Source organism: Adlercreutzia sp. ZJ304, assembly GCF_011039075.1.
GTDB lineage: Bacteria > Actinomycetota > Coriobacteriia > Coriobacteriales > Eggerthellaceae > Adlercreutzia_A.
In genome coordinates, this window is record NZ_JAAKEG010000007.1 from 1 (window position 1) to 57,671 (window position 57,671).

Sequence of the window (57,671 nt, forward strand, 5' to 3'; positions counted from 1 at the left end):
TTCAGCTGTGCCCAAAGATATACACAAGACAGTATTAGATATATACCCAATACTATGATGTCCCACATTAGCGGACTTGCAAGATTTGAGTATGCAAATAGCTCCCAAAGGCGCGCAGGTTGTCCCAAATCTACTACTACAAATCCAATAGCAGCTATGGTACATGCAATAGAAGAAAATACTGCGATTTTGCTAATTGCTCCAAAACCTTGTATTCCAAATGCCTTAGGTACAGAAGATATGATTAGACCTCCTGCACTAAGACCTACAAAAAACATGAACATAGTAATGTATAAGCCCCAGCTATCAAGGTTTCTCATGGATGTTTGCACCATGCCACCTGTAAGCTGTATACCCCACAGCACAATTCCTGCTACAGCAAGTATTGCACACACCAAAATTCCTATATTTACACCCTTGTTGTTAAACAATGCACCCTTAGGCTTTGCTTGTTTTTGTTCGCCTGATGTGGGCGATTTGACATTGGCGGCAGTAGCCGCAGAAGTTGTCTCAGTCATAATTTATCCCCTTACCTGCAGTTATTCGAGATAGTAGGTGGAAGGTTTTGTACCACGATCAGGTAACAGTTGTTTATATGCACGCGTAGATATTAATTTTGATACTTCCGAATTGGGATCGTCTAAATCACCATAAAAGCGCGCATTGCCCGGGCAGAGAACCATACAAGCAGGTTTTTCTCCCCTAGCAAGTCTCTGGTAGCAGAATGTGCATTTCTCAACTACGTGCTTTTGGTGTTTAGGTATATCAATATCACCCGTTGCAAAATCCAACGCATATTTTGGTTCTTCCCAATTGAAGCTACGCACACCTGTGTATGGGCAAGCGCTTATACACATACGACACCCGATGCACTTGTCGTAATCTTGTCGCACAACACCAGTTTCTTCGTCTCTGTAAGTTGCTCCTACTGGGCACACCTTAACGCAAGCTGGGTTCTCGCAATGCTGACAAGTAATGGTTATGGGTTGAATATAGTTATTGGGATAAGTTCCCCCCGGCGAATCAAGCACTTCAGAACCCTGCGTTAGTGTACGATTCCACCACACACCTTGCGGAACGTTATTAGCAGCTTTACATGCAACCTCACATGTATGACAGCCTATACATCTTTTTAAGTCTATGACCATTCCGTATTTCATATCTCTCAAGCCCCCTCATATTTCTCTACTTCGCATAAAGCATCGAAGTAATAATTGTTATAGAACGCCGGGTGAACATGATTTGATGTAAGGTCTGAACTGCATCCTTTTACATGTTCGAAAGCTTGAAATCCTTTTGGATATACAACCATTCCTGCTCTTATACCGTTATTGATTTCAGCACGAGCTACCATTTCGCCTCGGTCGTTATACGCGCGAACCATGTCGCCAGTTTTTATGTCACGCGCCGCAGCATCTTGAGGACTTAATCTTATAGTGGCTTCTGGTCTAAGTTCACGCATCCAATCGCAACTATAGAATTGCGTATGAGTGCGGAATCTGTTTCGTATAGACGTAAATATAAGAGGATATTTCGCAAACAGAGGATTTTCTTCCCAAGCTTCCATAGGAGGCTCAAAATGAGGCAGATGCTCTAGACTTTCATCAAACACATCGCCATCGTCTGCACCTTCCCACGCAATAGATCTACTAACATCTTCAAGATAGAATTCAAACTTACCAGTAGGAGTCGTGTATTTACCGCCTGCACCTTGTATCTCTAAACCACCCTCTGCTGTAACAAATACTTTTTCTTTACGCAGACGATCCATTGTGAACCCATACATCTGAGCTAATTTGTTATCAAAATGGTCATCAAGGAATTCTGCAGCAGTCCACGGCATATCAAAGCCCATGCCTTTTGCTAAAAGCTGCGCAATTTCGTAGTCGGGCTTACTCTCGTACAGCGGCTCAATTGCTTTCTCTTGTATGTTTATGAATGGAGTCTGGTTGCCCATTACGATATCTTCATATTCAAACCATCCGGCAGTTGGAAGAACATAGTCAGCATGCCGCGCAGTATCTGTCATTTCATGATCGGCAACTACAACCAAATCCATACCGTTATACATACGCAACGTGTCTAAACGATTTGTTATATTCGCCAATGCATTACTTTTAGCCAGCAAGAAGCTGTGCATATCAACCGGAACGTCTCCAAGTTTCTTTGTATCAAATACTTTAGTTAACTTAACGTTTGGAATAGAAGGACCGGGCGTTACACCTTTGACTGTTGCAATTTTAGGATTATTTACCGCGTAAGACAATTGGCACGGTATAGTGCCGCTCATGCCGGCACCTTTTTTGCCATAATTGCCCGTAATGGCAAACAGTGCGAGTGCGGCATGATAACCCTTATGTCCGCCTGCATAGTGGTCAACGCCGAAACCACACCATAGTGTAGTTGGACCCATGTTAGCAACACGATCGGCTATTTCCACTATAGTATCAGCCGGAATGTCGCAAACTGTTTCCGCCTTTTCTGGCGTCCATTCCTGCACTGTATCAACGAGAAGTTGATATGCTGGAGACACTTTAAACCCATTTATGTCATATGTGCCTTCAATAGCAGGATTTACTGATTGACCCGCAACAGATTGCGTCTGAGAATCGGCATCCCATACAACAATTGGATCTATCATTGTGGGCTTGCCTGTAGTGGTGCTTATAGGGCCCTCTGTGGGCGCTACACCCAAATCGCTCATGCGCAAGTACTTACCATTTTCTTTCACAAGGTATGGTGCCACGGTATTTTTAATTAAGAAATCTCTGTCTATCCAATCATTATCAGCGCATACTTTTATTAAAGATAAGAAAAACGCAGTATCGGTACCGGGCTTAATAGGAACAAATTGATCGCATTTAGAAGAAGTGATGCTGTAAACAGGATCAACATGAATGAGTTTTGCTCCTCTGTCGTGCGCCTCCATAACGAATTTAAAATCTACAACATTTGCCTCAGCTGGATTACATCCCCAAAGCAACACGGTTTTTGCATCCATATCATTTATATGAGTGTTACCTGCTAGATATGGGGTCATGCCGACCACTTTAACCGACATGCCCAGTCCGGCTCCGTCAAAATTTCCATTAGTTGTTGACGCACCCGTTAATCTTGCAAGGTAGTTATAGCCGCCATAGCCTATTTTTCCTTGGCTGCCCGTACCCTGAGAGATTACTATACAGTTTTTCCCATATTTTTCTTGCAGTTCTTTCCATTTGGAAGTTATATCATCTATGGCTTCCTCCCAGCTGATACGCTCCCAAACCCCTTCGCCACGCGCCGTACCCGCCACACGTCGCATAGGATATTTCACGCGCTCAGAGTTATAAACACGCTGCGGGTGACTTATTCCTTTCGAGCATATCCTGTTGTATTCAGGAATAGGGAATTCAGCCATATCGACGTTTGCAATATTACCATCACGCTTTCTTATTTTAAGTCTGCATCCGCCCATACAATTACCGCGACATTGACCGAAGTAAATTTCTTCATCAACTGCAGCATTGTTTTGCTTAGTTTCCGCGAAAGCCTGTAGCGTGTTTGTAGCTGACGCACCCACAACTGCCGCCATGCCGGCTGTTACCGCTGTGGTTTTTAGAAAGCTACGTCGAGTTAGACCTGTCTTGCCTTGAATCGTGTCCGACATGTTTTCTCCTCTCATTCTTACTTATAAGAATGCTCTAGGAAATCTTGCAGGCACCCGCACAACAATTCCCTATATGTTTGTCTACAGGGTATCTGCGGGATTTCCTTAAAATGAGAATCGGCCGATTATTTGATTGTCATATTATCACAATGTATTGCGACAATCAATCGTTATTTGATGACAAATTGATATTTTTATTGCTGAATTGCCATAAAGGTCGTTCGCAAACTTCTTGGTACGAAAAACTACGCTGAATTCCTATGGTCCATACGGCTGCGCACCATAGATAAAATAGCATCATCACTCATACCGGCATTCGAGCCGGCACGAATCATCTCATCTACCAGCGAGGTTAGCGAATCATCTATCGCAACTATTTCTTTACCCTCTATTTCGGCTACAAAAGTGCCGCGACCTTTCCGTGTAGATATATAGCCCTCGCGCTCTAAGTCCATATAAGCCCGATTCACAGTGTTGTAGCTTATATCCAGATTAACTGCCAACGCGCGCACCGTGGGCAATCTGTCTCCCGCTTTGTATTCCCCCGAAGCAATAAGATACGCTAGGCGATTTCTAACCTGCATCCAAACTGGTAGTCCGCTTTCGTAGTTTATCTCTAGCGTTTCAATTCCACCCATTGAAGTTTTTTCCAAAAGAGCATCCCAGTTGTTGTCAATTTTTGCCTTTTTCAAACCCATTCCCCTATGCCTAAATTAATCGTTCTAACTATTTAAGCCCTGTATTAATTGATCCATAGCAGATTCAGCTGTTTCACTTGTCCCAGACAACGAGCTAGGCAGCGTAACTACAGCGCTGTTAGACCCCTTTACAGTATCGTATTGCAGCAGTAACGTGCGCAGACGCAAAGCGGCATCCGGATCATTATAGACCGATGCTGCATCTTTAAGAATTTCAGCTATGTCAACTTCTGCACCCACCACAGCCATACGCGCGCTTTTCATACGATCAGCCTGCGCCTCAAGTGACATAACTTCCTGAAGTTCATCTGGCAAAACTATATCGCGCACCCTAACCGATATAATATCTACGCCCCAATTAGACACCTCTTTTTCTATTGCTTCTTTTATCTCTATGTCTAGCTGGTCGCGCCGCAGCGCCACTTCCGCCACACCCGAGCGCCCAATAGCCTCGCGCATCGCCGTTTGCGCCAGAAAAACTACAGCACTGTAGTAATCTTCTACCTCGATACAAGCCTTTTCAGCATCCCAGACAACCCAATAAAGCACCGCATCTATGTTTATAGGAACAAGATCGGCTGTAAGCGTTTTCTCAGCTGAAAATGGTGTTGCCACTATTCTGTGATCTATACGAATTGTGCCGTGCTCTATAACCGGAATGGTGAAATAAAGCCCGGGTCCGGCTATTCTGTTAAATTCCCCAAACCGCAAAACTACAACCTTTTCCCACTGAAGTGCAATATGAAAAGACGAAACCATAAATAGACCGGCAATCAACATGCATATTATGGTGCCAACCCCCACATAGCCTAAGCCAAACCAAGATATCGCCCATACCAAAACACACGCAACAACAAATAAAGTAATGCTGAAAATTATTGCGCCATTTCGCGATGAACGCTTGGGTAAATACCCCGGTGTTTTACGGAACGCCCGAGTATCTGCATCGGCTCGATCGGCTTTATCGCTTTTCCGAAAGATGCTCATACAAGCTCCCTTCCTGAAAGTTGTACGTTATACGTAAATGACAGAACTGCTAAATCCGGTTCAGCCGCATCAGATTTGACCGGAAGATTGAAAGCTTTGGATATATTCTGAGTAATGTCGTACATGCCAGCCTGCACAAAACACACACGCAACGCTAAAGCGCCAGTAAGCGCAAAAAGCACCACCCATAACACAAGCGCACTAGATAAACTTTTAACAATAATAATTTCCATAACAACAGGACCCACTAACCCGCATAAAAATACTCCTGCCCAAAAAATCCACGCTAAATCGCCAATCAACAAGGCATCGGTAGAGGTAACAGATGCAGACATGCTTTTCGCTATAAACAGATACGCAATAATGGACACAGTCTCTAGCATCACAACTATCATATCGGTTCTGCAAAGCCACACTACTACCCGATATTTTCGAGCGCTATCTCTGGTATTCACAAAAACACTACCTAAAAGCACCAATGCAACACCGCTAGAAATAGAAGACAGCAAAAACACAACGGGCAATAGCGGATTCATCCAGAATACAATTGAGGGCATATTTTGAAGCAGCATTCCGGTATACACAGCTGCCACAATACCGGATACGCAGCCAACGATAGACAGCACCAAAGTACCCGCGCCGGCAATGTTCTCCCAGCCCAAAAGCCGCCATGCGCTGTTGATTGCAGCACAAACAAGCGCAATGGCAATAGCATAAGCGCCAACGCTCATAATAGATGGTGCAGGGGTAATGAATATATTAATGATGCGATCTAGTCTTCCCAAGTCGAACACTAAACAAAGAACGGCAAACACTATGGTAATAAAGCATATCGGCCACGCTAACTTCAGAATACCTTCGAGGCAATTTTCATCTGTAAAACTGTCGGGAGAAAATGAACTTTGGTTTTGTGCGTGTGCCACATGTCGCAAATTAACAATCTCTAAAATGCAGAGAACTACAAGAGAACCGGCTCCGGCTCCTCCAAGAAAAAGATAAAGTATGGTCAGTTCGTTTAGCACTGCACAACTTCCTTTTGCAGCGTGCAATATTACTATACGCATCTACTTGCAATTCTATCACCTATGACGCAATAAAATGCGACATTAAGTTTTCTCAACACCCTATTTCAAACGCAGAGCCTTAGAGGAGGTAGTGCGGAGTGAAGGCTGGCAGCTTCTGAACGCAGCATCACCTCATCTAAGGCGCACAATTCACACAAAAGGCGCTCCCGAAGGAGCGCCGAAACGAGGACTTTCCTTTGCTGAGCAAAGATTAGCTTATAGCTGGTCCGGGTATAATCATCATAGCTACCGTAAGTATAACTAGACAGACCACACCAAGTATCAAGAACAGCTTCCAGCCAAACTTCAACCATGTGGTGTACTCAATCTTAGCCAATGCTAAGCCGCCCATAATAGCGCCCGATGTAGGTGTGAACAGGTTCACAAGACCATTGCCGGCACTGAAGATCATCGTCATAACATCTGGCGAGAATCCAAGCCCATTCGCCAAACCGCCCATAATGGGGATAGACACAGTTGCCATGCCGGAAGAAGACGGAATCAGGAACGACAAAACCACATAGAGCAAGAACGATAGCGGTGCGAAAATCAGCGCCGATAGTCCCGCCAAAGCTGCTGCCGCATTGGTAAGAATCCACATATCCAGACCAGTCTCGCCCATAAGCACCGTGATAGAACGAGCCAAAGCGATGATAAGAACAACACTCATCATGTCGGCAGCACCACTGATAAACGTCTTAACGAAACGGCTTTCAGATACGCCACCTATAACACCAATGATAAGAGCCATGATTAGGAACCATGTTGAAGCTTCATCAAAGTACCACTGTCCCAGCGGAAGACCAGTTAGGAACGAAGACCAAGCAGGTGTAACTTCTTCTTCAGATGTAGCTGTAGCCTCTACATCGCCCTCAAGTGTCAGTGCAGTACCTGTGGCTTCATCATACACACTAGTTATTTCTTCAGCATCTACAGGCGCTACAACTTCTTCATAAGTTGCGCCCTCAACAAACGCATTTACGCCCAAGTCTTCCCAAGGAATGAAGCTAACTATCATAACTACAAACGTCAAAGCAAATACGATAAGCGACCATTTCTGGCGACCAGTCATCTTAGGAGCAGGCTTCTCATCGTCAGAAGCAGCCTCAACCTCAGATTCGACCATGCCCCATTCGTTCATCATATCTTCCTGCTCTTGCAGAGAAAGAATAGTAGAACCCTTATCAGCCTTTACTTTTTTAGCGTAACGCATAACAAATACAATGGAGATAGCAAGTGTAGACAACCAAAGCACAACACCTAGCCCCATTACTACTACCTGATCGGGCACTATGCCCATGCTGTTTAGCGCATCGTTGGCAACACCTACTGCAAACGGATTAACCGTAGAACCCAAAACACCACAACCAGCACCTAGGAGAACAACTGCCGCACCAGTAATGCTGTCGAATCCAGCAGCAACCATCGTGGCTGCTAGCAGTAGATAAAATGGCACTGTTTCTTCGCACATGCCATATGTAGTGCCACCAACAGAGAAGATAAACATCAGGATAGGAATAAGAATAAGTTCGTTGCCCTTAAGCTTATGCACAAGTGCTGCGATGCCCGCATCCAATGCGCCTGTCTCGGTAATTATTCCGAGGAAGCCGCCCAGGATGAGGACGAACAGACAAACACCAATTGCATCTTGGAAGCCAAGTACGGGAGCAGTAACTATATTAGCAAGAGTTGCGCCTTCCACACCTTCTACCCCGAGTGCGCCCATAATCATGGTTATGACCGCAAGAACAACGAGGATAATTAGCAAAATTGTAAAAGCGGAAATAGCTGCACGCTTCTTCTTTTGCTTCGTGCCAGTATTCTCAGCTGACATGATCTTACCTTTCTACTAGACTCGGATATATCCGAGTCGCAGGGTATACACCCTACCCCACCGTTATGGTGGTGCCCGTCTCGCCGCGTAAGCCCTCGGCTGCTTTTTCAAGAGACGTAATCAGTGCAGTACCCTTTGGATGTTCAGTTAGATACTCTATACATGCCTGCACCTTTGGAAGCATCGAACCTGGAGCAAATTGTCCTTCCTCGATATAAGAGCGCGCTTCCGAAACGCTCATGTGGTCAATATCTTGTTGATTTGGCTTGCCAAAATTAATGGCAACCTTTTCAACTGCCGTCAGAATAACGAGCATGTCTGCGTTAAAACCAGCTGCCAGCTTCGCACTGGTGCGGTCTTTGTCTATAACAGCAGGAACGCCGTGATATGAATCGTCATATTCGAACACGGGAACGCCACCGCCACCCGCTGCTATAACCACATATCCGTCATCCATTAGGTCTTTGATAGCGTCTATCTCTACAATGCGTTGCGGCTTTGGACTCGCAACCATCATTCTCCAACCACGACCCGCATCTTCGGCATATGTAGCGCCCGTTTCCTCTGCGCGCTGCTTTGCCTCTTCTTCGGTGAAAAATGGTCCGACTGGTTTAGTTGGATGCTGAAAAGCCGGGTCTTCTGGGTATACAACCGTTTGCGTCATAACGCATGCAGTAGAGCGAAGGATAGACCTGCGCTTCAATTCTCCCAAAAGCGCTTGGGAAAGCTGATAGCCAATGTAGCCTTGGCTCATAGCTCCGCACTCTGGAAACGGCATCTCCGGAATAGAGGAATCGCTTGTACTGGCTTCCGAAAACGCATTCGATATCATACCGACCTGCGGTCCATTGCCATGCGATACTACAACATTTATGCCTTCAGCTATCATATCTGCAATATGAACTGCGGTTTCTTCAACCAACTGAAGCTGTTCCTCGGGAGTGTTTCCCAGTGCATTACCGCCGAGCGCAATAACTACGCTTTTGCCATCGCCTTTTGCGTATGCCAACTGTATCACCCCTTCCTTTGTTGTGTTGGACAGAACAAAGAGCCGCAAGACAACGCAACCCTACGGCTCTTTCATTAACTAGCGCATAGTTGCGTACATAACCGCCTTAATGCTGTGCATACGGTTTTCGGCTTCGTCAAACACTTTCGAACGACTAGATTCAAATACCTCGTCGGCAACTTCCATTTCGGTAACGCCAAACTTCTCAGCGATATCAGCGCCGATTGTGGTGTTCGTGTCGTGGAAAGACGGTAAGCAATGCATAAATATTGCATCCTCATCAGCCGTATCCATTATTTCTGTGGTTACACGATAAGGCTCTAGTTCTTTAATGCGCTTTGCCCAAAGCTCTTCGGGCTCGCCCATAGATACCCAAATGTCGGTATAGATAACCTTAGCGCCGCTAGCAGCCTCTTTGGGATCTTCTGTAAAGTGAACAGAGCCGCCCGTTTCCTTGCAAATTTCTTTGCAGGTATCTATTAGGCTAGCCTCGGGCTTCAAATCATCGGGACCACAACCGACGAAATGCATACCAAGTTTAGCGCACGTAACCATCAGTGAATTGCCCATATTGTTGCGGCAATCGCCAAAGAAGACAAACTTCAAACCCTTCAATCCCATTGGGAAGTTTTCTTCAATAGTCATCATGTCTGCAATCATCTGCGTTGGATGGAATTTGTCGGTAAGACCATTCCAAACCGGAACGCCCGCAACACTAGCCAATTCCTCTACAAGCTCTTGGCTAAATCCGCGATATTCAATACCGTCGTAGAAGCGTCCAAGTACACGCCCGGTATCTTCAATAGACTCTTTTTTACCCATCTGAGAAGAGCCGGGATCTAGATAGGTTACACCCATACCTAAATCGTAGCCCGCAACCTCAAACGAGCAGCGTGTGCGAGTAGAAGTCTTCTCAAACAGAAGTACAATATTTTTGCCCTCAAGGTAGCGATGCGGAACGCCAGCCATCTTCAGGCTTTTAAACTCGCGTGAAAGCTTGATAAGGTAACGAATTTCATCTGGAGTAAAGTCGAGCAATTTCAAAAAGCTACGGCCACTAAGATTAACTGGCATGTTAGTTCCTTTCCTAAAGGGTCTATTGACCCGATCAATACTGCGCCTCAACTAGTTTTCTACTAATCAGCACGGCACTACTTTCCAACTTCAAATAACGAATTGTTGCAGCTGTGTATAGGCATCGCAGCTGCAACTAATTTACTACTGATCTTCGCGCCAGATAGGCATGCTCATGCAGCGCGGACCACCACGACCACGTGACAGTTCAGCAGACGGCATCTCTAAAACGTTAATGCCTTCTTTACGCAGCACTTCGTTGGTAACGTTGTTGCGCTGATAAACCACAACAGTACCCGGGCGCACGCATAAGGTGTTGCTGCCATCGTTCCACTGTTCACGCTCGGCAGCAATGCGATCGCCACCGCCGCATGGGATTAGCTTCACTTTCTCGCCAACATACTCGGTAAGTACCTCTTCGAGAGTTTCATTGCGCTCGCGCACATGAATGCCGCCTTCACCATCAGGCTTAATTTCGAATACGGTCAGCGGACCCATAATGCCCGGATGAATGGTGAATTTGTCGTAGTCAATCTGAGTAAATACCGTATCAAGGTGCATAAACGCACGAGAGTTCGGAATATTGAATGCCAGAATTGTCTCTACAGGAGAAGTGTCTGAGTAGAAAATATTCTTCGCAATCTGATCAATAGCGTCGGGCTCGGTGCGCTGCGAAATACCAATAGCTAAGGTATTTTCGTTAATATTCAGTATGTCGCCGCCTTCAATGTGGAACGTATAATCGCGCTCATAGTATTGCGGCACGCTCTGATAATCTTTGTGGTACTTGAAAATGTAATCGCCGTAGATAGTTTCCCTATTGCGGGTTTGCGAATACATACGATTAATAGATACGCCATTACCTATCATGGCAAATGGGTCGCGCGTGAAATAAAGATTTGGCATTGGCGCACATACCAATTTAGATGTGTCACTTACAAGATCTACCAGCGAATCGCTTTTATCGGTATGAAGTTCTTGCAGGTTAACACCCGCCATAGTTTTTTGCACCAAATCTTTATTAGCAGGATAGCTGTCGTTGATGTAATCATAAATGATCTTCTGATAACGCTCAGTGCGAATACCTGCTTCAAAAATCCATTGCTTCAGGAATTTCTCGCGAAGTTCAGGATACTGATCTAGAACTTCAGCCATCAAATCTTCAAGATAAACTACCTCTACGCCTTCATCGCGAAGTATTTTCGCAAAGGCATCGTGCTCAGCCTGCGCCACCTCTAGAAATGGGATGTCGTCAAAGAGCAATTCCTCCAACGTATTCGGAGTAAGGTTCAAAAGCTCATCTCCGGGACGGTGAAGTAGAACCTTCTTCAGCGGCATGATCTCGCTTCTAACGTTCACGCCTGACATGGTACCACCTCTTCTTTCTGGGATCGGTACTGATGATTTTGCGCCCGTTTAGACGCTATAACTATGCTTCAATTGTAGAAATCACTGGTTCTAATTACTATGTGTAAAGTAGCCATATTTTCTTAAATTTTATGGTTATAATTAACATAAAATATTGGATTTTTAACGCGAAATAGCAAAGCGCGATACGAATAGGTAACGGTTTGGGGAGGCGCTTCATCATGATGTTTCCGCTTGATATTATTGTTGGACTTTGTGAGCGTTCCAGCATTGCAGTACTAAAGCAACCGAAGCACCCCAATTCGCAATTTGGCTGGATTTCCGCCATTCCGGATACAGAAAGCATCAGTTCAAAAACTGTAGGCAATACAGTATATGTTGTAGAAAATGTATCGTTTGCGCCCAAGAATGCAACATGCGTAATAACACGCCCCGACCCCGATAAATCAAAATGGGACCAAAATTCCGACCACATTTTCATCAGTACCGACTTACCACCCATTACTGTGGCGGACATCCTTCAACGCAGATTGGTAAATATAATTCAATGGAATGACAAAATGGCACAAATGTTAGAGGACGGCTGCATAAACCAAGATCTTCTAAAAGCTAGCGAAAGCGTGCTTAAATGCTATGTAGGTCTATCGGATTCCACCTTTTCGCACATTGCCCATACTCCCAATTTGCACCCACTAGATAAACACAGCCAATATTTTGTAGAACATGGATGTTACAGCCAAAAAACGGTTGACCAAATAAGACAAAGCGGACTTATGCATAAGTGGAATTCACAAGACTTCACAATAGCAAACAACGATGAAAGCATATTGGACGGTTTTCCGTATGCCAGCCATGTTATAAAGCGCCATGGGCGCTACGCTGCACACTTAATAATGGTTTCCCCAACTCGCATAACACCGCACTACATATTTCTATTCAATCTTCTTGCGAAAAAAGTTGAGGTATGCCTTTCGCGCTATTGGCGACTGGAAAACCCGCTTGAGCAACGATATACATATTTCCTAAAAGAAGTTTTAAGCGGCAACACATACGACAAAGCCGGTCTGGAAGAGCGCGCGCGTATGCACGGACTTCCCACAACTGGGCTATTCGAGATATGTGTCGCAAATAGTGCTTGGAAAACAATGCCAACCGAATATTTTGCAAGGCTTATACTTACAGAAATCCCCGAATGTAAAGTAGCTGTAAACGAAGAAAAAATCGTCGTGCTAATTTGCGCCGATTCAAATAAGCCGCAAAATTTAATTGACACCGAAAAGGCGCTTTGCAATCTGGCGCAGCGCATGGATGTAGAAATTGGCGTATCTGACAGGTTCACGCATTTAAGTAAAGCCGATTTTGCGCTGGAAAAGGCGCGCATTGCACTAAATTATGGACACAGATATTCACAGCGCTATATAGCATTTGAAGGTCAAGATACTGAAACAACAACAATGTATCGGTTCTATAGATACTTCCCATACTTCGCCACAGATCCTTTTGCGCATTCGGAAAAGTTTATCGCAAAGTTAATTGTCAGAGATAATCCTATAGCAGGCTTGCGCACAACCGACAAAACACGCGGCACCAACGATTACGAAATATTGCGTGTATACCTGCGCAGCGAAGGGCATATAAATATGGTGTGTGAAATTATGCACATGCATCGAAATACAGTTATGTACAGACTTAGCAAAATTAAGCAAGCTATCGGAGAAGACTTAGACAACGGCGATGTGCGTATGTATCTGCGAATACTTTATTTATTGTCCGATTGATTGCCAACATCATTTTCATCATCCGATGAACTGTCGTGCTTTTTACCACGCCTATTCACATTCTGAAATTCGGCAACAAAACCAGCTGAGAATATACCTCCGGGTATAGCTACCAGCGCCACCGATAAAAACATAATGACAGAACCAATAGCACGCCCAAGCGGCGTTACAGGAGCAATATCACCATATCCTGTAGCAGTTATAGTAGTAACCGCCCAATAGACACCCGAAAGTAAATCGCTAAATTTGTCAGGCTGTACCGGATGCTCTATTTCATACATAACCACACTGGTGACAATTATCAACAAAGCAAGCACAAGAAAAGCCGCTATTATTTCATGGCGACGTTTCTCTAATACGCGCCCTATAGTGCGAAGACCCCGCATATATCTGGATATCTTCACCAAACGAACCAAACGTACAATGTTTACAATTGTGCGCAGCGCAGGTGTCATAGGAATAAACCATGCTAATACGCTAGGGAAAAATGACAGCAAATCTATTATCCCCAGTGGCGAACATATATAGTGAAGGCGCGCTTTTGCCTTAGAGTTGTCCTCGAACACAATGTCGGCTACCCAAATACGAGCCAGATATTCCGCAAAGAAACATAACGTAGAGAAAGTATAAAACGCCGAAATGGCACTAGATGTAAAAGAGTCTAGTCCAGACTGCGTAGATATAAACACCACTACGGCATTTAGCACTATTAATATGAACAGCGCACACCCAATAACTTTGCCTACAGCATTCGCGCACATAACACTTTCTAGCGCATAATATGTTTGGCGCTTTAAGTTTGAAACGCGGGCAAGCTTTGAACGACGCGTTTGTTTTTTCGTTTGCGCATCTTGGCTGTTTTGGTTGTCTTGCTCATCGGGCATTCGCGAAACCCTTCCATCCTAGATAACATGCATTATATTAGTTGAAAGAGCTAAGCAAAATCATGTGAAGGGTATTACATACGCCGAGGAGGAATTCTAAAAGACATTTTTACTAAAGCAAAAGAGCAGCATTTTACAATAACGATATACTGATTTATGAATAATTGCTATACATACAAAGGAGCTCTCCATGCATGCCGAGCAGCATAGTCTTATTACCGCGCAAGATTGGAACAATGCATGGAAAGCATCTTGGGCAAATCGCGCAGAACCACATGGGTCAACTTATTGGAATACGCGCGCCAAGACATTCGGAGGAAAAGATTCGCCCGGTTCATACACTGGTCAATTTTTAGAGCTTGCAGAAATATTGCCAGAAGAATCGGTGTTCGATATGGGATGCGGCACGGGCAACTTATCTGTACCTTTAGGCACCGCAGGTCATAATGTACTTGCAGCAGATTTCTCATCTGTAATGCTAAATCGCCTTAATGAAAACTTGCAAAAACACGATATAGCATGCGTAAAAACAACATTGCTGTCATGGGAAGACAATTGGCAAGAATGTGGAATACTGCCAGAAAGCTACGATGTATGCGTGGCATCTCGCTCTATTGCCACATCCGATCTTGCAGATTCACTTGCCAAACTTACCACCATTGCCAAGCGGCGTGTTTGCGTAACATTGGCACATGGTGCATCCCCTCGAATAGATGACAAACTTCTTCGCGATATGGGAATTGAAGTACCACCCAATTACGATTTTGTCTACGCCATCGCCATACTTAAAGCACAGGGGTTTATTCCTGAACTTAGATATATACCCACCGAGCGCCGTGACTATTTTACGGACAAAGAAGAGGCTGTCGAAAAATACTCCGAGATGATTACAACTGCCGTCGGCAACAATTCACCCAAGCTTCCAGATGCATTAGAACGCTTGCCTAAATGGCTTGATCAAAATTTAGAAAGTCAAGACGGCATGCTTACATTAAAACATCCGCGGCAAGTGCCTTGGGCATTTATCTCTTGGAATAAGTTCTAAACAAAAGCAAAGCATTCTGATGGGGGTAAAATGGTTGAATTTCAAATATATGAAAGCGTCTATAAGAGCGAAATGCTTGGCGATATAACTGTAGCCAGCGATGGCAAAAATATAGTTGGACTATGGCTTTCAGGACAAAAGTATTTTGAAGCAACCATAGAAGGCACCACAAAGTCTGGCGACGAATTGCCCGTTATAAAAAAGACGAAGAAATGGCTGGACAGCTATTTCGCTGGCGAAAATCCACCTATAAGCGACTTACCCCTAGCTCCTAATGGTAGTACTTTTCGCAAGCGCGTATGGAAAAAACTTTGCGCCATTGCGTATGGGCAAACCCGCACTTACGGTGATATTGCCGCCGAATTGGCGCGCGAAGATGGCAAAACACGAATGTCAGCACAGGCGGTAGGCGGCGCTGTTGGGCATAACCCCATATCTATAATAATTCCCTGCCACCGTGTAGTAGGAGCAAACGGCAATCTTACCGGTTATGCCGGCGGAATAGATAAAAAGATATACCTATTAAAACACGAAGGCGCCTACACTCAAAACATGTTTGCGCCAAAAACTGGTACTGCTCTGTAAACCTCGAAAGCGATAGAAAGCAAAATGATAGGAACAATAGCCAACACGATTGCAATTATTATAGGGTCAATCATAGGCAGCGCCGCCAAACGTGGATTAGGGCAGCGCTATCAAGACATATTATTTGCAGCCATGGGCTTGGCAGCAGTAGGCATAGGCATTAATGCGGTTGTAGTAGGTATGGCAGATAGCATATATCCGGTACTGTTTATCGCAAGTCTAGCTATTGGAGGCGTTATAGGAACTGGGCTAGATATATCTGGGCGGTTCGACAAACTTGTGTCAAAGCATTCAAAACAAGACAGTGAAGGGAAAAACCTATCGCAAGGTCTTTCAACTGCCATAATGCTATTTTGCTTCGGTACGCTTTCCATATTGGGTCCAATAAATAGCGCACTATACGGCGACGAAACCTACCTATTCACTAATGCTACGCTAGATTTTGTAACATCTATGGTGCTTGCATCGTCATTTGGAATAGGCATTGCGCTTGCCGCAGTCGTTCTATTTTGCTGGCAAGGAGCCATTTTTCTATTAGCCAATCAATTAGCACCACTACTTACTTCGCAGCTTATGTGCGAGATAACAATCGTTGGCGGCTTTCTCATATTGGCATCAGGATTAGGAATTTTGAAAATAAAAGATATTCCCACAATGAATTTACTGCCCGCTTTATTCGTACCGCCAATCTGGTTTGCGGCAATTTCGCTAGCGTCAAATTTTGGGCTTACTTTTTAAGGGCACATATCGGATGCATAAAATCGAAGAAGAATTATGTTCTGAAGCTGCGCAGCCTTCGCTCCACCCTCCTTCGGTTTTTTGATGCAATATATATCAGGATACAGCAACTTAACAATTCTCTGAACTGGGCTTTGCAACCAGTGGGCGCATTAAATCACTTAAAAAGATGCCAAAAGTTTATGGCGCGCCACCAATGTATAAACTAATGTAGTCGCATCGGCAGCCGAATAAACTGAAACACCGAAGCAAGAAAGGCAACAAATGAGTTTTCGCGACAATCTATTACACTTACGCGCATCGCACAATATGACACAAGAGCAGCTGGCTATGATATTAGGGGTAAGCCGCCAATCGGTTACGAAGTGGGAGTCGGAGCGATCGTATCCAGAAATGGACAAACTGTTAAAGCTATGCCAAACATTCGACTGCACACTAGACGATCTAGTTCAGGGTGACTTAACCAACCAGCAGCCTAACGCAGCTTGCAAAGTAACCACCAACACACCACCCGCAGATGTATTCGGCTACGACGAACACATGCGCAAATTCGCAAATAAAATAGCGGGCGGGGTACTATCAGTAGTATTGGGGTGCGCTATATCTATTATTTTCTTCAGCGCAGGCGATCCAAGCACAGCAAGTCTGTTTTCACTTCCTGAAAATACAGCCGCAGCAATAGGAACCATTTGCGTACTTATAGGCGTGGCGATCGGCTTGATACTATTCATTCCAGCCGGAATGGAACATTCCCAATTTGTACGCGAACATCCATATATTGAAGATTTCTACACCAGCGAACAAAAAACCAGTGCACGCACAGCATTTTATTGGCAGCTTATTGGTGGTATCGCCATCATTTTTGCAGGTATTTGCATAATATTACTTTTTTCCGACTCTCCATATGAAGATAGTATAGGAACGGTGTCGATGGTTGCCTGCGTAGCCATAGGTGCAGCACTTATCGTGCGCGGCAGCATAAACCTTAGCCGCATCAATCTGTCCAACTACAATTTAGCCGCAGGCGAAATACTAGAAGCCCACGAAATAAATGAGTCAAATATTCCGCAAGAGCAGAAAGAAGAACTACTTGCTGTAAAGCGTACAGACAAACGTATTGGCGCTATCTGTGGAACAATAATGATGGTAGCCACCATAGTCGGACTAGTTATGCTGTTTGTGCCTGAATATTCCACACCATTTTTCTGGCTAGCATGGCCTATCGGCGGCTTGCTGTGCGGAATATCATCCGTGCTAATAAAAGGATTCAGTAACAACTAATAAGCTGCATGTTTGCTATGCTATAGCCCATGTGTTCAAGCAACCGAAGGAGTATAAATGTTGGACGCTAAGCAAATACGCGCCTATTTAGATAGATTAGAAATAAGCGCTATGCCAACGCCAACAAAAGAGAACTTAGACGCTCTTGTCTATGCGCATCAAACACATATCCCATTTGAAACTATAGGTGTTCACCGCAGCAAAGATGCACCCAATCTTTCCCTAAATTCGCTATTTAATAAGATTATTTGCGAACATAAAGGTGGATACTGCTTTGAATTAAACAAATTTTTTGAAGCGCTGCTTGTATCGCTTGGCTATAATGCACGCCCTGCGCTTTGCCGATCAGTGCGCGGGCGAGAAGTGCGCATGCCAATAAACCACCGCGGCATTATTGTTGCATTTAACGATACATCGTGCTTTGTCGATGTGGGTTTCGGCGGACCTATGCCAGCAGAATCGCTACCACTTACTCCCGATGTAGAGCAAAATGTACGCGGCGAAATATTTATTGTAGAAAACGATAGCAACTCTTGGCTAAAAATTGACCGAATCACTAAAGCGAAAGCCGATTTGCACGATGACGGAACCCCAGCGCGCCGTCAAACAGAACTAGAGCTTTGCACAGCGCATGTAGAGGATATAGATTTCAATGCGCTGAATTTGATGTGCTCGCAATCTGGCACTCTATTTCGCGACTACGAGATTGTAAATTTACGCACCAATAATGGCTATAAAGGATACAGAGACGGCGTGTTAACCATTCGCGAAAACGGCAATAAAACTGTTTTGGAAATTAGCGACACCGACAAAACAGATGCGCTGCATGAACATTTCGGGTTGGTGTATTGATGGAACTTTTAGCACCAGCAGGAGGAATGGAACAACTGCAAGCCGCAATAGCATTTGGAGCCGACGCAGTATATCTAGCAACCGACCGCTTCGGCATGCGCGCTCGTGCCGACAATTTCAACATAGAAGAATTGGCGCACGCTGTTACTTTTGCTCATTCGCGCAACGTAAAGATACACGTAGCCTGCAATGTTCTTATGATGCCCAACGACACAGCACAGTTGCCGTCGTATTTCGAAGAAGTGCAAGCAACCGGTGCCGATGCCCTAATAATAGGCGACATTGGCGCCTTCGCTATTGCGCGCGAATATGCTCCCAAAATGGAACTTCACGTGTCCACGCAGGCTAGCGTGGCTAACGCCGAAGCTGCAAAAGTATGGCACAGCTTAGGAGCGGCACGCGTAGTTTGTGCCCGCGAAATGTCGCTGTCCGACATAGCGCGCATGCGGCAAGAAACGCCGCCTAGCTTAAAAATAGAAGCTTTCGCACACGGGGCTATGTGCATGGCGGTATCCGGTCGCTGCCTTATAAGTTCTTACTTAACCGGACGCAGCGGCAATCGCGGAAATTGTTCGCAATCGTGTAGATGGAACTACACACTTGAAGAGGAAAAGCGCCCGGGCGAGCATTTTCCTATAGAGCAAACCGACCGCGGCACGCTAATAATGAACGCTAAAGACCTGAATATGCTGGCACACCTTGACGCACTAGCCGAAGCGGGCGTAGATTCTATAAAAATAGAGGGACGCAACAAAAAGGCATTCTATGTTGCTACTGTTGTTGGCGCGTATCGCAGAGTGCTAAACGGCGAACCTGCCGAAAATGTGTACAGCGAGCTTCTAACCATTTCACATCGCCCCTACAATACCGGGTTTTATTTTGGAGAAGCTGAGCAAGAATGCGTGGAGGAAGGCTACACGAAACAGACCGTTCATGTAGCCGACGTAATAGACTGCAGCACACACGCAGGCGCGTATCTCATAACCGCGCGATGCCGCAATCGCTTTTCCGAGCGCGACACAGTGGAAGTTTTAGCGCCAAATTCCCCCGCAAATACCCTGCAAATAAAAAACCTGTGCTGGATTCCAGAGAACGGAGTGTCCACACCAGTTCCAACAGCAAACAGATCGTGCAATATTTATACTTTCGAGGCGATGCAAGCTATACAGCCCGGCTCGTTTTTACGCATGCGTACTGAAAACTTCTTTAGCGAAGTCTGTACAGAAAACGCATCGCAATCCTAACTTCGCCGCATTTATAAGCCGAATCTAACATTGTTGCATACGGCGGAGACGGCGCATCTCCCATACGATAAATATGGCAACCGTAAAAATTGCCAAAAAGTCAGATATAGGCGCAGCGAAATAAAGCGCATCTAGCCCGTCAAACTGCGGTGCCATAATCGGCAGCAAGTTAGGCATAATGAACAGCAGCGGCACAAGGAACAATATCTGGCGTGTAAGCGTAAGAAATATAGACTTAGCAGGCTGCCCTGTTGCCTGAAAATAATTCGAACCCACAATCTGAAAGCCCACAAACGGCAACATTAAGAACTGCACCTTCAAAGCAAACGCCGTAAACTCTACAAGAGCCGCATCCTGTATACCAAACGCATTGGCTATAGCGTTCGGGAACGCTGTTATAACAATCCATTCAATCAGGCTAAATGCAGTTGCCACAGCAATCCCCAGCCAAAGAGTCTTTCTAACACGATCAATTTTCTTCGCGCCGTAATTGAAGCCAAGCAGCGGCTGAATTGCTATAGCTATACCAATAAGCGGCATAACTGAAAACATACCGATACGATTTATAACGCCAATAGAAGCAAGCGCATTCACCGTGCCAATGTCGCTTAGAGCGCCATATTTCACCAGCTGGAAATTCAGCACAAAATTCACAACAGCCATACCAGCTTGCACAGCAAAGCTAGGAAAACCATACGCCAATATGGTTCCCACTACACGCCATATTGGTGTCATACAACTAAGGCGTATACGAAGCGCCACATCTTTAGTGCAGAAAAAATACGCAAGCACTGCCGCCGCCGAACAAGCCTGTCCAGCAAGTGTGGCAAACGCGCTACCAGCCACGCCCCATCCGTTCACTATAACGAACCAGTAGTTAAACCCTGTAGCTGCAAAAAGACCTACAACCATAGTGCCTAGCGCAATATTAGGAGAGCCGCACGTGCGAATAAAATTATTTACACCCATACCAATACTTTGCAGCACAAATCCAAAGCAAAGTATCTGAATAAACGTATGAGCATACGGACGCACTTCATCCGTCGCGCTAGATGCTGTTAAAAGCGCATCCATCAATGAAGGCACAGCAGCAGCCGCAGCCACCACCACCCACAGCACAATGCTTAGAGTAATAACGTTGCCAAGCGCACGTTCTGCCTCGTCGCGCTTGCCCTGCCCCAACTTCAGCGCCGCCAACGCATTGCCGCCATTGCCAATAAGCATAGCAAGCGCCATAAACACAATCATTATGGGATTAGCCACAGTTACCGCCGACAAGCCAATCTCGCCTACCGCATGCCCCAAAAATATAGAGTCTATCAGGTTGTACGACCCATTAACCAACATGCCCACAACAGAAGGTATGGCAAATTCCGCGATAAGCTTTGGGATAGACTCTGTACCCATACGGGTAACACGTTCTGCCCGCTTATCAACTGGAAACTGCTCTTTATTGCGCTTTTCTGCCTCTGTACTGCGAGCCTCTTGTGTCATGCCCTCACACTCTATCCAATCTATCCTAAATCTTCTATAACCTCAGAAATTGAACGCACTATGTTGCGACGGCTAATAGTACCAACCAGTCGCCCGTCTTTCACTACTGGCACTTTCTTTATACGGCGTTCGGCTAAAACTCGGCAAACTTCATCAATTGGCGTATCTTCTTCCACCGATATAACACGTTTCGTAGCTATATCTGCCGCTTTAAGTTCCAACAGATCGAACAAACGCTGCTTCATAGCTTCGCTGTCTATGAAGCGATACAAATTCATAGAAGTATCGAAGAAAGATATTTCGTTTTTGCCCAGATACGAAGCTATATCTCCATCGGATATAAATCCTGCCAAATCGCCTGCAGCGTTTACCAGCGGAAGCCCGCTAGTATCATTTGCAGCCATGGTGCGTATTACATCACGCATTGCAGCGTCTTCTAACGCAAATACAGGATTGCAAGTCATAGCATCTTTAGCGCATATCTCAGAATAGGGATCGTCTGCCTGCGTAACAACACTACCAGCAGCAACCGCACCATCCGCCTGCGCGCGCAAGCTGTCTGAAATACGCTGCGCATCGCTGCCGGCAACCGCCTTTTTATCTTTCTTTACATCGCGCACAAAGAACAGAATTACAAGTACTGCCACCACCATAAGCGCACATGTTGTACTAAACGCTAAATGATTACCGACGTATGCCTGCTCTAGGGGAGAAGCCTCTGGCACCATATAAGGTGCCAACGCAGAAATAGACACCAGCACCGCTGTTCCTAGCGATGCCGCCACCTGATTCAAAGTATTCGACAACCCTTGCGCATGCTGTATAACACTATTGTCTAGCGAATTCACACCCCACGTATTCAATGGTGTCATAGTAAACTGAAGCCCCATTGTAAGTACGGTATATGCCAGCGCTATGAATACAAAATCGGTATCGATACCAAGAAGCACCAGCCCGATTCCGCCTAGCAACGCAACAATAGCGCCGGGAATAACTACGCGCCGCACACCAAAGCGATCGAACAGGCGCCCAGCAAGCAACCCCATGAAAGCGCCAATAACCGCACCCGGCAGCATAGCAACACCCGACATAGTAGCCGAATAACCACGCACACCCTGAATATACAGCGGCGTAATAACACCTGTACCCATTAGCGCCGCTTGCACGATAACAATAATTATTACTGCAGTAGCGTATTTACGCGTTTTTAATATGTCCACTTTCAACATAGGAGATGGCAGTGTTAGCTGACGACGCACATATAGCGCCAGCACAACCAAACCGACCACAATAAGCGCGGCGGTTACGAACAAATTCTGGCTAGATGAAAATGTGGAAAGCCCATAAAGCAAACACACCAAACCAACCGTAGACAAAACGACTGACAGTTTATCGAATGTAGTGCGCTTAAAGTCGCCGTAATTACGCAATACGAATATCGACAGAATTATAACCACCACAGATAGCGCTGTGGTTATAGCAAACAGCGCACGCCAACCAACTGTATCAACTAAAAGACCCGCAAGAGAAGGACCAATAGCCGGCGCAAAACCTATGATAAGCCCTATAACGCCCATTGCGGTACCGCGTTTTTCACGCGGGAATACAAGAAGTATTACTGTAAATACCATTGGCATAGACATGCCCGTGCACACCGCTTGCAAAACACGCCCTAGCAACAATACATAGAAGTTTGGTGCTAATGTTGCTGCCAAACTGCCTATCGCAAATATTACGAATGCACTTATAAATAATTGCCGCGTACTAAAACGCCCTATGAGATACGCCGAAAGCGGGATAATTACAGCCTCTACCAGCGAGTATCCACTGGTCAGCCATTGCACCGTAGTTGCATCTACTCCCAAATCAGCCATAATGGCAGGCAATGCGGGCGACAATAACGTCTGATTTAATACTGCTAAAAGAGTGCCCGCCAAAAGCACTCCAACCATAACCATATTTCTGCGATCTACACCTAATGCCATGCGAAAAACAACTCCCAAATACTTTATCTTTAATTTTTTGCGTGATGTTTTAGTATATTCGTATATTTAAACGCAGCTAAAGAAAACCACAATTGACGCAAAATTCAAGCCACACGGTAACTTCTAGGTAAATTCCGGGAAAATGGTCAAAACTTCCGACTTTCCATGGTTGAACTGCCCCATGGTTGCCCTGAATTGTGGAGAACACTGGGCAAACAGTGTTCAATGATGCTTCGGCGGGCGCTATTAGGTGTGTCTGAGTGTGGAAAGCTGGAAGTTTTGACCATTTTTTCTCTAAAATTAACCTCGCGTCTTTGCGGTACGGGAATTCTTGCCGTCAATCCCGTATCATGCGGGTCCAGCTTGCTGTATCTCTTTCGGAACGTGGCTATACTTCTTAGCAAAATTGTCACGAAACATACCAGCCAACTTCACGGCTTGCAAATCGTATTCCGCACGGCTAGCCCACGACTGCACCGGATCTAACATGTAGGACGGACAACCCGGACAACTACTTGGCACCATAAATCCGAAGTGAGCATCCCGCACATAGTCCACATTATCAAGTTGCCCATCTAAAGCAGCGTTCACCATAGCACGTGTGTATTTCAACGGCATTCGCTCGCCGCGCCCATTCCATCCCGAATTGACCAAATATACATCGGCGCGGGCATTGCGAACCTTTTCCTTTAACATTAGCGCATAGCGAAGTGGATCTAGCGGCAAGAAAGGCTCTCCGAAGCAAGTAGAAAACGTGGGCACCGGTTCGCTGACACCAACTTCAGTTCCCGCTACCTTCGATGTATAACCGCTAAGAAAATAATACATTGCCTGATTTAGATTGAGTTTCGCAATGGGTGGCAGCACTCCAAAAGCATCGGCTGTCAAGAATATAACCGTACTGGGTACGCGTCCCTTGCCATCAGCTTGTATATTTGAAATATAACTTACAGGATATCCCACGCGCGTATTCTCGGTTATGCTGCTGTCGGCAAAATCAAGCTGTCGCGTCTTGGGATTTACCACCACATTTTCTACCAACGCACCAAAGCGAATTGCATTATAAATATCGGGCTCGTGCTGTTCGCTAAGGTCGATGCATTTTGCATAACAACCACCTTCGAAATTAAACACCATATCATCAGCCCAACCGTGTTCATCGTCGCCTATCAAACGCCGCATCCGATCGGTAGAAAGCGTAGTTTTGCCCGTACCAGACAATCCGAAAAAGACTGCAGTAGAGCCATCTTGCGCCATATTGGCAGAACAATGCATGGGCAACACACCCTGACTGGGTAACACGTAATTCATTATCGAAAATACCGTCTTTTTTATCTCGCCTGAATAACGCGTGCCAGCAATTACTACTTTCCTGTTAATATAATCTATCATTACGGCTGCATCGCTTCGCGTGCCATCGCGCTTCGGATCGCACTTGAAACTTGGCGCTACCAAAAATGTGTAATCAGGCTGAAAACCAACCAACATTTTATCGCTAGGGCGGCGCAACAACTGATTGGCAAACAACGCCTGCGAAGCCAACTCGCCAACTATACGAAACCGTTTTGCATAATCGGGCGGCACGCCAGCATACCCATCAAACACATAGATATCACCGTCTGAAAGATGAGCCGCCACACGGCTATAAAGCGCATCAAAAACTTCCTGAGAAATTGCTACATTAACCGCACCCCACGCTATTTCATCATGCACTTCAGAAGAATCAACAATAAATTTATCTTTAGCAGAACGCCCTGTGCGCAAAGCCGTGTTCACAACTAAAGCACCGGTTTCAGAAAGCACGCCTTCACCATTGCGCAGCGCATGTTCCACCAAATCTGCCACAGCTAAATTGCGATACACATTTTGTGTGGGTTGAACGCCTGTTTCTTCCAAAGCACGCAGACTCATGTCTCTCCTTTTGTTTGACTACATGGATTGTAGCGGAAAGATGCGCTCTTTAACCAGCTGTACGCCTATACTATATTCATGCAAGTATAAAGCAAACTAGACTAGCTCATTAAATTCTAAGCGAAAGGCAAAACATGACTTGGACGATTTACGATCAATTAATTGATGGAGTTCCAGAAGATGTAAAGGTAATAGATTATTGCCTCGGAAAAAACTGGAGCTATGTAGAAGCTGAAAGCGCAATGGGAGTTTCTTTTACCTGTAGCGGCGGCGCTAAACCCACCGACAATCGCGATTTTCGCCAACTGCCTTTGCGCGAAATGGCAAAGCTTTCCAAATCGTGGTGTTTTGAAGAAGCCACATTAGGAATTGCCGCCCTGAATGCTTGGTATGGACAAAAGCATCTTATAGACAAGATGGGCGCCACTTATGACAAGCCCATCGAATTGCCGGATGGATCTATTCACAAAATTGACGCTTTCGAAATTATGCGTCCACGCATCGAACAAACCGAAAATGCCGAAGTTGTTGTTGTCGGGCATTTTCCCCACGTAGATCGCATATTGGAATACGCAAACCTAACCGTATTAGAGCGCAACTGCCGAAGTGAGCTAGATACCCCTGATCCGGCGTGCGAATACGTACTTCCAAATGCCAATTTTGCATTCATAACAGGGGTTACACTAGAAAATAAAACCTGTCCACGCCTGCTAGAGTTGGCTTGCAACGCCCACGTAACAATGGTTGGACCCTCAGTAGTTATGTCGCAGGCACTTATGGATGCAGGTGTTAACATGTTAGCTGGCAGTATTGTTTTAGACCCCGAACGCGCGCGACAATCCGTGAAATCGGGCGGCGCAATGTCGTTTGGCGGAGCCTTGCAGATGGTTAGCGCAGAAAAGCTCCAATAGCACCTACAATACACCTTTGCGCTTTCAAAACACTGAAAGGAAGCAGTTATGCAGGTACTTTTAGTTGAAGACGACAATGCAATAGTGCATGCACTAACCGATATTCTGTCCGCTGAAGGTCTGTCTACTGTATCCGAAAGCACTCAATCAGCAGCATTGGCGCAACTTGAATCGCAGCACTTCGACATAGCGCTGCTAGATGTTACGCTTGCCGAGGGAAACGGCTTTGCAGTATGTGCTGCAGCGCGCAAGACAGCGCCTTCTATGCCTATCATCTTCCTTACAGCATCAGATGATGAATACTCAACCGTTGCCGGCTTAGACATGGGTGCTGTTGACTACATTTCAAAACCGTTTCGCGCACGCGAACTGGTATCGCGCATCAAAGCAGCACTTCGCCAAGCAAATCCAGCCGAGCGAATACTTAGTGCAGGCGATATACAACTTGATGCCACATCGGCTCAGGTAATGAAAGCCGGACAGGAACTTTTTCTATCCGCATTAGAATATCGACTTCTGCTCTATTTTTTGCAGCACAAAACCCGGCTAATCACGCGCGAAAACCTAAAGGATGCCATTTGGGATAGCGCAGGCGAATACGTATCAGATAACGCAATAAACGTATACATAAAGCGCCTGCGCGAAAAAATTGAAACCGACCCAACAGAGCCGCAAATAATAACAACGGTACGCGGCATGGGATATAAAGTGGGTAAATAAGTGGGTTCCTACTCTACACTACTAAAACAAAGCATTGCTCTGGCGATAGTAATAGCGCTAATAACTTGCTTGGCTCCACCTAATGCAATGCTTTGGTGTGCAGGAGTAGGCATTGCCGCACTGGCTTTCTTCATAGCAATATCTCTTTGGCGGCACCGACAAATTATGCGTCTCTCAACCAGCATTGACGAAATACTGCATAGCGGGCATCGTGTGAAACTTGCTGAATGCCGCGAAGGCGATGTAGCTATCCTATCCAACGAGCTAGAAAAAATGGTAGCGTGCTTATCGCGCACAACCGAGCAGTTGCAGCAAGAGAGAAATGCATTAGCCAACTCATTGGCAGACATATCGCATCAAATACGAACACCGCTAACGGCAGTAGAGTTAATGCTTCCAGATATAGAACGTATAGACAACCCAGAACAGCGCAAACGCGCAGTTCGCGACTTAGAAGAAATGCTAGAGCGTATAGCATGGCTTGTAACCACTCTGCTAAAAATTGCGAAAGTGGACGCAGGTTCTATACAGGCACGCACAAGTCATATAAAAGTGGCAGATATTATCAAACGCGCTATAGCTCCACTGGAAATTTCTTTCGACATTCGAGACATTACCTTAAAAATAGACATCGAAGACAACGCGGCTTTTACAGGGGACGCACTTTGGACAGCCGAAGCTATAGAAAACATCCTGAAAAACTGCATGGAACACACACCGGCAGGTGGCGAAGTTCGCATTCAAGCATCTGAAAACACGCTGGCAACTACTATAACCATAAGCGATTCGGGATGCGGAATAGCACCTGAAGACCTACCGCATATATTTGAGCGTTTCTATCGCGGCGAGAGCGATTCGATTTCTTCCTCAGAAGGCTTCGGCATAGGACTGGCCTTGGCTCGAGCCCTAATATCTGTCCAAGGCGGCATGCTACGAGCCGACAATTCACCCGAAGGCGGCGCACTTTTCCAAATAGCTTTTCCAAAATTGATAGTGTAGCCCCAGCGACTACACGACTAAATAACTATTTTGTAATTTATAAGTCATTTAAGCGCAAGATACGCGACGCATAATTTTCTACAAGCCAAAAACGCAGTAGAAAGGCAGATAAAATGGATATATTAACTGTCGATCATCTAACGAAAACATACGGAGAAAATGAAGCCGCAACACACGCGCTAAATGACGTTAGCTTTTCAGTGGCAGAAGGCGAATTTGTCGCCATAGTGGGCTCTTCGGGGTCGGGCAAATCTACCCTGTTGCATTTAATTGGAGGCGTAGACAGACCAACATCGGGAAACGTATCTGTAAACGGCATAGATGTTTACAGTTCAACCGACGAGCAGCTAGCCGTATTTCGTCGCCGGGAAGTTGGGCTGGTTTATCAATTTTACAACTTGGTTCCAGTGTTAAATGTAGTTGAAAATATGACATTACCTGTAGCTTTAGATGGGCGCGCAGTAAACGTGCAGCGCCTTAGCGTATTGCTAAGCAAGCTAGGGCTGCGCGGACGCGAGGGGCACTTGCCCAGCCAACTATCGGGCGGACAACAACAGCGCGTAGCAATAGGTCGTGCCCTCATGAATGCGCCGTCAATTGTGCTGGCTGATGAACCTACGGGCAATCTAGACACGAAAAACAGCCGCGAAATTATGCAGCTACTTCGCGATTCAAACAAAGAAATGGGTCAAACGATGCTGGTTATTACCCACGACGAAGAAATAGCTCTTAGCGCCGATCGGATAATAGCCATAGAAGATGGACGCATAGTGCGCGACGAGAGGATACGTCGATGAACGCCATGGGCAGATTCACGCTTAAATCGCTGCGCGCAAACAAGGTTCGCACCGCAGTAACAGTAGCAGGCGTAGCTCTCGCGGCTGCACTTCTAATAGCCGTACTAACTTCGCTTACCACACTGAACGACTATCTTTATCACGCCGAAGAAGCTACGTCGGGCAACTGGATGGCGATGTCAAAACTAGACGATACAGATAATCCCACACAACAGCTAAACGAAGCTAAGGAAGCGGGCAAAATTGACGATTACGCCGTGTTGCAAGATGTAGGCTTCGGACAACTTAGCAACAAGCAACGCAATGTATTTGGATACTATTTCCCCATCGTTAACATTTCAGAAAATGCAGACACGCTGTGCGGTATACATGTGGCGGAAGGTCGCATGCCAGAAAATGAAAATGAAATTATCGTTATAGATACATGGAAAAAGCGCGAAGGTATAAAAATTGGCGATACGCTTGAAATGCCTGTTGGTCAGCGCATGGCAGTACTGGCAGACAACGCAAGCACATCCACCGCAGAACAGCCTAACAAAAGCGATGCAAACAGCAATAGTGCCAATATAAAAGAAGGCGATATTTTAGATTCCTCAATAGAATACCTAGACGCAAGCAAAGATGGCGGCACCTTCAACGAAACACTTACCAACATACAAGAGCGCAAATTTAGTGTTGTAGGTTTTTGTGACTATATTCCATACTCTCTATACTCTATATCTTACGACATCGGCATAGCGGCTTTCACCGCAAACGACCCAAATGCCAACGGCGCGGCTTTTGGCTATATAACAATGAGCGGAATGTCGAACACAGGGCAGATTGAACAGCGCGCCGAAGAAGTTTTTTCAAACTCGCAAGACATAACGCTGCATTCCAGCATGTTGCGTTACATGTGGATACGCGGAGATGGCGCAATCTGGAACACCTTCTTCGGCATAGTCGCCGTACTTGCATCCGTTATTATCGTGGCATGCGTTTCGCTTATCTATAACGCGTTTGCAATTTCTGTTGCAGAACGCATGGGACAGTTTGGTTTGCTTTCTTCTATAGGGGCATCACGTAAACAGCTGCGCCGCTCCGTTATGTTAGAAGCGCTTTTAGTGGCTATTGTAGGCATACCACTTGGCTTACTAATTGGCATAGGAGGATGCGCGGTTACATTCGCTGCGCTAGAGCCTTATCTTATTGTTGCAATTGGCGGCAAAGTGCCTTATGTCATATCTGTATCACCATGGGCTGTAGTTTTAGCTGCCTGCCTTACATTTGCAACAGTAATACTGTCGGTATTTATACCCACTTGGCGCGTTGGGCGCGTAAGCGCCATAGATGCACTACACAGCACAAATGAAAGACGTGTATCAAAACGCGGACGCAAAAAATCAGCAAAGCGCACCGATCTTGGCAGTTTATGGAAAAAGCGCAGAATTACAAGCCGTATATTCGGAATAGGCGGCACGCTGGCACATATCAACAATAAGCGCGGAACATCTAAAGGTAAAACTGCAGCGATATCTCTTGCTTTGGCAATAGTATTATTAATGACGGCAGGATCGCTGAATACCTTTATAGGCTATCTAGTTAAAGCAGCCGATGAAACCGTCAAATACGATGTAGGAATAGGCGCACAGCTCGAACCAGATGCAAGTCTAGATATAAATTCACAAATTCAAATATACGAAGACGCATACAATTCAATGTGCCAAGATGCCAACGCGCAGCCTCAAGGTTGGTTGCTAAGCAACTTAATACCTATCGTGTTTCCTGAAAACTTAGCAGGCGACAGCTTCCGCAATACAAACGACAGCTCAGCCTCTACACCCACAAATGGAGGAAAACTAGCAGATGGTTCATATGGCGCACTTGTCTATCTTATGTATATCGACGACAACACCTTTAACGCATTTGCTGAAAAAATAGGAGCTAGCCACGCCGAATTCTATAACCCAGACCATCCAAAAGCCATTGCCACAAAAAGCATATACGACAACAATGGCACCACTTACCAGCTAAACGAGATATTCAAGCAATCTGGAAATGTGCAGGTTATAACTGGCGGCGACTATAAAGGCACACCCGTTTCAGGATTTGGAAGCGAATATTCCACTAACACCGAAACTGGCGAAGCAGCTTTTACCTTTGTGCCAAGCATTAAAGGCGAAAACGACACTACCACAACTGTACCGATGGATGACGTGAAGGTTCAAACAGAATCGCTAGACATTGCATATCTGGCAGATGAAATGCCCGACATTGTCGGCATGACAGGAACACCCCGTTTAATAGTTCCTATGTCGCTTGCACAAACGCATTCGTTCGGCACCACTTCTCCATCGTTTTCCGCAGCGTTTAACGCAAAAGACAACAAACATGAAGAATTGGCTGAATCGCTTACAAATATAGCTAAAAACCAACTTAATTCAGCATCCGGCGAAAAGCTAGCTTGGTTTACGGTTAACGACTACCTGATTCAGCAAGACAATGCGCACATGATGGCTACAATAGTAAATGTATTCTGCCTGTTATTCACCAGCATACTTACACTTATTGCTGTAGCAAACGTTTTCAACACCGTAACAAACAGCTTAATATTGCGCAGGCGCGAATTTGCAGTCATGCGCTCTATCGGGCTATCCGACAAACAATTCCGCACAATGATAATGAACGAATGTGTAAGCTTCGGTGTAAAGGGGCTAATTCCCGGCATGTTGTTATCCGCTGTTGTGTCGTATTTGCTGTTCAGCATGGTTACACAATCTATGTCAGGGCTTGCATTTAACTTCCCGTGGACATACGCCGCCATAGCCATTGCAATAACAACCCTAGCTATGGGCGTATCTGCTGCATTTGGAATGCATCGCTGCAAAGCCAACAATGTAGTTGAAGCACTGAGAATGGATAATATCTGATTGCGCCAATAGCGAAGCAAGGTATGCGGCGCTATATCTAAAAGCTGCCGCATACCTTATATATAGCTGCCCCTTTCGTGGTACACTTCATTTGAAAACGCCACGAAAGGCAGGGCATGACCGCAAACAATAAATCGAAATTGAAGCTGCTTTACATCATGCAAATGCTTCAAAATGAAACTGACGAACAACATGGCATTTCTATGGCGCACATTATCGAGAACCTGAATGAACTTGGAATATATGCCGAGCGTAAAAGCGTTTATCGCGACATAAATGTACTTCGCGAATTCGGTATGGATATAAAAATTTACAAGCGCAAACCCGTAGAATATGCGATAGCGCAGCGCAGCTTCGAATTACCGGAATTAATGCTGCTAGTAGATGCCGTTGAGTCGAGCAAATTTTTAACCGTGCGCCAAAGCCGCGCGCTTACTACAAATATCAAACTTCTAGCCAGCAATTCGCAACGTAAGCAACTAGATCGGCAGATACACGTAGCCGGACGCATTAAGAATAAAAGCGATGGCGTTTTTGAATACATTGACACTATTCACAAAGCACTACGCGATCGCAAAAAGATATCGTTTGTGTACTGCAAATATGGAGTAGATGGCAAAAAGCATCCCACACACGATGGCAAGCCGCACATAGTAACGCCAGTTAAGGTTGTATACGCCGATGGTTTCTACTACCTTACCACGTGGAATGACAAGCACGAAAACTTTACGGAATTCCGCATAGACCGTATGGAGCGCTTAAAAGTGTCGGACGAGCACGCCGCCAGCAACAACGCCATAAGCAACCATATGTTCGACGAAACCGCACATGAATACTTTGGGCGCTTCGATGGTGAAGGTGTAATAGCCACGTTACACGTGCAGGGCGATAAGGTGGAAATACTGATGGATCGCTTTGGCGAACATGCGCGTATATCCCCTATAGGCGAAAATGAAGCACAAGCGCTTGTGCGCATTCGAAAAAGCGAACAGTTCTTTGGATGGATAGCCAGTATGGGTGGTGCGGTTACAATAGACAAACCAAAAAGCCTACTGCAAGAATACAAAGACTATCTAAGAAGACTTCTAGAAAACTAGACCAAAGAACGGGCAACAAAAACGTTGCCCGCACTTAGTTAAATTTAGATTGAGTATCAGCTAAGCCATGATCGATAAGATAAGGTAGTGCTTGTGCGCCTAATGCGCATCCTTGCTGAAATTCTATAGCAGCATCCGCCTTAGGACGGCTTAATACCCAATCGATTACAGGCATTCGTCCGGGAGGTCTACCAATTCCTATACGCACGCGATACCAATCGCGCGTGCATAGTTTTTCCGCAATAGAACGCAAGCCGTTATGCCCTGCCAAACCACCACCAAATTTCACCCGAATAGCGCTAGGGGCTATATCTAAATCGTCGTGAACTACTATGAGGTGATCGGGTGCAATACCGTACTTCTTCATTAACTGCGATACAGGTCCACCCGATGTGTTCATAAAACTTTGCGGCTTAGCTAATATCAGTTCAAAGCCGGAATATTTTACATGCGCCGTCTCCGAACCGCATTCGTTTTTCCAATAGTTAGCACCTAATTCCTCTGCCAGCAAATCGATAGTGTCAAATCCTGCATTGTGCCTAGTATGTGCATAATCCGACCCGGGATTGCCAAGCCCCGCCAATAAATACATATCAGAGTGCAAAATCTGGGTCGAACAAATCTGACACGCTGCCATTTTCGTAAACATTCGATATAGCGCGGGCAAACAGTGGCGCAACGCTAACTATCTTTATTTTGCCGCTCTGTTTTTCTAGCGGCACAGGAATAGTGTCGCATGCCACAACTTCCTCAACATCTGCATTTTCTAAACGCTCGTATGCCGGACCGCTAAACACGGGATGCGTACAGCAGATATAAACCTGTTCAGCGCCTTTAGATTTCAATGTATCGGCTGCAGCAGCTATAGTGCCACCTGTGTCTATCATGTCGTCGTTGATAATACATATCTTGCCTTTAACATCGCCAATTAGGGCAGTTATTTCGGCTTTGTTGTGCCCCGGACGCCCTTTATGCATTATCGCCAAATCGGCTTCTAGCATGTCGGAGAGTTTCTTAGCAGCTTTTGCGCGACCAACATCGGGCGAAACTACACATATCTTATCTTGTGGGAAATTCTTTGCCCGGAAATAATCAGCCAAAATGGGAAGCGCCGTTAAGTGATCTACAGGCATGTCAAAGAAACCCTGTATCTGACCTTGGTGAAGATCGATTGTCATAACACGATTTACCCCAGCTGTGGTTATCAAATTCGCAACCAATTTCGCAGTAATAGGCTCGCGCGCCGCAGCTTTGCGATCTTGCCGGGCGTACCCATAATGCGTAATTACGGCAGTTATTGTGCGCGCCGATGCACGTTTGGCAGCATCCGCCATTATGAGAAGTTCCATCAACGCATCGTTTACGTGTTCTCCTGCAACCGACTGAATAAGAAACACATCGGCTCCGCGCACGCTCTCTAAATAGCGAGCGTATATTTCGCCATTTGCGAATTTTTCCAGCTTAACGTTGCCTAAACTAACACCTAAATGATTCGCTATTTTCTCGGCTAATTCAGGTGCAACCGACCCCGAAAATAGCGCCATGAATTTCTTCATCTCGGTCATGTAAGCTCCTTCGTCTTTTTAGGCATCTACATAAGCTGCAGCAAAATTATACTTGCTCTGCATAATTGTAACGACACAACAGCAATAAGCTAGAGTGTTTTGTCTACTTCTTGGCATGTTTACAAGCCCAGTCTTCTATGATGCGCTCACGCGCACGCGCAACAGCTAGTGCTGAATCGGGCACATCTTTTGTTATTACCGAGCCGGCGCCTACAACCACATTAGATCCAATATTTACAGGTGCCACCATCATAGTGTCAGATCCTATAAATGAATTATCACCTATGGTTGTGGGATGTTTATGGGCACCGTCGTAATTGCAAGTTATACTACCGGCTCCTATGTTTACTCCCGAACCCATAACAGTGTCGCCTATATAGGAAAGATGCGGCACTTTAGAAGATGGTCCTATGGTTGACTTCTTTATTTCCACATGAGTGCCAGCCTTCGCGTTTTCCATAAGGTGAGCACCGGGACGCAAATAAGCGCGCGGACCACACGTAGCACCGTCATCTATACGTGCCTCTATGGCAACCGTTTCATCTATTACACAGCCGCATCCCACAATCGTATCGGTCAGACGGCAATTGGGACCTATTGTGCAATCTTGCCCTATTTCGGTATTGCCCATCAACATTACGCCGGGCAAAAGTTCTACATCAGCGGAAATTTTTACATCCGGACCAATCCACACCATGTCAGGAGCCATCATAGTAACTCCATTCTGCATATGAGCGGTGTTGATACGGCGCTGCATAGCGCGCGATGCCTCCGAAAGCTGAACTCTGGAATTTACGCCCATGCATTCTTCGGAATCTTCAGCCAAAACAGCAATGACGCGCTTACCAGCATTGCGCAATATAGCCAACACATCTGTCAGATAGTACTCACCAGCAGCATTGTCATTCCCAACTTGGTGCAAAGCATCAAACAGCAATTTGCAATCGAAGCAATAAAAGCCTGAATTGCATTCACATATTGCAGCCTCTTCATCACTTGCATCTTTTTGTTCTACTATGCGCTCCACTTCGCCAGCAGGCGTTCTAACTATGCGCCCATAGCCAAACGGATTTGACATTTTCATGCTAAGCACCGCACAGGCTGCCTTTTCTTTTTCGCGCGCAGACACCAACTGCTCTAGCGTACTTGCGCTAATCATGGGGCAATCGCCCGACAGCACCAACACTGACCCATCAAAATCAGCCAAAGCTGCCTGTGCACACATAACAGCATCGCCTGTTCCAAGACGCTGCGGCTGCTCTACGGCAATTGTGCCATCCACCAAAGGCTTGACCACATCGCTACCGTGACCAACAATGCTTACAATCGGATTTGCCCCAGCACTACGCGCCGCTTCCACAACCCATTGCACAAGTGGTCTTCCCAATATCTCATGCGCAACTTTAGGTTTTTTTGATTTCATGCGCGTGCCTTCGCCTGCACAAAGAATAATAGCCGCAGTCTGCATAAACCGCCTCCCCAGCATGTCGAACCGAATTCAGTAAGAGTGTATATCCTTTTTGACTGATTATGCGCGAGCATTGGTATACTCGGCACATATAAGTCGCGTGATGCGACACACACGATTAACCGGAGGGAATGATGGAAGGCTTCGAATTGATATCGACCGGCGCATGGTCGATAATTCCACCGCTTCTGGCGTTGGGATTGGCGCTTATCACGAAGGAAGTGTATTCATCGCTTACCGTGGGCGTCTTTGTGGGAATGATCATCTACCAGTTCACCCTGAATGGGGCAGGCGGTGAACAGCTTATCGCATCGTTTACCATGGTGCCGCAGATGATGGCTGAGCAAATTGCCGGCAATGGAGCGCTGTTGCTGTTCCTTGCCTTGCTGGGAGCGCTAACGGTAGTCATAGCCGTATCTGGCGGCTCCCGCGCCTATGCCGAATGGGTTTCGCAGCACATCAAAAATGCACGTATGGCATCTATTCTTACGGCGATATTGGGCATCATTATTTTCGTTGACGACTATTTCAACTGCCTAACTGTGGGTGCCGTTATGCGCCCCGTCACCGACCGTTTCCGTATCAGCCATGAGAAACTTGCGTGGATTATTGACTCCACAGCAGCTCCGGTTTGCATTATTGCGCCGGTATCCTCGTGGGCAGTAGCAGTGGGTGGATATTTGGGCGAAGGCGGATTTAACACTTTCGTTGCGTCTATTCCCTACAACCTTTACGCGCTGCTAACTATATTCTTTGTTTTCTTCATGCTTGCCATCAATGCCGATTTCGGTCCGATGCGCGCAGCAGAAGCAGCAGCAAGATGCAACGAAACGCCCGCAGAAGATGCCATCGAGCAAAGAAAGCTAGAGGCGGCTGCTAAAAAGCAAGCCAACTTACTTAAAGTTGCTGCCGGCAACAAGATTCCAAGCGACGATTGCGCAAATCCGAATTTGCCGCCTAAGGTAACAGAGCGCGCCGATATAGAAGACGCAGCGCATGGCGCAATTGAACAATACAAAGGTCTTAGCATATCGGAAAAGGGTAAAGTTTCCGACTTAGTTCTTCCAATTATCGTGCTTATTATCTTCTCAATTCTAGGAATGCTTTACTGTGGCGGTTTCTTCGAAGGGGTAGACTTCGCTACAGCGGTTGGCGAAAACCCTGTTATGGGTTTATGTATCGGTGTCTGTGTGGCATTGGTATTTGCAGCCGCAATGTTCTTACCGCGCAAACTAACAACGCTTGGTGGCTTCATGGATGCTATGTCGGAAGGCGTGCGCTCTATGGTAGGTGCCATTATGATATTAGTTTTAGCGTGGTCGCTTGGTGGAGTGTGCCGTTACTTGTTGGGTACTGGCGAATTTGTTTCCAGCTTCTTAAACAATATGGGAGTAGGGCTTGACTTACTACCAGCAATCATATTTGTTGTTGCAGCATTTATCGGTTTTGCAATGGGAACATCTTGGGGCACGGTAGCTCTTATCCTACCTATAGTTATAGGTGTGTTCGACGCATCCGATCCGCTATTCTTGGTGGCAGTAGGTGCTACGCTTGCGGGCGCTGTTTATGGCGACCATATCTCGCCTATCTCCGATACAACCATTCTGTCTTCGGCAGGTGCACAGTGTAACCACCTGCGCCATGTAGCAACACAGATTCCTTACGCAACTACAGTTATGGTTATTTGCTTTATTGGATATATAGTTGCCGGATTCACCAAAAACCCATGGATATCACTTGGTCTAGGTGCAGTTCTGGTAGTTATAGCAGTTCTTGTGCTTCATAAAATAAGCGAACGTAAAGCACAGGCAGAGCAAGCAGCGGAATAACCCTGCGCACAATCTAAACGCAAAGAAGCGGCACACAGCGATGCCGCTTCTTTTTTGCTCTAGTAACAGCTATTAACACAAATTGGTAACTCGTAGATTACAAATTGTAAACACCCCAGCACTAGTCCACTATTTTGACGTAATAGTCTTGTATCTTTTATTAAATTTGCATGCAGGCAATACCGGTCGCGCAGGCAAATACATATAGAAGACCACACCGATCACTGGGGTTCAATTGTTTTTAAAAGCATCCATAGACTACGGATTAAGAATGCTTCTCTACCTTGCCAAGCATGATCGGGTCTGCTCTTCCAAAGAGATATCTGAAAATATGCTTATTCCGCGCGACTATCTAATTCAACTGGCTCAAATAGAGCGCCACGCTGGGCTAATAGAGTCGCGCCCCGGAAAAAATGGCGGTTATATTATTTCTAAACCCGCAAACGAAATAACTCTGCTTGAAATTCTTAATGCTATAAATAATGGCGAAGACGAAATGGAAGAACCAAAACACGATATTGCAAGTGCGCGCCACACTAACGACGAAGTGACGCATATGCTAGATATTGTGACAAGCAGCTATGCAGCATTCCTAGACAGCATCACGCTAGACATGCTATCGAAATGCTTCGATGGAACAGTAAATGCCGAAGTATATTTGGCAGATCGCTTAAAAGAGGAAAGCCAGCGTCTTACGCAAAACCTAGCAACTGCATAATAAATAAAGCTATGGTTAAAGCAGCCACCACAAAAACGGCAGCCCACAACAAAAGCTTTGCCACTTTTCCACTCTTGTAATTCCCCATAATGCGCTTGTCCGCCGAAATTAGCGCCATAAACGCTAACAACACAGGCAAAATAACGCCGTTCACAAACTGAGCCGTTAACATCATGCCCATCAAATCCATATTAGGTATAAGCACGACCGCTGCCGCAAGCAATACAACTCCGGTAAATATACCTTTAAATGCCGGTGCCTCGCGCCACTCATATGACACTCCGGCTTCCCAACCAAACGCCTCGCAAATTACGAATGCAGTAGTAAGTGGCAACACACATGCCGCCAAAAACGATGCAGCTACAAGCCCTATAGCAAACAGAGCCTGAGCATATTGACCTGCAAATGGAGCTAGCGCCTGCGCAGCATCAGATGCGCTCTCTACAGCAATACCTTGTGGAAATAAAACAGCGCCCGTTGTAACTATGATAAACCAAGCTATAACGCATGCCGCAATAGACCCAGAAACTGCATCCACTTTTTGCGAGAACAAATCTTCTGTAGCTAAACCTTTTTCCACCACATTACTCTGCGTAAAGAACATCATCCACGGTGCTATGGTGGTGCCTATCATAGCTATAACCAATGACACAAATGCAGGCTGAGCGCTAAATGCTAGCAATACAGTAGAGCGTAGTGCCTCATTCCAATTAGGACCAGCCATAAACGCTGCCACAATATAAGTTATAAACACCAATGAAAGCACCAAGAAAACTCTTTGCACTCGCTTATACGACCCGCCAGCTATAAGCACCCATACAGCCACAGCCGCCACAGGAACGCTAATATACTTCGATACACCAAACATTTCCATGCCCGACGCTATGCCAGCAAATTCCGAAAACGTAGTAGCAACATTGCCAATAAGCAGCGCACACATTGCTAGCGTGGTAAGTCTTATTCCGAAACGCTCGCGTATAAGCGCTGCGAATCCCTTACCAGTAACAGCACCCATTTTCGACGCGGTTATCTCTACAAGAATAAGCAGCAAGCACATAATTGGTATAACCCAAAGCGTGCCAAATCCAAACTGAGCACCAGCTGTAGAGTATGTAGAAATTCCACCGGCATCGTTTCCTGCCATGGCAGTAATAATGCCCGGACCCATGGCTGCAAGCACTAACAGTATTTTGCTGCGACGCTTTTCAGGCACTTTGCAAACCTATCGTTTGAAATATCTGAATTAAGACTAGCGTATACAAAACCAAACCCAGAATGCCAGCAAGCACATATCCGCCTATGCGTAGAATATTGCGCTGCTTCTTTTCCGACACTCTATCTTCCTCTATGGCATCCCATGCATCTTCGGTGGTAACTATTCCAAGCATCGCACCGCGCTCGTCCACAACAGGCATGGCGGGTATATCGTATTTAAAAATGTCGGCTACAACATCTTCTTCGGTTTCGTCGGGCGGCACACTTATAACATCTGTATACATTATGTTGGCAAGACGTGCATCGTCTGCAGACAATACAAGTGTACGCATAGACAGTACGCCTACCAGTTTTCCATAGTTATCGGTAACGTATACATAATGCACGGTGGGGAAATCTTCTGACAAATCGCGCAAAACACCTATTGTTTCACGGACGGTAGAATCGCTTTGCACAGCAACAAACTGGGTAGTCATCATGCCGCCAGCTGTGCCGTCCTTAAAGCCCAAAAGTCGCCGTATTTCATCGGCATCATCCATACCCATTAAGCGAAGCAGTGTTTCCGCTTTTTCATATGAAAGATCGCGCACAATATCGGCAGCATCATCCGGATCCATGTTGCCTATCAGCCGAGCAGCCGTAGCATCGTCTAAGTCATCCAAGAATTCCGCTTGTACTTCATCTTCCATCTCTGATACAGCTTCGGTACGCGAAGATTCATCTAAGTGCTCAAACACAGCAGCGCGCTGCTGCGGATCAAGCTGCTCTAAAATGTCAGCCACATCCGCCGGATGCAATTCGTCTAAGCGCCTATGAGTTACAGAAAGCTGCACTTCCGACAAGTCGCGATCTAGCAAATCCATATAATTCCAAGCAATTATCTGCTCGTCTAACTTATGCCGAAATAGCTTTGATATTGCAACCGCAGCGCGTTCTAGCAAAGGATGCAGACCGCGCAATATGCCACGCGCGCCAACTTCCGCACCCAAAAGACGCAGCTGCGTGCCCGAAGGAGACAACTTTAGGTCGTTCACGCGAACAACTTTCATGCCCTGCGTATCTACAATTTGCCTATTCATCAAATCGCGCGCTAAAAGCACTTCTGTAGGTTGTAGATAGCTAAATCGTATATCGGGCGACTCAACGGCTAGCGTAATACCGTCATCGTCAAACTTATCAACATACTTGCGCCAAGAGATCATAAACGGAACATTGCCCGGTCCCTTAAACGCCAAACTTGTTATTCGGGGAAACATTTCCCCAGTTGAAATAGCGAGATCGGAAACAACCCCGATCTTCTCTTTGCCGGAATCCACAACAGGCTTTCCCAGCATTCGAGATAAATATAGCACGGCCTTCCCCTAACTAACCCACGCATGCAACCTTTCCGGCTGCTAAGAGACGCCATGCAGCCGAAGGTTACATACTGTGAGGCTTCTGTTTTCGAACCTTCAAGAATGAACCTTTCACGAATCGGACAAATTAAAGCTGGCGGAGGAAGTAGGATTCGAACCCACGGTACCTCTCGGCACAACAGTTTTCAAGACTGCCGCCTTCAACCACTCGGCCATTCCTCCGCTTGTATAAAGCCGCTTTTTTGCGGTTTGAACAGAATACCACAAACAATGCATTGCTATAAGAATGTATTGTCCAGATACAAAAAATGCAATTTTTTCGCTTAAGCCGATATATCCGCCGGATCAAACGGAACGCCATCGCGTTCGCAGCGCATCTGATGGCGTCTTTGCATGCAAATAGATGCTATTCCGCCGCCAGGAACCAGATAAGTGCTTTTATAACCACAGTTTCCATATCCGCTGCAAGAGCGACACTTTATATCATTCAAAGAAAACCCATCTAAAACCGCATCATCTAATATACGAAGGCTGCCTTTGGGTTTAGGTCTGCCAGTTGGTGCTTCTGTCATAACATCTCCTCGTATATTGGCTAATTTCCGGATGCTATTCTAAAAAATTGGCGCATCTTGGTAAAGTTCAAAACCAATCTAGTTTTATCTGAGTTTAGCGCATATCTATAGGCACATATTTTCGCGGCGACACACGTGCGCTGGCATATGCAGGACGAATTATGCGCTTGCCGCTAACCACTTCTTCAAAACGATGCGCCGCCCACCCAGCCATTCTGGCGCACGCAAAAAGCGGCGTATATAAATCTTCCGGTATTCCCATCATTGAATACACGAATCCTGAATACATATCTACATTGGCACAAAGCGTTTTCTCGATGCCGCGACCCTGTGTAATAATTTCCGGCGCCAAACGCTCAATTGTTTCTAGCAGACGATATTCGGCTTCATATTCGCTACCTTTAGCCAGTTCGCTTGCAAAACGCTTGCATACCACAGCACGTGGGTCGCTAAGTGTGTAAACAGCGTGTCCTATACCATATATAAGACCGGTATGGTCGTAAGCCTCTTTGTTTACTATGCGCCGCAAATAATCGGCTACAGCACCTTCATCTTCCCAGTTAGACACCTCGCGCTTTATTTCTTCGTGCATGGCGCGCACCTTATGATTAGCTCCACCGTGTCTATAGCCTTTTAGTGACCCGATGGCAGCAGAATATGCCGAATACGGATCGGTGTCGGCGCTGCTAAGCACACGCGTTGTGAAAGTTGAATTGTTGCCTCCGCCATGTTCGGCATGCAGGCACAGCATTACATCTAGCATACGCGCTTCATCTTGCGTGAAGTGACGGTCGGGGCGCAACATGCTAAGAATAGTCTCGGCGCTGGATTGCCCTTTAATAAAACGATGCATAATCATAGATTCGTGATAGAAGCGCGCGCGCTTGCTGTAGTAAGAAAGCACCATTATGCGTGGCAGGCGGCTAATTAGCGAAAGTGCCGTATGTATTTCATGTTTGGCTGTGCGCTCTTCGGCGTGCGAATCGTATGCATATAGATGCAAGATTGAACGCGACAGCACATTCATTAAGTTGCGTGGCGCAATTGGCATTATCGTATTCGCCGTGAAACCGTCGGGCAGTTCGCGCTGTAAATCTATAGCATCAACAAATTTATCGAGATTTTCTTGCGTAGGTAAGTCGCCCATCAAAAGCAAATAGCACAGCTCTTCGAACGCAAAGCGTTTTGAGGCGTCAACATTGCCTAGCAAGTCGTACAATTCGTATCCGCGAAGACGCAAAGACCCTTCTATGGGAACACGAACGCCATCCACAATCTCGTAGCCGTTAACTTCCGATATATTGGTAATTCCGGCAATAACGCCAGTACCATCCGAATTGCGAAGCCCGCGCTTAACGTTTTTATTTTTGTAAGCGCTAGCAGGAATCTGATTCACCTCTTCAAAAGTGCCGTACAGCCCAACACGACACGTCTCTTCGGGATGAATTTCTATCGTGTCGGCTTCTCCAACTTTTATGCGGCTGTCGTCATCCGCTATTAGGTTTTCATCTATCTCTATAACCATTGTGCGCTCCTAAAAATGTTTCGCTCATTCTACTCTTTCATTGTGCCTATCACAGTCTTACTAAAATCTTTTACTTAAAACTGTTGACACTTCGTTCGCTCTAGTACAAAATATCATTTGCTGAAAATCGTGCGCCATTACCTCAGCTGGATAGAGGAGCTGACTACGAATCAGACCGTCGGGGGTTCGAATCCCTCATGGCGCACCATCTTTTTACTGAAGAAATCCCATGAATTACAAAGCCGTAGTCCCGTTTTGGAAAGCCTAAATTTTCCTATTATAACCGGAAAAGTTTTGATATACGAATACTTTTCCTAGTATAACCGGAAAAGATTCCAACTGAAAAACTAACAAGCCCTGCAGCTTCAACAACCCATTCGCGGCATATAGGCAGAAAAGTGTGTAAGGCTCAGTCCATCGCAAAGGGGTAAGGAGTGCTATTGTGGAACTCTAACCAAACCTGATCGTGTGTTGCCTTCGTCACTTTTTAGGCGAAAAATGGTCAAAACTTCCGACTTTCCACAGTCTATAATGCCAAATTACGCCAATTACGAATCAAAATAGAATTGGAGAACCCTGTTTGCCCAGTGTCCTCCACAATTCAAGTTAGCTATGTGGCGCTATAACCATGGAAAGTCGGAAGTTTTGACCATTTTTCTTCGTCTTGCTGCCACAGATTGCACATTTTCTAGTAAACACTGCTCACACCTGTTCATAACTGACTTTTTCTTAGAAAAAGTCAGTTATGAACAGGCATATCAAGTGAGAATTAGGCGCACTTTTTTCCCATTCGCAAAACCATAAGCGCTCTTTGACAAAAATTAGACTTGCATAGACTTGCAATTTCAAGTCAGATTAATCTAGTATACGTACCTGCGACGAGGTCCTGACCGCGGCAATCCGACTAGAGAACCGCAGATAAGCCGATCTCGTCGCTATTTTTCATATGCTTGGTAAACAGATATTTCCCATTGCTTGCGAGTATTTTTAGCAACTGTATCAAGAACTAATCCAACAGTTAGGGAAAGCGCGCCGCAAAGCACCAATGCCACAGCCAACAAAGCCGTTGGGAAGCGCTCCACCAAATGCGTAACTGTAAATTCTGCAATAACTGGTATACCAGCAACTAGTCCTAAAATAACAAACAGCAGCGCAAGCCATCCAAAGAAAGCCATAGGTTTATAGTCTTTGAATAGCGACGCTATGGCCATCAGCACTTTTGCGCCATCCCCAAATGTTGACAACTTCGACTCGCTGCCCTCGGGTCGATCGCGATAATCAATCGGTACGTCCACAATGCGCCAACGCTTATCTACTGCATGAATAGAAAGTTCCGTTTCTATCTGAAACCCTGAAGATAACACAGGCATCGTTTTTACAAACATACGAGTAAAAGCGCGATACCCCGTCATTACATCCTCAAAAGCATACCCATAAATTACCTTTATAAGCCAGCGCACCAAGTCGTTGCCAAACCCATGAAAAGCACGGTCATTCTCTTCGCCATAGCTACCATTTGACAATCTGTCGCCCACAGTCATATCGGCTGCACCGCAATAAAGCGGCTCAAGCAACGCAGGAGCCGATTCAGCCGGATAAGTATCGTCTCCGTCTACCATTATGTAATAGTCAGCCTCTACATCGCGAAACATCTGGCGTACTACGTTACCCTTGCCCTGCCTAGGCTCCATGCGCACAATAGCACCATGCTCGCGCGCTATTTCTGCCGTTTTATCGCTTGAGTTGTTGTCGTAAACATACACATCAGCCAAGGGAAGCGTTTGGCGAAAATCATCAACCACTTTTCCTATGGTTAGTTCCTCGTTGTAGCAAGGTACCAACACAGCCACACCCGCACCTTTGCGAATTTCCTCTATGCGCGCATCCGACAAGTTAATTGCTTCAGTCATAGCAGCCTTCCGTAAGTAATAAGGCATAAACAAAATTGCTGTTCAAGCATTTTGATTATAAACCAGAAGCGGATACATTATGGCGCTCACGGTGCTATTCGTCGCCGTAAGCAAGCGCTCCGCAGCAATTTGTGAAGTAGCGTATAATATGTTTGTTTGTACAGATGCACAGGCGGCACCAGTCTGCTTTTTGATATACACGGAGAAGACGAGAATTTAGTGGATGAAAACCGTATCCTTCATAGTACCCTGCTATAACTCCGCCGCATACATGGATGTTTGCATCAAGTCGTTACTTGAATGCGGTAGCGATATTGAGATTATTATTGTTGACGACGGTTCAACCGACACCACATCTGACGTGGCAGATAAGTGGGCGCACAAGCTGCCTGATATTGTTCACGCTATACACAAACCCAACGGAGGGCACGGATCGGCCGTAAATGCAGGGCTAGACGCTGCCAGTGGTCTTTATTTCAAAGTCGTAGATTCAGACGACTGGCTAGATAAAGATGCCATGGCTCCGATAATGGACTACATGCGCACGCAGATGCATCGCGAATGCCCAACCGACCTTGTGGTTGCGAATTATGTGTATGAGAAAATTCACGAACATACGCGCAAAGTAATGGACCACAGAAACACCTACCCCACCGATCGAGAAATTACATGGCACGAACTGGGGAAATTTTCGCTTTTTCAATACCTACACATGCATGCAGTAATTTATCGCACACAGCTTCTGAAAGATATTGGATTGAAGCTGCCTGAACACTGCTTTTATGTAGACAACTTATATGTATATATTCCGCTGCCGCATGTTCGCAGCATTCGATATTTCGATTGCGACATGTATCGCTACTACATAGGTCGCGAAGGTCAGAGCGTAGGCGTAGAAGCCATGCTTGAACGAATCGATCAGCACCTAAGCGTTACTCGCACCATGATCGATTCGGTACATCTACCAGACGACGCACCCGACCCGAAATTGTTCCACTACATGAGCAACCATATGGCAATGATGATCTGCGTTTGTGCCATATTTTTGCGAATGCGCAACACCGTCGAAGACGATAAAAAGCTAGCTGACATGTGGGATTATCTGCATTTTCACAGCCCGGAATTATTCAAGCGCGTAAAGCGGCATCCGCTAGTAATAGGTTCGAATATCCCAACAACTATTGGACGCAAAGCCGGAATTTGGGGATATAACATCGGTCGAAAGATGTTTAATTTCAATTAAATTTTCATATTAGCGTCCAGCTGACCACTTTCATATACCCTGCCTCGATGTTGCAATGTGCATAGTCAACTAATCTGATATCCTTATACAAATGAAAATGCGTTGTACAGTGCAGAATCGATAATACGTAAGGGTAGCTGTTGAAGAAGGCACTTCTCATAATAGTCGCTATCCTTGCAGTAACTTTCTTCATGGGTAATGCCGACATGGTGTTCGACTTTATCGACATTGTAGGTACAGGTGCAACTATTCCACTTATTATCGCTGTAATTTTCATGGTGCTGCGCCATTTGACACAAGCCGCATCCTACGATGCCGCATTCGATGCTGTAGGCTTCAAAACCGGTTTTTTACACAACGTTATATTAATTTTCAGCCTTGTGTTTATAAACACATTCTGCCTTTTCAGCGGTGCCACCGGTCTAGCCTTCATCATAGATGACGCGCATCGCAAGGGCGCAAGCCTTGGAGTAGCTACCGGAGGCGGGCTGCTCTCGCAGATCGGCTTTTTTGCAGCAGTGTTTGTAATAGCTGTAATAGGCACTATAGTTATGTTTATATCCGATTCGATGAATTACGTTATACTCACCGGATTCATCGTTTTGGCCGCAGTATTATTCGGACAAACTGCCTGCTTTATCATAGGTTATTACAAACCAGATGCTCTTTATTGGCTACTTACACGCATTGAGAAAATAGGCAATTGGATCCTTCATTTTTTCAAGCGCAGCATGCGTGCAGCATGGGGTACATCTACCGCCGATCAGTTTATTGACGCATCGCGCATTCTTGCCCATAACCCTATGGGCGTTGTTATAACTATAGCTTGGGCATCGCTTTCTGCCATATTGAATATGGCGTGCCTTATGGCTATAGGTTTTGCATTCGACTTCACGCAGATAGCGCCTCTTGTAGCAGCGTTCGCACTAGCCGTGGTTACTATTATGCTATCGCCTACACCGCAAGGCATAGGAGTTACCGAAGCTGCTATTGCTATTGTTTTGACAGCAGCAGGTTCCACCGCCACCACCGCAGCCGCCATCGCTTTGGTTTATCGCGGCATAATGCTGTGGATACCATTTTTGATTGGCGCAGTTCTGCTTTCGCAGTCGGGCTTTTTCAAGAGCAAGAAAACTGCAGCCCCAGATCAGAAGCAAAAAGATTTCGCATGGATAACAGGAACTCTGCTAGCTTTATTTGGGGCAGTTAACATAGCACTGGCACTGGTTGCACCGGCTTTGGCACCATATGGAATACTAACTCAGTTCGTAGATTTAAGCGGCGTTTTAGGCGGCTCGTCGCTAATATTTGGCGGCATAGTTTTGTTTGTATGCGCTATAGGTATTATTCGCCGAAGCCGCATAATGTGGGCAGCTAGCATGTTAACTTTAAGCGTACTTGCCGGTTTAGAGCTTTACTACAACACTTGGCAAGTTGCTGTTCCTTTAATTGCTTTAGGAGTAGCGCTGTTTATTAAGCGTGATATATTCACAAAATCGCCTTTCTGGAGCGAAAGAGCAGAAAGCGAAGGAAAGCAACTATTGGAACCAGATATTGCCGAAGCTGCACAAGATATGGAAGACATGCCACGTACAGTGTCTTCAATTGAGGAAATGTCAGCCACATTAGACGATTTACATAACCGCTCGAAAAAAATGCAGCGTAAAAAATAAGGAAGCCGCATCATAAAATTGGGGGTCTTGCATCAAATACAAGACCCCCAATATAAAAACTAAAAGAATTACCTTATGCCTTATGCAGCTACAGCCGTCTTAGCAGCCTCAGCAACAGCGGCAAATGCCTTCGGATCGTTCACAGCCATATCAGCCAATACCTTACGATCTAGCTCTATGCCAGCCTTTTTCAGACCATTCATAAACACGGAATATGACATACCATTCAGGCGAGCCGCAGCGTTTATGCGAGTAATCCACAGACGGCGAATATCGCGCTTCTTGTTGCGGCGATCGCGATACATGTACTGCATCGAGTGGCGTACTTGCTCTTTCGCTGCCTTATATGAACGCGATTTCGCACCGTAGTATCCGCGTGCCTTCTTTAGTGTCTCGCGACGCTTCTTGCGTGCGTGAACCGACCTTTTTACACGTGCCATGCTATCTACCTCCTAGCGAAGACCTAGGTTGCGTGCTACAACCCTGCTATCGGCCTTCGTAACCTCAGTCTCGTGACGGAAATTGCGCTTACGCTTCTGGCTCTTTTTCGTCAGGATGTGGCTTTTATAAGCCTTAGCGCGCATAATCTTGCCGCTGCCGGTAACACGGAAACGCTTAGCCGTACCGCGATGAGTTTTCATTTTAGGCATTATCGGCATCTCCTTTCTTCGTATCGTCTTTCTTTTTAGCACTCTGTGGAAGGGGCGCTATTAACATGTGCATGTTGCGACCTTCCATCTTGGGTTGATTCTCAATTAATGCAACGTCTTTTAGATCGTCTGCCAGACGCTCAAGGATTGAAAGCCCCTGTTCTGGATGCGCCATTTCGCGACCGCGGAACATTATGGTTATTTTTACCTTGTTCCCAGCATCCAAGAAACGCAGTACATGCTTTTTCTTGGTAGCATAGTCGCCCACATCTATTTTCGGGCGGAACTTCATTTCCTTAATTTCGATCTTGCTTTGATTCTTGCGCGCCTGCTTTGCCTTTATGGCTTGATCGTATTTGAACTTGCCATAATCCATTACGCGGCAAACCGGCGGATCGGCATTTGGAGCTATTTCAACCAAATCAAGCCCAGCCGCATCAGCGATGCTCTGCGCCTGTTCGATGGGATACACACCCATCTGATTACCATCGAAATCAACCAGCCTGCAAGTATCAAGCGTGATCTGTTCGTTGAGCCGTGGCTCTTGAGCGGCTATCGCGCTCACCCCCTTCTTTGCACCTGTGGTGCAATACATATTGGCGCTCTGCGCCCTTGCTGCATTAAAAAACCCGCCTCGCAAACGCAGACGGGTATCGTCAATGAAAATGAATCGCAAACGCGACACGATATTCAAACGACCCATCGGCTGCCAGCGGCGCCGAACCAGGTGGAAAAGCATACAGCCCTTCACTTGATTAGCAACTGCAAATTCTATGCCATATATTCAAACACTTCAACCCCCTAGTTGCATAAAAATGCATCGTATTGTCAAAATTGGAAGCAATTAGAAAAATTGAAGCGCTAAGTCAAAATGCAATTTCTTACGCCTAGTCAAACATACGTTTATCGCAAGTTGTCAGCTTTGGAAGTTCGCGCATTTCGCCATCTTTCGCCTATAGAGTGAGCAATGTCGTAAACAAAAGCATCTCCAACTGCGTATACGGCGGCGTTTATAGCGCATAGACAATATCCGCACCACATATGCAATCGGAGATGCACGAAGAGAAAGGTGATAGCTATGAGGAAATTCACACGCTTTTGCTTGGTGATATTTATCATTGCTGCAATCTTAGGAATAGGCGTGCTTGCAGTCCTTTGGTTCTCGTGGGAACCTCTGCTTCCTCTAGCATCATGGCTGGCTGGAATGAGCTGGTTTAATATTGCGCTTCTTGTAGTGCTAGGCATTGTTGCTATCGGTCTGATCGCTCTTCTGATCTGTGCCCTAGCAACGCCAGGAAAAGGATCGAAGCTTTTGCTTAGGCGAGAAGACGGCACCGTTTCCATTACCAAAGAAGCCATCCGCTCGACCGCCAAATATGTGCTAGAAAGCCACAGTGGCATTGAGACTAAAGACTTAAAAGTAAGTATTCACGGCAAACATAATCCACGCATCTCTATCAGTGCAAATATCGAGCCGAAAGCCAACTTAAATCTTGCGTCCTTAGGCGAAACGCTACAACAAGAAATAATCTCAAGCGTTAGCACCCTAACGGGATACCCCGTAGAGAAGGTGGATATCACATTTGCCGGCAATCCTACGAATACGTTGTATACGGAAAACACCTCGATCAACGTGCGAAGGGAGGGCTCTCATGTCGGATACAAACGTCCAAGTCAAAGCGTCATTGGGGCGTAAGGCAAACAACACAACAAAACGCGAGACACCCGAAAAAGACAGCATTGCACCATCTGTTGGGTTTACCAGCAACGCCCAAGATCGCACAGAACAAGCAAAAGCACCCATATTCAACGCCGACGCAGAAGAAACTGCAAAAAACGATACCGATTTCACAGATCGCCTTCCCAAAAATGTAAAACCGTATTTTGAGAAGCATGGTCACGCAATCGTTTATGGGTTAATAGGTCTTATTGCCGCCATACTTATTTTGATAATTGGCTTTTGGCCCGTACTTCTACTGGCAATACTGACAGCAATCGGCATGCTTATAGGACGATATCGCGATGGCAATATGCAGATGAACGCCGCAACGCGCTCACTTGCAAGTATTTTCCGCAGATGATCAAGGAATCGGACAGAAATAAACCTAACGAAAGGATTTATCATGATTAACAATTCTAATAACAGCACAAAAAATACGGACAGCGCCAACAGTAGCACGAACAAAAGCGCAAACAATACAAACAACCTAAACGATAAGAAAACAGAAGCTGGCAAAGACGTTAATATCACCTCGCCCGAAACAGCCGTAGACAAAATAACCGGTGCCATTAATTCCGTATTGCCAAGCGACGACGAAGAGAAAAAAGAAGACACCGAGCGCAAACCGAAATACACCTTAACAATAGATGAAGGCGTAGTGGAAAAAATATCGTCTCTTGCAGCGCAAAATGTTGACGGCATTGTTGACATGAAAGGCAGCGTTTTCTCAATGATCCAAGAGGGACTTGGCGGAAACGACGACAAAAAGGGAGCGGATGCCGATATTAGCGATGGCGCAGTAACGGTAGAGCTATCCATCATTCTTGAATACGGCAAATCGGCATTAGAAGTGTTCGACAACATAAAAGAAACCGTCACCGACCAAGTAAAAGAGATGACAGGTCTTGAAGTTGCAGAGCTAACAGTTAATGTGGTTGACGTTGTAGATAAAGCCGAATACGACAAACTCCATGGCAATTCTGACGACGGCGAAAAAGAAAAGCGCACAGCCGTAACTCTTTCAAAATAGACGGACAAAGTCTATTAATGGCAAAAATGCCAAAGTCGATGCCGACAGACATAACGACGCACAGACAATAAGTCTAAATGCATCAAAGAGCGAAGGATAAGGCTTGGATGGTAATTCTTTCCAAGCCTTATCTATGTTAACAATAAAGTTAGCTTATCTAAATTGCACGTAAAATAAATGAATTAAGCGAAGGGAGGCAGAAATGCTTGACGCACTTCTATGGGCAGCTGCGGGAACAGGATTTACTTTTGCCTGTACAACTTTAGGCGCTGCGTCGGTATTTCTGCTACGCGGCAAAAAAGACGGCATAGCTCAAACGCTGTTTCTAGGATTTGCGGCAGGCGTTATGATAGCGGCTAGTGTGTGGTCGCTTTTAATTCCGGCAATAGAGCGCGCTGAAGAGGCTGGACAAATTGGATGGATTCCAGCAGCTGGAGGCTTTGTAATCGGTGTAGCTTTCTTGATGGCACTGCACGCGCTGCTACCCCATCTTAATTTTGGCAAAGAAAACCCAGAGGGCTTACCAAGCAGCTGGAATAGACCAACGCTGCTTTTTACAGCGGTTACACTCCACAACATTCCAGAGGGTATGTCGGTAGGCTTGCTATTCGCTATGGCAGCACAGCCGGGAGCCGACCCCGCTCTTAGCGGCATGGCTATAGCTCTAGCGCTAGGTATAGGCATTCAGAATATTCCAGAAGGTGCAGCGGTGTCGCTTCCGTTAGCGCAAGAAGGTATAAGCCGCCCTAAAGCATTTGCTTTCGGAGCATTGTCCGGCTTGGCGGAACCGATTTTTGGATGTCTTGTTGTACTGTTTGCAGGCATCATCGCACCATATATGCCATGGATGCTAGCCTTTTCCGCTGGCGCAATGATGTTTGTAGTTGTAGAGGAATTAATTCCCGAAGCCCATCTATCTAACAGCAGTAATTGGGGCACTATAGGCGTAATGGCAGGGTTTCTTATTATGATGATTTTGGACGTGGCTTTAGGCTAAATTCCCAAAACAACACTAACGCAGCGCAGCCTACATACCACAGCCTACATACGCATCTTAGACACAAGCGACATTATAGGTTTTGCTCCGGGAATCTGAAGTCTGCGGCGTACTTTTTTAAGTTCGTTTGGAATAGCTATGCCTTGCGGACAATGTTTAGCACATTTCCCACACTCTATACAATCGGAAGCATAATGCGGGTTATGACCTAAGGCGCCAGCACACATAAAGTAACCTATAGCGCCACTTATACGATCGGCAACATACGATGTGTTATAGCTTGCAAAACAACCCGGAATATTAATATCTTTTGGACACGGCATGCAATAATTACAGCCCGTGCAGGGAATACGATAGCTTTCACGAAATATTTTCTCGACGCTGCGAAACGTAGCTAATTCAGTTTCAGTTAACATGTTTGGCGTGGATTCCTTGGCAACACGAACATTGTTTGCAATTTGCTCAGCGCTATTCATGCCAGATAAAACCATGGTTACACCAGACTGATTCCATAACCAACGAAGCGCCCATGCAACAGACACATCTACACGGCTTGAATCTTTCACAGCCACGCCACTGTGCGCAGCTTCAGCTTCAAGAAATAAATCAGATGCCGCTTTCGGCAGACCATCTGCAAGTTTGCCACCTAGTAGTGGCTCCATAATAAACACGGGAATGCCGCGCGAGTACGCTTCTTCCAGACCGCTGCGTCCAGCTTGGTAATTTTCGTCGGCATAATTGTACTGAATTTGACAAAAATCCCAATTATAGGCATCTAATAAAGAAGCAAACTCGTGCTGCGGTCCATGGAACGAAAAACCGATAGCATTAATTGAACCGTCAGATTTGCGCTTTGTTATCCATTCCTCTATCCCTAAAGCGCAAAGACACTGCCACTGTTCAAGATTAACCACGTTGTGAATAAGATAATAGTCAATTCTATTCGTTTGAAGGCGTTTCAAAGATGTTTCGAAATAGCGCTCAATATCTGCGGCAGACTTTACGCTAGCATGCGGTAATTTTGTGGCTATAAACATGCGATCGCGAATATTATTGCGCTTAATTATGGCGCCAAGCGCTTCCTCATTTCCTCGATATAGATAGGCGGTGTCAAAATAGTTTATGCCCGCCTCAAGCGCTTGAAGGATAAGCTTTTCAGAAGTTTCAACATTGACAGACCCTAGCGCCGAACTTGGCAGACGCATGCAACCAAAACCAAGCGCAGATAGTTTATTGCCAGTTTTAGTATCAACGCAATAGCGCATAAACCGCCCTTCAGACCAGAATGTAATTTCTATCATATTAACATGCGCAAAAATACAGTTTTCCTTGTGCGCACAAGAATAAAACCGGCATAGATACCGGCTTTATTCCTGCTAGATTATGAAGAGCAAGTCTATTGCACACGAGATGGTACTCGTATTTCACCAACTTTAAAGAAAGTAAGGAAGGCGGCAATTACAGACAGCGCGAATATAATTATTGATGTTGAAATAGACACATTTATTAAATTTACCCCAACGCCAATAATAGCCCAGAGAAATACAAGAGGAATGGCTATATCATCGTAGCGTTTACGCATTAGAAAACCGGCAGCCAACACAACAGCGACTACAATTAAAGTAGATAATTCACCAACAAATGGTGCTAGAGATCCACCAGCTAGCCGCGTTATCACATGCGACGCATTAGCCAAAACAGCAACACTTATCCAACCAACATAGATAGATATGGGAACCCAACCCAGCACTTTTGCCCAAGTAGACGATAAGTATCGCGCATGAATATCGCGGTATAGAGCAACCAACACACCCCAAAGAGCAGCAATAACTACAAGAGCCACAATTGTCTGCTGAAAATGAAACAGAACAAGCCAAGCCACATTCAATATACAACTTGCTATAAAAAGACCTGCTGTTTTTGGTGTGAAATTAGTAACGTCTGCTGCATTGCGGCTTTCTTCGCGTGTGTAATACACCAACCATGCTAGCAATGCCACATAAATAAGACCCCAAATAGAAAAAACGTAACCTGCCGGCGTAAACCACGCAAATACAGAGGCTGACACCTCGGCAGATGTAGTGCCACCAAGACGCAACGCCTCAAAAAGTACATTGCATACCACCATAACCACGTATGCCACCCACATTGCAATAACAGGAGACATAGCGTGACCAGAAACATTCCACGAATTCCTAGAGTTTCGCCTGTTGCTTACTGGCTGATTAACGCTACCAAAAGAGAATGCTGGATACATTTTTACACAAGCCGCTCGATCGCTTTTCATATGTGTCGCCTCCTTATGTTTATAGCTTCGCTGCCTATAAGTGTAGAAGCAAAGCTATATGCGCAGGATGCGACAGCATTACAGATTAAGCACAACAAAGTAACGTGCTTGCCAGCAAAAACGACTTAACTACTTGCCTAAACAGCTGCGCCGTTACAGGCACAACACAATTAATACTAAACAAAGCTATTGCGGTAAATCTACTTGTTCAAAATCGCCGAATAACTCTATATACGTTTGCGCCGAAAGCCGCTTTATATAAGATCTGTCAAACGCTTTTTCGTCTCTGGAAATTATGAAATCTACAGGAATGCTTTCGGCACAAGCCCGAATAATACCATCTTCAAAATTGGGTTCGTTAGACAAAGCAGCTATGCGACATATTGATAGATCTACAGCAACGACCTGAAATAAATCCATAATAGCAACTATGAATTTCCTAGCCGAAGGTTCATCTGCATACTTTTCCAAAACGTAGTATACGTTCTTCAAAGATAGCGCTGACACATACCCTTGCACTTCAGAATAAGCCACTTCATCCATAAGTAAAGTTGCAGCAGCCCAACCCGGGCGCTCTACCATAGCCGCATCAAGTAATATATTTGTATCAATAAAAAGTTTCTTAGACATATTTGTTTGCAATTAAGTTCCGAATGTCCCGATCGGACATTTTGCCTATCTCTGGATTGCTAGATAAAGAAGCAAATTCCTTAATAAAAGAAACCGCACGACTTTTCTTCTCGTCCATCGTTTTATTATTGGCAATTTGAGGCATACGACCCGTACTCCCAATAGCTTCTAATAAAACAGTACCGCAATACTGCCCATAGGACAGCCCATATTCTTTACGAGCAATTGCATCGGCATATGCCAACAGATCTGCATCAGCTCTACTTGAAAACGTTTTCGTAGCCACAACTGCCCTCTCTATCGTAAACCTGTACATATTATACATGTAAACATGTTTACATAGCTAGACATTGAACGCACTACACCAACCCAAAAAGCCCCATTAAGACGTAGCTTTTGAATTTTTATCATAAAGTGCATTAGCCTTTTTCAGAGTTTCCTTGTTGCTGTATTCTTCTAATCTGTCTATAAGGCTTTGCTGAGAATTAATACCCATTTTCTGGTAGATATGATAAATGTGCGATTTGGCGGTGGCACCCGATATAACAAGTTTTTTGCTGATGTATTCAGCATTTCTCCCTTTCGCAAGAAGGCGAAATACCTCAATTTCTCTTGGAGACAGCTTAGCCGCACTAGTTAAGCCCGCGAACTTCGCATCAAATATTTCATTCGTTCGACTATCTTCTTTAGCGAGTATTTCTTCTTTGTTTCTATGTGTCAAAAGGTCGTAAAACTGTTTCTTAGATACCGAATCATCAAGTCCGTATATTGCAATAGCACAGACTATTAGCGATGCAATAACAATTGATACAAACATTAAGTCTACAAAAGACAAATCGCTGAACAGCCAAATAAAAGCCGACAACAACGAACCTATAAATATTCCAATCCAAACAGGAATTTGCATAACAGAAGATCTTTTGAGAGGCTTAATAGAAAATTCTGAATTTAATGTCATTGCGTTACTGAGGCTTATCACCGAGAAATGAGAAAGAGCAATATTTACTAGACAACAGAAAAATAACCGCCATAAATCATCCCCAAAAGGCAAGAAAAGTATCCCTATGACAACAGGCGGGAGCGTCAATCTTTGTATTGTTGAAATATCAATATCTATATTCCGATTGAACTTATATAAGGCAAAAGGCATTAAAGACCCAATGATTCCTGTCGAGCAACCTATAACAGTAGCTTCAGCCCCAAGACTGAACAGCGTTGTTGTTGTGTAGCCGAATACAAGCCCATAAGTACCTACAGCTATAGCACCTTGTGTTGTTATGTAATCAACAGTTTCATAGTTTTCAGATTCATTCACACGATCTTTTGGAAGCATTTTCATTAACGCCATTAATATCAAGAAAGAAATTACTTCTAACAAGGCAATCATAATTACACCAATTAAAGGAAGCGATATTGTGGCCACCACTATATAAAGACATGTTCCCAAACACGATGCAATTGCTATGACAATTGGTGTGTATCTAGTAGTTACAAGGCTAAGGTATATAGACCACCACATTAGTAGTGCAGCTTGGCTGACCCCTGCAATACTCCAAGTAACAATACAGGCAGCCATAGGTACTGCCCCCGGAAAGATTGAATGTATAGCAGCTATCGTTAATGGAAATATCGAAAACGCAACTCCAATTATGAACACTTTTGAGCGATAGCGATAAATAACTTCACTAAACCGCCAAAAAACAAACAGGCTTGCAATTAGACCACCTATCCAACACAAGCGAAGGACTATAACATCTTCTGTGTTGAATCCCTTTGCAAAAGGGGTGTTATACATGAATACACATAGAAGATCCCACAGAAAATAACCGGACAATCCGAATGTGGCTGCAAACGCAGCGAAGACACATAGCCGCTGTTTATCAGAGCCCTTGTTAACTACATCACTAAACTGCATAACAAGCCTCCCACCTGCGATTTTCAGTACACGAGTATGAGGTGTTTCTTAAATTCAATATGCCAATATGTTGCGACAAAACACAGGTTTCCCCTAACTTTCACCTACAGTCGCAATTCGATATTTAGACACTGTCGAAGGGAGTATTAAAAAGTTGGGGTTGGTGGAAAAGTAACCTGTTTGCAAGCAGATGTCAAGGAAGATGTCTGCTTTAGTCTGCCTGAACGTTCTGCTTAAACAGGTCCGAACGAGACGTTGATGGAGGAGAAACGTGGGAGAGTCAAAATACTTATTCGTTGAACACGAACGTCCTTTCAAGTATGAAGAAGATGGGCTTAACGTGACCCGCGGTAGCGCGTGGTCAGGTCCGGGATGCCACCTAGGTTGTGGCGTTTTGCTTTACACCGATGCAGAAGGAAAACTAGTTAAAGTAGAAGGCGATCCAGAAAATCCATA

At 45.4% G+C, this 57,671-nt stretch carries 52 protein-coding genes and 2 tRNA genes (1 of these 54 running past the window's edge); 23 read left to right on the plus strand and 31 right to left on the minus strand.

Annotation, left to right across the window (positions count from 1 at the left end; all coding sequences use genetic code 11):
• From nrfD (G7Y46_RS05050) to arcA, 10 genes are all read right to left on the minus strand, one after another.
• A partial coding sequence (gene nrfD, locus G7Y46_RS05050) for an NrfD/PsrC family molybdoenzyme membrane anchor subunit (RefSeq protein WP_165252960.1) occupies window positions 1-518 on the minus strand: 518 nt, incomplete at its 3' end.
• Window positions 519-539: 21 nt separating this feature from the next.
• Window positions 540-1,160: a 4Fe-4S dicluster domain-containing protein gene (locus G7Y46_RS05055; protein WP_165062203.1), complete on the minus strand. Its 621-nt coding sequence runs from the start codon at window positions 1,158-1,160 to the stop codon at window positions 540-542.
• A 5-nt stretch (window positions 1,161-1,165) separates the two neighbouring features.
• Complete coding sequence (locus G7Y46_RS05060; protein WP_165252962.1) at window positions 1,166-3,649, minus strand: molybdopterin-dependent oxidoreductase; 2,484 nt, start codon at window positions 3,647-3,649, stop codon at window positions 1,166-1,168.
• Window positions 3,650-3,894: 245 nt separating this feature from the next.
• Window positions 3,895-4,341, minus strand: a complete 447-nt coding sequence (locus G7Y46_RS05065) for a GntR family transcriptional regulator (RefSeq protein ID WP_241157058.1) — start codon at window positions 4,339-4,341, stop codon at window positions 3,895-3,897.
• A 30-nt stretch (window positions 4,342-4,371) separates the two neighbouring features.
• Window positions 4,372-5,334 (minus strand): SPFH domain-containing protein, encoded by a 963-nt coding sequence (locus G7Y46_RS05070; protein WP_165062199.1) that lies wholly within the window; start codon window positions 5,332-5,334, stop codon window positions 4,372-4,374.
• On the minus strand, window positions 5,331-6,356 hold the full coding sequence (nrfD, locus tag G7Y46_RS05075) for an NrfD/PsrC family molybdoenzyme membrane anchor subunit (RefSeq protein ID WP_165252964.1): 1,026 nt from the start codon (window positions 6,354-6,356) through the stop codon (window positions 5,331-5,333). The genes G7Y46_RS05070 and nrfD (G7Y46_RS05075) overlap by 4 nt, the downstream gene beginning before the upstream one ends.
• A 253-nt stretch (window positions 6,357-6,609) precedes the next feature.
• Complete coding sequence (locus tag G7Y46_RS05080; protein WP_165062609.1) at window positions 6,610-8,232, minus strand: YfcC family protein; 1,623 nt, start codon at window positions 8,230-8,232, stop codon at window positions 6,610-6,612.
• A gap of 52 nt (window positions 8,233-8,284) precedes the next feature.
• Window positions 8,285-9,241 carry a carbamate kinase gene (gene arcC / locus G7Y46_RS05085; RefSeq protein WP_165062610.1) on the minus strand — a complete coding sequence of 319 codons (957 nt, stop codon included), beginning with the start codon at window positions 9,239-9,241 and terminating at the stop codon, window positions 8,285-8,287.
• 78 nt (window positions 9,242-9,319) lie between these two features.
• A complete protein-coding gene (gene argF / locus G7Y46_RS05090; RefSeq protein WP_165062611.1) occupies window positions 9,320-10,315 on the minus strand; it encodes an ornithine carbamoyltransferase in 996 nt (331 codons plus the stop codon).
• A gap of 144 nt (window positions 10,316-10,459) precedes the next feature.
• On the minus strand, window positions 10,460-11,683 hold the full coding sequence (arcA, locus tag G7Y46_RS05095) for an arginine deiminase (RefSeq protein ID WP_165252966.1): 1,224 nt from the start codon (window positions 11,681-11,683) through the stop codon (window positions 10,460-10,462).
• Window positions 11,684-11,904: 221 nt separating this feature from the next.
• Between arcA and G7Y46_RS05100 the strand changes: the two genes are divergently transcribed.
• Complete coding sequence (locus G7Y46_RS05100) at window positions 11,905-13,461, plus strand: helix-turn-helix domain-containing protein (RefSeq protein ID WP_165252968.1); 1,557 nt, start codon at window positions 11,905-11,907, stop codon at window positions 13,459-13,461.
• On the opposite strand, the gene G7Y46_RS05105 is transcribed toward G7Y46_RS05100, so the two are convergent.
• The gene (locus G7Y46_RS05105) at window positions 13,443-14,345 is read right to left on the minus strand and encodes an ion transporter (RefSeq protein ID WP_165252969.1); all 903 of its coding nucleotides are present in this window, start codon (window positions 14,343-14,345) and stop codon (window positions 13,443-13,445) included. The two genes, G7Y46_RS05100 and G7Y46_RS05105, sit on opposite strands and share 19 nt — an antisense overlap.
• A 190-nt stretch (window positions 14,346-14,535) precedes the next feature.
• Here G7Y46_RS05105 and G7Y46_RS05110 point away from each other — a divergent pair, with 190 nt between their 5' ends.
• The 6 genes from G7Y46_RS05110 to G7Y46_RS05135 all read left to right on the plus strand — a co-directional run bounded on the left by G7Y46_RS05110 (window position 14,536) and on the right by G7Y46_RS05135 (window position 20,090).
• Window positions 14,536-15,390, plus strand: a complete 855-nt coding sequence (locus G7Y46_RS05110; protein WP_165252971.1) for a class I SAM-dependent methyltransferase — start codon at window positions 14,536-14,538, stop codon at window positions 15,388-15,390.
• A gap of 30 nt (window positions 15,391-15,420) precedes the next feature.
• A complete protein-coding gene (locus G7Y46_RS05115; protein WP_165252973.1) occupies window positions 15,421-15,975 on the plus strand; it encodes a methylated-DNA--[protein]-cysteine S-methyltransferase in 555 nt (184 codons plus the stop codon).
• 24 nt (window positions 15,976-15,999) lie between these two features.
• Window positions 16,000-16,713, plus strand: coding sequence for a DUF554 domain-containing protein (locus G7Y46_RS05120; protein WP_165252975.1), 714 nt, complete (start codon window positions 16,000-16,002; stop codon window positions 16,711-16,713).
• Between the two features lie 264 nt (window positions 16,714-16,977).
• Window positions 16,978-17,994 carry a helix-turn-helix transcriptional regulator gene (locus G7Y46_RS05125; protein WP_165252977.1) on the plus strand — a complete coding sequence of 339 codons (1,017 nt, stop codon included), beginning with the start codon at window positions 16,978-16,980 and terminating at the stop codon, window positions 17,992-17,994.
• Between the two features lie 57 nt (window positions 17,995-18,051).
• Complete coding sequence (locus tag G7Y46_RS05130; protein ID WP_165252979.1) at window positions 18,052-18,846, plus strand: arylamine N-acetyltransferase; 795 nt, start codon at window positions 18,052-18,054, stop codon at window positions 18,844-18,846.
• Between the two features lie 26 nt (window positions 18,847-18,872).
• A complete protein-coding gene (locus G7Y46_RS05135; protein ID WP_241157059.1) occupies window positions 18,873-20,090 on the plus strand; it encodes a U32 family peptidase C-terminal domain-containing protein in 1,218 nt (405 codons plus the stop codon).
• A gap of 24 nt (window positions 20,091-20,114) precedes the next feature.
• Here G7Y46_RS05135 and G7Y46_RS05140 read toward each other — a convergent pair whose 3' ends face one another.
• The 3 genes from G7Y46_RS05140 to pckA form a co-directional block, all read right to left on the minus strand.
• Window positions 20,115-21,584 (minus strand): MATE family efflux transporter, encoded by a 1,470-nt coding sequence (locus G7Y46_RS05140; RefSeq protein WP_241157060.1) that lies wholly within the window; start codon window positions 21,582-21,584, stop codon window positions 20,115-20,117.
• Window positions 21,585-21,604: 20 nt separating this feature from the next.
• Window positions 21,605-23,569 carry a DHA2 family efflux MFS transporter permease subunit gene (locus tag G7Y46_RS05145; RefSeq protein WP_165252983.1) on the minus strand — a complete coding sequence of 655 codons (1,965 nt, stop codon included), beginning with the start codon at window positions 23,567-23,569 and terminating at the stop codon, window positions 21,605-21,607.
• Window positions 23,570-23,917: 348 nt separating this feature from the next.
• Window positions 23,918-25,480 carry a phosphoenolpyruvate carboxykinase (ATP) gene (gene pckA / locus G7Y46_RS05150; RefSeq protein ID WP_165252985.1) on the minus strand — a complete coding sequence of 521 codons (1,563 nt, stop codon included), beginning with the start codon at window positions 25,478-25,480 and terminating at the stop codon, window positions 23,918-23,920.
• Between the two features lie 134 nt (window positions 25,481-25,614).
• Between pckA and G7Y46_RS05155 the strand changes: the two genes are divergently transcribed.
• The 6 genes from G7Y46_RS05155 to G7Y46_RS05180 all read left to right on the plus strand — a co-directional run bounded on the left by G7Y46_RS05155 (window position 25,615) and on the right by G7Y46_RS05180 (window position 32,913).
• On the plus strand, window positions 25,615-26,391 hold the full coding sequence (locus tag G7Y46_RS05155) for a DUF364 domain-containing protein (RefSeq protein WP_165252987.1): 777 nt from the start codon (window positions 25,615-25,617) through the stop codon (window positions 26,389-26,391).
• Window positions 26,392-26,439: 48 nt separating this feature from the next.
• Window positions 26,440-27,111, plus strand: a complete 672-nt coding sequence (locus tag G7Y46_RS05160; RefSeq protein ID WP_165252988.1) for a response regulator transcription factor — start codon at window positions 26,440-26,442, stop codon at window positions 27,109-27,111.
• Window positions 27,112-28,110, plus strand: a complete 999-nt coding sequence (locus tag G7Y46_RS05165; protein ID WP_165252990.1) for a HAMP domain-containing sensor histidine kinase — start codon at window positions 27,112-27,114, stop codon at window positions 28,108-28,110.
• Between the two features lie 113 nt (window positions 28,111-28,223).
• Complete coding sequence (locus G7Y46_RS05170; RefSeq protein WP_165252992.1) at window positions 28,224-28,907, plus strand: ABC transporter ATP-binding protein; 684 nt, start codon at window positions 28,224-28,226, stop codon at window positions 28,905-28,907.
• Window positions 28,904-31,816 (plus strand): ABC transporter permease, encoded by a 2,913-nt coding sequence (locus tag G7Y46_RS05175; protein ID WP_165252994.1) that lies wholly within the window; start codon window positions 28,904-28,906, stop codon window positions 31,814-31,816. Before G7Y46_RS05170 ends, G7Y46_RS05175 begins: the two co-directional genes overlap by 4 nt.
• A 116-nt stretch (window positions 31,817-31,932) precedes the next feature.
• The gene (locus tag G7Y46_RS05180; RefSeq protein ID WP_165063116.1) at window positions 31,933-32,913 is read left to right on the plus strand and encodes a WYL domain-containing protein; all 981 of its coding nucleotides are present in this window, start codon (window positions 31,933-31,935) and stop codon (window positions 32,911-32,913) included.
• Window positions 32,914-32,947: 34 nt separating this feature from the next.
• On the opposite strand, the gene pth is transcribed toward G7Y46_RS05180, so the two are convergent.
• From pth to glmU, 3 genes are all read right to left on the minus strand, one after another.
• Complete coding sequence (gene pth, locus G7Y46_RS05185) at window positions 32,948-33,505, minus strand: aminoacyl-tRNA hydrolase (RefSeq protein ID WP_165253124.1); 558 nt, start codon at window positions 33,503-33,505, stop codon at window positions 32,948-32,950.
• A gap of 1 nt (window position 33,506) precedes the next feature.
• A complete protein-coding gene (locus tag G7Y46_RS05190) occupies window positions 33,507-34,478 on the minus strand; it encodes a ribose-phosphate pyrophosphokinase (protein ID WP_165062185.1) in 972 nt (323 codons plus the stop codon).
• Between the two features lie 103 nt (window positions 34,479-34,581).
• Window positions 34,582-35,946 (minus strand): bifunctional UDP-N-acetylglucosamine diphosphorylase/glucosamine-1-phosphate N-acetyltransferase GlmU, encoded by a 1,365-nt coding sequence (gene glmU / locus G7Y46_RS05195; protein WP_165252995.1) that lies wholly within the window; start codon window positions 35,944-35,946, stop codon window positions 34,582-34,584.
• Window positions 35,947-36,080: 134 nt separating this feature from the next.
• Here glmU and G7Y46_RS05200 point away from each other — a divergent pair, with 134 nt between their 5' ends.
• Together G7Y46_RS05200 and G7Y46_RS05205 are read left to right on the plus strand one after the other, a co-directional pair.
• Window positions 36,081-37,775 carry a Na+/H+ antiporter NhaC family protein gene (locus G7Y46_RS05200; protein ID WP_165062181.1) on the plus strand — a complete coding sequence of 565 codons (1,695 nt, stop codon included), beginning with the start codon at window positions 36,081-36,083 and terminating at the stop codon, window positions 37,773-37,775.
• Window positions 37,776-38,010: 235 nt separating this feature from the next.
• Window positions 38,011-38,493: an Rrf2 family transcriptional regulator gene (locus G7Y46_RS05205; RefSeq protein ID WP_277424166.1), complete on the plus strand. Its 483-nt coding sequence runs from the start codon at window positions 38,011-38,013 to the stop codon at window positions 38,491-38,493.
• Here the strand turns inward: G7Y46_RS05205 and G7Y46_RS05210 are convergent.
• The 5 genes from G7Y46_RS05210 to G7Y46_RS05230 all read right to left on the minus strand — a co-directional run bounded on the left by G7Y46_RS05210 (window position 38,468) and on the right by G7Y46_RS05230 (window position 43,160).
• Entirely contained in the window at window positions 38,468-39,661 is a 1,194-nt protein-coding gene (locus tag G7Y46_RS05210) for a divalent metal cation transporter (RefSeq protein WP_165253126.1), read from the minus strand. The genes G7Y46_RS05205 and G7Y46_RS05210 overlap by 26 nt on opposite strands.
• Window positions 39,662-39,698: 37 nt before the next feature.
• A complete protein-coding gene (locus tag G7Y46_RS05215; protein WP_241157062.1) occupies window positions 39,699-41,060 on the minus strand; it encodes a CBS domain-containing protein in 1,362 nt (453 codons plus the stop codon).
• Window positions 41,061-41,197: 137 nt separating this feature from the next.
• A tRNA-Ser gene (locus G7Y46_RS05220) sits at window positions 41,198-41,285 on the minus strand.
• 101 nt (window positions 41,286-41,386) lie between these two features.
• Window positions 41,387-41,635, minus strand: coding sequence for a hypothetical protein (locus G7Y46_RS05225; protein ID WP_165062167.1), 249 nt, complete (start codon window positions 41,633-41,635; stop codon window positions 41,387-41,389).
• Between the two features lie 94 nt (window positions 41,636-41,729).
• Complete coding sequence (locus tag G7Y46_RS05230) at window positions 41,730-43,160, minus strand: citrate synthase (RefSeq protein ID WP_165252999.1); 1,431 nt, start codon at window positions 43,158-43,160, stop codon at window positions 41,730-41,732.
• Between the two features lie 131 nt (window positions 43,161-43,291).
• On the opposite strand from G7Y46_RS05230, the gene G7Y46_RS05235 reads away from it, so the two are divergent.
• A tRNA-Arg gene (locus G7Y46_RS05235) sits at window positions 43,292-43,368 on the plus strand.
• A gap of 727 nt (window positions 43,369-44,095) precedes the next feature.
• Here G7Y46_RS05235 and G7Y46_RS05240 read toward each other — a convergent pair.
• Window positions 44,096-45,070, minus strand: a complete 975-nt coding sequence (locus G7Y46_RS05240; RefSeq protein ID WP_165253001.1) for a glycosyltransferase family 2 protein — start codon at window positions 45,068-45,070, stop codon at window positions 44,096-44,098.
• A 223-nt stretch (window positions 45,071-45,293) separates the two neighbouring features.
• On the opposite strand from G7Y46_RS05240, the gene G7Y46_RS05245 reads away from it, so the two are divergent.
• Complete coding sequence (locus tag G7Y46_RS05245) at window positions 45,294-46,313, plus strand: glycosyltransferase family 2 protein (RefSeq protein ID WP_165062161.1); 1,020 nt, start codon at window positions 45,294-45,296, stop codon at window positions 46,311-46,313.
• A gap of 140 nt (window positions 46,314-46,453) precedes the next feature.
• Complete coding sequence (locus G7Y46_RS05250; RefSeq protein WP_165253003.1) at window positions 46,454-47,986, plus strand: lysylphosphatidylglycerol synthase transmembrane domain-containing protein; 1,533 nt, start codon at window positions 46,454-46,456, stop codon at window positions 47,984-47,986.
• 80 nt (window positions 47,987-48,066) lie between these two features.
• Here the strand turns inward: G7Y46_RS05250 and rplT are convergent, their stop codons facing one another.
• The 3 genes from rplT to infC are packed head-to-tail and all read right to left on the minus strand — an operon-like array spanning window position 48,067 to window position 49,231.
• Window positions 48,067-48,426 (minus strand): 50S ribosomal protein L20, encoded by a 360-nt coding sequence (rplT, locus tag G7Y46_RS05255; RefSeq protein WP_165062157.1) that lies wholly within the window; start codon window positions 48,424-48,426, stop codon window positions 48,067-48,069.
• A 12-nt stretch (window positions 48,427-48,438) separates the two neighbouring features.
• Window positions 48,439-48,636 (minus strand): 50S ribosomal protein L35, encoded by a 198-nt coding sequence (rpmI, locus tag G7Y46_RS05260; RefSeq protein WP_165062155.1) that lies wholly within the window; start codon window positions 48,634-48,636, stop codon window positions 48,439-48,441.
• Complete coding sequence (gene infC, locus G7Y46_RS05265; RefSeq protein WP_165253129.1) at window positions 48,629-49,231, minus strand: translation initiation factor IF-3; 603 nt, start codon at window positions 49,229-49,231, stop codon at window positions 48,629-48,631. The genes rpmI and infC overlap by 8 nt, the downstream gene beginning before the upstream one ends.
• A gap of 483 nt (window positions 49,232-49,714) precedes the next feature.
• Between infC and amaP the strand changes: the two genes are divergently transcribed.
• The 4 genes from amaP (at window position 49,715) to G7Y46_RS05285 (ending at window position 52,383) form a co-directional block, all read left to right on the plus strand.
• On the plus strand, window positions 49,715-50,332 hold the full coding sequence (gene amaP / locus G7Y46_RS05270; protein WP_165253005.1) for an alkaline shock response membrane anchor protein AmaP: 618 nt from the start codon (window positions 49,715-49,717) through the stop codon (window positions 50,330-50,332).
• Window positions 50,289-50,717, plus strand: a complete 429-nt coding sequence (locus tag G7Y46_RS05275; protein WP_165253007.1) for a DUF2273 domain-containing protein — start codon at window positions 50,289-50,291, stop codon at window positions 50,715-50,717. Before amaP ends, G7Y46_RS05275 begins: the two co-directional genes overlap by 44 nt.
• A gap of 42 nt (window positions 50,718-50,759) precedes the next feature.
• On the plus strand, window positions 50,760-51,386 hold the full coding sequence (locus G7Y46_RS05280) for an Asp23/Gls24 family envelope stress response protein (protein WP_165062149.1): 627 nt from the start codon (window positions 50,760-50,762) through the stop codon (window positions 51,384-51,386).
• A 202-nt stretch (window positions 51,387-51,588) separates the two neighbouring features.
• Window positions 51,589-52,383, plus strand: coding sequence for a ZIP family metal transporter (locus G7Y46_RS05285; RefSeq protein ID WP_165062147.1), 795 nt, complete (start codon window positions 51,589-51,591; stop codon window positions 52,381-52,383).
• 44 nt (window positions 52,384-52,427) lie between these two features.
• On the opposite strand, the gene G7Y46_RS05290 is transcribed toward G7Y46_RS05285, so the two are convergent.
• The 5 genes from G7Y46_RS05290 to G7Y46_RS05310 all read right to left on the minus strand — a co-directional run bounded on the left by G7Y46_RS05290 (window position 52,428) and on the right by G7Y46_RS05310 (window position 56,876).
• The gene (locus tag G7Y46_RS05290) at window positions 52,428-53,684 is read right to left on the minus strand and encodes an aldo/keto reductase (protein ID WP_206214173.1); all 1,257 of its coding nucleotides are present in this window, start codon (window positions 53,682-53,684) and stop codon (window positions 52,428-52,430) included.
• 95 nt (window positions 53,685-53,779) lie between these two features.
• Window positions 53,780-54,670 (minus strand): TspO/MBR family protein, encoded by an 891-nt coding sequence (locus tag G7Y46_RS05295; protein ID WP_165253009.1) that lies wholly within the window; start codon window positions 54,668-54,670, stop codon window positions 53,780-53,782.
• A 186-nt stretch (window positions 54,671-54,856) separates the two neighbouring features.
• Window positions 54,857-55,300 (minus strand): PIN domain-containing protein, encoded by a 444-nt coding sequence (locus tag G7Y46_RS05300; protein WP_165253011.1) that lies wholly within the window; start codon window positions 55,298-55,300, stop codon window positions 54,857-54,859.
• Window positions 55,293-55,586, minus strand: coding sequence for a hypothetical protein (locus tag G7Y46_RS05305; RefSeq protein ID WP_165062141.1), 294 nt, complete (start codon window positions 55,584-55,586; stop codon window positions 55,293-55,295). Before G7Y46_RS05305 ends, G7Y46_RS05300 begins: the two co-directional genes overlap by 8 nt.
• Window positions 55,587-55,682: 96 nt before the next feature.
• Entirely contained in the window at window positions 55,683-56,876 is a 1,194-nt protein-coding gene (locus G7Y46_RS05310) for a helix-turn-helix transcriptional regulator (RefSeq protein ID WP_165253013.1), read from the minus strand.
• Window positions 56,877-57,486: 610 nt separating this feature from the next.
• Between G7Y46_RS05310 and G7Y46_RS05315 the strand changes: the two genes are divergently transcribed.
• On the plus strand, window positions 57,487-57,671 hold the 5' end (the start) of the coding sequence (locus G7Y46_RS05315; RefSeq protein ID WP_165253015.1) for a molybdopterin-dependent oxidoreductase. 2,047 nt of this gene lie beyond the right edge of the window; the window shows 185 of its 2,232 coding nt (coding positions 1-185); the start codon lies at window positions 57,487-57,489; the stop codon falls past the right edge of the window.

Excerpts from the sequence above, each read along its gene's own strand:
- G7Y46_RS05275 (WP_165253007.1), top strand. The coding sequence starts at position 50,289 with ATGTCGGATACAAACGTCCAAGTCAAAGCGTCATTGGGGCGTAAGGCA.
- G7Y46_RS05290 (WP_206214173.1), bottom strand. The coding sequence starts at position 53,684 with ATGATAGAAATTACATTCTGGTCTGAAGGGCGGTTTATGCGCTATTGC.
- G7Y46_RS05170 (WP_165252992.1), top strand. The coding sequence starts at position 28,224 with ATGGATATATTAACTGTCGATCATCTAACGAAAACATACGGAGAAAAT.
- glmU (WP_165252995.1), bottom strand. The coding sequence starts at position 35,946 with ATGCAGACTGCGGCTATTATTCTTTGTGCAGGCGAAGGCACGCGCATG.
- pth (WP_165253124.1), bottom strand. The coding sequence starts at position 33,505 with ATGTATTTATTGGCGGGGCTTGGCAATCCCGGGTCGGATTATGCACAT.
- G7Y46_RS05295 (WP_165253009.1), bottom strand. The coding sequence starts at position 54,670 with ATGAAAAGCGATCGAGCGGCTTGTGTAAAAATGTATCCAGCATTCTCT.
- G7Y46_RS05175 (WP_165252994.1), top strand. The coding sequence starts at position 28,904 with ATGAACGCCATGGGCAGATTCACGCTTAAATCGCTGCGCGCAAACAAG.
- G7Y46_RS05245 (WP_165062161.1), top strand. The coding sequence starts at position 45,294 with ATGAAAACCGTATCCTTCATAGTACCCTGCTATAACTCCGCCGCATAC.
- G7Y46_RS05280 (WP_165062149.1), top strand. The coding sequence starts at position 50,760 with ATGATTAACAATTCTAATAACAGCACAAAAAATACGGACAGCGCCAAC.
- G7Y46_RS05080 (WP_165062609.1), bottom strand. The coding sequence starts at position 8,232 with ATGTCAGCTGAGAATACTGGCACGAAGCAAAAGAAGAAGCGTGCAGCT.
- G7Y46_RS05110 (WP_165252971.1), top strand. The coding sequence starts at position 14,536 with ATGCATGCCGAGCAGCATAGTCTTATTACCGCGCAAGATTGGAACAAT.
- rpmI (WP_165062155.1), bottom strand. The coding sequence starts at position 48,636 with ATGCCTAAAATGAAAACTCATCGCGGTACGGCTAAGCGTTTCCGTGTT.
- G7Y46_RS05135 (WP_241157059.1), top strand. The coding sequence starts at position 18,873 with ATGGAACAACTGCAAGCCGCAATAGCATTTGGAGCCGACGCAGTATAT.
- G7Y46_RS05230 (WP_165252999.1), bottom strand. The coding sequence starts at position 43,160 with ATGGTTATAGAGATAGATGAAAACCTAATAGCGGATGACGACAGCCGC.
- G7Y46_RS05285 (WP_165062147.1), top strand. The coding sequence starts at position 51,589 with ATGCTTGACGCACTTCTATGGGCAGCTGCGGGAACAGGATTTACTTTT.
- G7Y46_RS05300 (WP_165253011.1), bottom strand. The coding sequence starts at position 55,300 with ATGTCTAAGAAACTTTTTATTGATACAAATATATTACTTGATGCGGCT.
- G7Y46_RS05190 (WP_165062185.1), bottom strand. The coding sequence starts at position 34,478 with ATGACCGAGATGAAGAAATTCATGGCGCTATTTTCGGGGTCGGTTGCA.
- G7Y46_RS05225 (WP_165062167.1), bottom strand. The coding sequence starts at position 41,635 with ATGACAGAAGCACCAACTGGCAGACCTAAACCCAAAGGCAGCCTTCGT.
- G7Y46_RS05310 (WP_165253013.1), bottom strand. The coding sequence starts at position 56,876 with ATGGCTGCCTGTATTGTTACTTGGAGTATTGCAGGGGTCAGCCAAGCT.
- G7Y46_RS05240 (WP_165253001.1), bottom strand. The coding sequence starts at position 45,070 with ATGACTGAAGCAATTAACTTGTCGGATGCGCGCATAGAGGAAATTCGC.
- rplT (WP_165062157.1), bottom strand. The coding sequence starts at position 48,426 with ATGGCACGTGTAAAAAGGTCGGTTCACGCACGCAAGAAGCGTCGCGAG.
- pckA (WP_165252985.1), bottom strand. The coding sequence starts at position 25,480 with ATGAGTCTGCGTGCTTTGGAAGAAACAGGCGTTCAACCCACACAAAAT.
- G7Y46_RS05125 (WP_165252977.1), top strand. The coding sequence starts at position 16,978 with ATGAGTTTTCGCGACAATCTATTACACTTACGCGCATCGCACAATATG.
- amaP (WP_165253005.1), top strand. The coding sequence starts at position 49,715 with ATGAGGAAATTCACACGCTTTTGCTTGGTGATATTTATCATTGCTGCA.
- G7Y46_RS05055 (WP_165062203.1), bottom strand. The coding sequence starts at position 1,160 with ATGAAATACGGAATGGTCATAGACTTAAAAAGATGTATAGGCTGTCAT.
- G7Y46_RS05140 (WP_241157060.1), bottom strand. The coding sequence starts at position 21,584 with ATGACACAAGAGGCTCGCAGTACAGAGGCAGAAAAGCGCAATAAAGAG.
- arcA (WP_165252966.1), bottom strand. The coding sequence starts at position 11,683 with ATGTCAGGCGTGAACGTTAGAAGCGAGATCATGCCGCTGAAGAAGGTT.
- G7Y46_RS05100 (WP_165252968.1), top strand. The coding sequence starts at position 11,905 with ATGATGTTTCCGCTTGATATTATTGTTGGACTTTGTGAGCGTTCCAGC.
- G7Y46_RS05155 (WP_165252987.1), top strand. The coding sequence starts at position 25,615 with ATGACTTGGACGATTTACGATCAATTAATTGATGGAGTTCCAGAAGAT.
- G7Y46_RS05130 (WP_165252979.1), top strand. The coding sequence starts at position 18,052 with ATGTTGGACGCTAAGCAAATACGCGCCTATTTAGATAGATTAGAAATA.
- G7Y46_RS05070 (WP_165062199.1), bottom strand. The coding sequence starts at position 5,334 with ATGAGCATCTTTCGGAAAAGCGATAAAGCCGATCGAGCCGATGCAGAT.
- G7Y46_RS05160 (WP_165252988.1), top strand. The coding sequence starts at position 26,440 with ATGCAGGTACTTTTAGTTGAAGACGACAATGCAATAGTGCATGCACTA.
- argF (WP_165062611.1), bottom strand. The coding sequence starts at position 10,315 with ATGCCAGTTAATCTTAGTGGCCGTAGCTTTTTGAAATTGCTCGACTTT.
- G7Y46_RS05115 (WP_165252973.1), top strand. The coding sequence starts at position 15,421 with ATGGTTGAATTTCAAATATATGAAAGCGTCTATAAGAGCGAAATGCTT.
- G7Y46_RS05060 (WP_165252962.1), bottom strand. The coding sequence starts at position 3,649 with ATGTCGGACACGATTCAAGGCAAGACAGGTCTAACTCGACGTAGCTTT.
- G7Y46_RS05210 (WP_165253126.1), bottom strand. The coding sequence starts at position 39,661 with ATGGGTCCGGGCATTATTACTGCCATGGCAGGAAACGATGCCGGTGGA.
- G7Y46_RS05180 (WP_165063116.1), top strand. The coding sequence starts at position 31,933 with ATGACCGCAAACAATAAATCGAAATTGAAGCTGCTTTACATCATGCAA.
- G7Y46_RS05120 (WP_165252975.1), top strand. The coding sequence starts at position 16,000 with ATGATAGGAACAATAGCCAACACGATTGCAATTATTATAGGGTCAATC.
- G7Y46_RS05145 (WP_165252983.1), bottom strand. The coding sequence starts at position 23,569 with ATGGCATTAGGTGTAGATCGCAGAAATATGGTTATGGTTGGAGTGCTT.
- infC (WP_165253129.1), bottom strand. The coding sequence starts at position 49,231 with ATGTATTGCACCACAGGTGCAAAGAAGGGGGTGAGCGCGATAGCCGCT.
- G7Y46_RS05105 (WP_165252969.1), bottom strand. The coding sequence starts at position 14,345 with ATGCCCGATGAGCAAGACAACCAAAACAGCCAAGATGCGCAAACGAAA.
- G7Y46_RS05200 (WP_165062181.1), top strand. The coding sequence starts at position 36,081 with ATGGAAGGCTTCGAATTGATATCGACCGGCGCATGGTCGATAATTCCA.